Genomic DNA, 57671 nt, shown 5'->3' with positions numbered 1-57671 from the left:
TCACTGGCGATACCACCAAAAAGGCTGTCTTCTTGTAATATAATTAGTTTACCTGTTCGCTTTACCGAATCGTAAATTGCTTTGACATCTAGTGGCTGTAACGTTCGTAGATCCAATAGATCTGCACGTATTTCTGTATTCTTTTCTAATGTTTCTAAAGCCCAATGTACTCCTGCACCATAAGTAACAATAGTTATTTGATCACCTTGTTTTAAAAGACATGCTTTCCCTAAAGGCAATGTGTAATAGTCAACAGGTACTTCTTGGTAAAAACTTCTATACAAACCTTTATGCTCAAAAAATAACACCGGATTTGGGTCTTCTATCGAAGTTGCCAATAAGCCTTTTGCATCATACGGGAATGCTGGGTACACTACTTTTAAACCGGGAGTTTTAGTAAACCAGGCCTCATTTGTCTGTGAGTGAAACGGACCAGCAGATACTCCGCCACCGCAAGGCATACGAATTACAACATCTGCATTCTCTCCCCATCTATAAAAACTTTTAGCTAAATAATTTACTATTGGGTTAAAGCCACTACTTGCAAAATCTGCAAATTGCATTTCCATAACAGCCTTCATTCCGTTTATAGATAAGCCCATCGCGGCAGATACAATTGCCGATTCGCAAATAGGTGTATTACGTACACGCTCTTTACCGAAATCATTTACAAAGCCATCTGTAATCTTAAATACGCCACCATACTCGGCAACATCTTGACCCATGATTACAAGGTTGTCAAATTTCTTCATCGATTGCCTTAATCCTTCCGATATAGCATCTACCAAGCGAATTTTGGTTACAAATTTACTAGGTTCAACTTCTTTTAAATCAAATTTTTGATAAACCTCACTTAATTCTTTACTTTGATCAGGTATAATTGCCTCTTCTGCAAACGCGATTTTTAAATGTTCGTCGATTTCAGATTGAATATCTGCTTTGTACTTTGCTATACTTTCATCTGATAATATACTTTCACCTAATAAATATTGAGTGTAATTTTCTAATGGATCTTTCTCTGCCCAGGTATCTAAAAGCTCTTGAGGTACATATTTTGTTCCACTCGCTTCTTCGTGTCCGCGCATGCGAAAAGTCTTAAATTCTAACAAGACCGGTCTCGGGTTAATTCTCATGTCCCTAACTAAATGAGCTACTTTAAAATAAACTTCAAGAATATTATTACCATCAATAATATGAGATTCCATGCCGTAGCCAACTCCCTTATCTGCGATGTTTTCACATTTAAACTGTTCGTTAGTAGGTGTTGATAATCCGTAACCATTGTTCTCAACACAGAAAAGAACAGGTAAACTCCAAACGGAAGCTACATTCAAAGCCTCATGAAAATCACCTTCACTTGTGGCTCCTTCTCCAGTAAATACGGCAGTCACCTTCTTTTCATTCTTTAATTTATGAGCTAGGGCTATACCATCTGCAACACCTAGTTGCGGACCCAAATGAGATATCATACCTACAATCTTAAACTCTTGTGTACCAAAATGAAAGCTACGATCGCGACCTTGGGTGAATCCGCTTGCTTTTCCTTGCCATTGCGTAAATAACCTATACAATGGTATCTCTCTTGTTGTAAATACACCTAAGTTTCTATGCATAGGTAATATGTACTCATCGTTGTTTAAGGCAGTGGTAACACCAACCGATATTGCCTCTTGACCAATACCACTAAACCATTTAGAGACTTTACCTTGTCGTAATAGAATCAACATTTTCTCCTCTATCATGCGAGGTTTAAGTATTGATTTATAAAGCTTTAACTTAACATCTTTTGCTACTTTAAAATCGGTATAATTCATTGATAAGGTCAGTTTTGGATATTAAATTATAAATGTAACAAAAATGTATCTAGAAAGTATAGAATACAACAACGCTATTAAATCGACAATAATTATTAATTTTACGTAAAATCTTTATAATATGAGCTTAGTACCTAGTGTTGATTTGTCGGATTTTCTTTCGGAAGACCCAAAAAGAAAACTAAAGTTTATAAATGAAATCGGAAAAGCCTTTGAAGAAATCGGATTTGTTGCTTTAAGCGGACATTTTTTGTCTGAAGAATTAGTAGATACCTTATATAGTGATATTAAAGAATTCTTCGATTTACCTGAGGATGTAAAAGACGGATACCAGATTGAAGGTATTGGCGGTCAGCGTGGTTACACCTCATTCGGTAAAGAACATGCTAAAGGCAGAAAAGAAGGCGATTTAAAAGAGTTTTGGCATTTCGGACAATATGTTGAGGATAATGATGAATTGGAAAAGGAATACCCTGCCAATGTAATGGTTAAAGAATTACCTGAATTTAATAAAGTAGGAAAAGAAACCTATAAAATGCTAGAGAAAACAGCGAGATACGTGTTACGTGCGCTGGCTTTACATTTAAATTTAGATGAATTCTATTTTGATAATTATATTAAAAATGGAAATTCAATTTTACGTCCTATACATTACCCACCTATTACCTCAGAACCTAAAAATGCAGTACGAGCTGCTGCGCATGGTGATATTAACTTAATTACATTGTTAATGGGAGCACATGGTAAAGGACTTCAGGTTCAAAACCATGATGGCGAATGGGTAGATGCTATTGCAAGACCTGATCAGTTAATGATTAACGTAGGCGATATGCTATCTCGCCTTACTAATAACAAATTGCTATCTACAATACATCAAGTAGTAAACCCACCAAGAGAATTATGGGGAACTTCAAGATACTCCGTGCCGTTTTTTATGCATCCGGTGAGTGAAATGTCTTTAAACTGTTTAGAGAACTGCATTGATGATGAAAACCCTAAACTGTATACAGATATATCTGCAGGTGAATTTTTACATGAAAGATTAATCGATTTAGGATTAATCAAAAAATAGTCTATATGGATCTTAAAGACCAGTTAAAAAATCTATTTCCAGAGCACCAACCAGAGGAAACCCCCGTTGAAAAAAAAGCGGATAATCCTATTTGGCTTCAAGATGACCCTATCATTTGCAAGTACGAAAAGCGAAAAGGTAAACCAATTACCATTTTAGAAGGATACACTGGTGCCGATGAAGATTTTAAGAAATTAGCCAAAGAATTAAAGACAAAATTGAGTGTTGGCGGTAGTTTTAAAGAAGGCAAAATTATTATTCAAGGAGACTATAGAGATAAAATCATGGCAATATTGAAAGATAAAGGCTTCTCTGTTAAACGTGTAGGTGGATAATTTAGTAAAAAACACTACCTTGAAAGTTCCATTTGTTTTCTGTTAAATAATTTTATAACGTTGTTATTAGTATTATTTTTAATCTAATCAAACTAAAATCAAACCTGGTATGAGTTCTCTCTTGCACATAACCAATGGAGATGTTTTCACCGAACGTCTTCAAAAATTAAACTTAGATGGCGATGTCATCACTTGGCGCGAAATGCTATGTGAAGGACAAACACTACCTAATGTTGGTTCAGAAACCTTTTGGAAAGCTCGTTTTGAGTTTCTCCATAAAAACTATAAAGTTTCAAAATCGTGGTTTATTGAAAAGACCCTTAAAGAATATAGGTCTCTTTGTAACCACAAACAACAAGATCATATCGTTCTTTGGTTCGAGTATGATCTTTTTTGTCAGGTAAATATGCTTGCTGTTATTAGCTGGCTATTAACACACAGAAAATATGCTCAAATATCTTTAGTGTGCAGTGGCAAAGAAGACGGTACCGATAAAATGTACAGCCTTAATGAGCTTACCGATGACCAATTATTAGGTTTATACAGGAATAAAAAGATATTAACACAAGACGATACTGAGTATGCTGATTATGTTTGGCAATTATACTGTAGCAATAATCCGATTCGATTAGAAAACCTTACCGATTTTAACGATTACCAATTCGATTATCTTGGTGATGCCGTAAAATCGCATCTAAAACGTTTTCCTAGTATCAACAACGGCTTAAATGAAATGGAAAATACCATTTTACAGCTTGCAATTGATAGGAAACCGAAGTCAAAAACGGAATACATAGATGTTTTACTTAAAAATCAAGGCAACTTAGGTTTTTCTAATACACAATATGACCGTGCTTTAACGAGGTTAAAACCATTAATTACCAGTCTAAACCCTGTTCGCCTCTCTAAAAAAGGCAAAGAGATTTTAGATGGTCAAACAAGTTATTATTCTTGCATTCAAGACAACGATGTGTATTTAGGTGGTGCTTTAAAGTACAATTTCCTTTACAACACTAGTACGAACCGAATATTAAAATTATAGCATGCAACTAAAGCCTGCTGAGCTTATCATCAACGAAGATGGTAGCATCTACCACCTTAATTTATTACCAGAAGATATTGCAACCACCATTATAACCGTTGGCGACCCAGATAGGGTGCATCAGGTATCTAAACATTTTGATACTATTGAGGTTAAAAAAGGCAAGCGTGAATTTCATACACATACCGGTCATTTGAACGGTAAGCGCATTTCAGTGATTTCTACTGGAATTGGTACTGACAACATCGATATCGTTTTAAACGAATTAGATGCCTTGGTAAATATCGATTTTAAGACAAGAACACTTAAAGAAAATCATACGCCGTTAAATATTATTAGAATCGGAACTACCGGTGCTATACAGCCAGATATTCCTATTGATTCTTTCTTGATCAGTAAATATTCAATTGGTTTTGACGGGCTTTTACATTACTATGAGCATAATGAAATCAACTACCCTAAGATAGAAGATGAATTTATTGCTCACACTTCTTGGGACACCAATAAAGCAAGACCATATGTACTCTCTTACTCTGAAAAGCTAGGAGAATTGTTTAACGACAATCGTATACGATTAGGTTTTACAGCAACAAATACAGGCTTTTACGGACCACAACAGCGTCAATTGAGAATAAAGCCTAGTCAAATGGAATTGATGGAGAAATTATCTACATTCGGTTACAATGATTTAAAATTGACCAATCTTGAGATGGAAACCTCGGGTATTTATGCACTTGCACAGCTATTAGGTCATGAGGCAGTATCGTTAAACTGTGTTGTAGCAAATAGATCTACTGGCGAATTTTCTGCTACACCTGCCGAATCGGTCGATAATCTTATTGAATATTGCTTGAAACGATTGGCTTAACATACATTTACAATAATTTACTATTGTACTGCTTATTTTTACGCAAATCTTATCATGAAAAAAGACAACCTGAAGCATAGAGATATTAATTGGCTCTATTTCAATGAACGCGTTTTGCTTGAAGCTAAAAGTACCGACACGCCATTGTTAGAACGATTGAAATTCTTAGCCATTTTTTCTTCTAATTTAGATGAGTACTTTAAAGTGCGTGTTTCTCAACTTCGACAAATCAAGCATCTAGATAAAAAGTTTCGAAAGAAACTAATGTTTAAAGCTAATAGTACGTTACAACACATTTTAAAAACCATCAATGAGCAGCAAGTCGAATTTGGAAATGTAATTAAAGCGACACTTTCAGAACTTGAAGAACATAACATATATGTTCGCAACACATCTAACTTTACAAACGAGCAAATACAATTCTTAGAATCGTTATTCGATAAGAGCATTAAAGAATTTTGTTCGGTACATAAAGAAAACTTAGAATTAACCGATGGGGCACTATATTTAGCAGTTACACACTCAGGTCACAAATACAGCATTGTTGAAATACCAATAGAAAATCAAGATCGCTTTATAGCTTTGCCGGGCGACGGACATCAATTTTGCTATTTAGATGATGCTATTAGGTTGAACATTCAAAAGTTATTACCCAACAAAGACATTGACGCCTGCTACTCTATCAAACTTTCTAGGGATGCCGAATTGTATTTAGAAGACGACTATTCGGATCTAGAATTAGTAGAGAAGATTTATAATTCATTAGATAAGCGTTTATCAGGACAAGCGACAAGGCTTCTATACGATGAAACTATGCCAAGCTGGCTAATAGATGCTTTAAAAACGGACTTCAATTTAGGTTCGGTTGATTTATCGCCCGGTGGAACCTATCATAATTTATCTGACTTCTTTTCTTTTCCGCTTCCGAAAGGCACAGAACATTTACAATACCAAGAAAAACCGGCTTTACCACATCCAGAGTTAAGCTATACTAAGAATATCTTTGAAAGCATTGCTAAAAAAGACCAATTGGTACATTTTCCGTATCAAGACTTTAAAGTAGTTGAAGATTTTTTGACCACAGCAGCTACAGACCCAAATGTCATTGCTATAAAAATGACTATTTACCGCATTGCAAAGTCTTCTTCTCTTGCAGATGCCATTTTAACGGCATTAGATAATAACAAGAAAGTCACCCTATTCGTTGAAGCCCAAGCTCGGTTCGATGAGGCCAATAACATTAAATGGGGACGTATATTCGAAGAGAAAGGAGCCAAAGTAATTTTTAGTATTCCGCAAGTAAAGGTGCATTCTAAAATAGCAATGGTCTATCGTAACGAAGAAAATAAAATAAAGCGTTATGCCTACATCGGTACTGGTAATTTCAATGCCAAAACCTCTAAAATCTATTGTGATCACGGACTCTTTACTGCCGACAAGAAGATTACGAAAGATTTAGGTCAGGTGTTTCAAGTTTTGGAACGAAAAATCATAGTACCAAAGTTGAAACGCTTATTGGTATCGCCTTTTACGACTAGAATTACCTTTTTAAATCTTATTCAGAACGAGATTAATGCTGCTCGCGAAGGTAAAAAAGCTGCCATTACCGCTAAAATGAACAGTCTTGAAGACTCTGATATGATTAGAGCTTTATACAGGGCTGTTAATGCTGGTGTTAATGTTCGCCTTATAATTAGAGGGTTTTGTTGTTACCTAACAGCTAACGACGACCTTAATTCGGGAATGAAAGACAATATTTATATAACTAGTATTGTGGATCGCTATCTAGAACATGGTAGAATTTACCTTTTTGAAAATGGCGGAGACGAGCTTATGTATATAGGTTCTGCAGATTGGATGACCCGAAACTTAGACAGACGAATAGAAGTGTTAACCCCAATTCTAGACCCGGACATTTTTGATGAGTTAAAACATATTCTTACCCTGCAGCTAAATGACAACCAAAAAGCACGTGTATTAGATATAGAAAATTCTAATAAAAAGGTTGCTCAGGCTCCTGGTCAAGAAGACATACGCTCTCAATATGCCATTTACGATTACCTTAAAAATAAATTAGATGAAAACCGTTAAGATTATTGGTGTACCCGAACATTTTAACCTTCCGTGGCATTTAGCTATTGAAGAAGGTGCTTTTAAAGAAAGAGGGATCAATTTAGAATGGACAGAAGTACCTGAAGGCACTGGTAGAATGAGCGAAATGCTTAAAAATGAGGATACCGACCTTGCAATTATCTTAACCGAAGGGATCGTAAAAAGTATTACTGAAGGTAATGAGGTGAAAATTATTCAAGAATACATTGCCTCGCCCCTACTTTGGGGAATTCACGTCGACGCCAATAGCGCTTACACTTCTCTTAACGATTTAAAGGACACTACAGCGGCAATTAGCCGTTACGGTAGCGGAAGCCACCTAATGTCTTACGTTCAAGCTACAAACATGGGCTGGGACACTGAGAATTTGAAATTCAATTTAATAAATAATCTTGATGGGGCTGTTGAAGGTTTGTCTTCTGGTACTGCAGATTATTTTATGTGGGAGCGTTTTACAACAAAGCCTCTTGTGGATAGTGGTGTTTTTAAGCACTTAGGAAATTGCCCTACACCATGGCCGTGTTTTGTTTTAGTCGGGACTAATTCATTTTTGAAGGAAAATGAGGGCATATTAAAGCATATTCTTGAAATCATCAACATGTATACGGTTGAATTCAAAGAAATTCCGAGAATTGATTCTACGTTAGCAAACCGGTACCATCAAAAATTAGAAGATATACAAGAATGGCTGCAAATTACCGAATGGAGCCAAAAACAACTACCGGAATCTACATTGATTAAAGTTCAAAATACGCTGAAAGAACTTAATTTAATAGATAAATTAATTCCGGTTTCTGAAATTCTAAAATGATTTTAGATTGCAGCTAAGCTGTAATGCTTTTGTATCAAGGCTTTAAAAGTTTCATCAGAAAGTGGTTTTTGTGCAAAATCGGCGATATACTTATTATCGGTTGCGCGCACTTTATCCTCTTTATTATCACTGATTGTAACAAGTACAATGGTAATTTGATCTTTTAGTTTTTTAGGCACCAACTCTTCGTAAGCATCCATAAACTGCCACCCGTCCATTACTGGCATTCTTAAGTCTAACATGACCATACATGGCAATTCTAATTGCTCTTGACCTTTACCAAGAATGAAGTCTATCGCTTCTTGACCGTTAAGTGCTGAATTAATATTCACATCCATATCTAACTTATTGATAAAAATGGAATGTAAGAAGTTACTAGCATCATCATCGTCTACCAGTAAAATAGTATTTAACCTTTCTAAGTTATTCATTTGAGCTGTTATTTAAGTTGTTAGCCACTATTGTACCCCAAAGTACAATCTAAATTTAAACATGTAATAAGTATCTAACTTACCACACTATATTTTTATTGCCTAAATCACCTAGTATTTTATTACAAGATGAAAAATGCTTGTTCCCAAACCAATATCCTCGATTGGCACTTAATGGCGATGGATGACCAGATGTCAATAAATAATGCTGCTCTGCATCGATAAGTTTTGCCTTTTTCTTAGCATAACCACCCCAAAGCATAAAAACCACATGCTCGCTATTTTCTGATAGTTTTGAAATCACAGCATCTGTAAAAACCTCCCAACCTTGTTTTTGATGGCTTCCGGCTTCATGAGCTCTTACCGTAAGCGTAGCATTTAATAGCAGAACGCCTTGTTTAGCCCATCGTTCAAGATTTCCACTCTCTGGGTAAGGAATACCTAGGTCACTCTCAATTTCTTTGAAAATATTGATTAGCGAAGGAGGATGTTTAACACCATCTTTGACCGAAAAACATAAACCTTTTGCTTGATCAGGCCCGTGATATGGGTCTTGACCAATGATAACCACCTTTGTATCTTTAAATTCACAGTGATTAAAAGCAGAAAATATATCAGCATATTCCGGATAACAGGTATGCTCCTCATATTCACGTTCAACGAATTGCATTAAATCTTTAAAATAGGGCTTGTCAAATTCTGACCGCAACTGATCTTTCCAACTCTTAACCAAATCAATATCCATGGCACTTATTTTTTTACACTACATCAAAGTTACTATTAACCCTGCTGTAAGACAATACCAAAATTGCTAGAACCATGTTCTATTTCACCCAACATAAATTGGTTAATTGTATTCGCATTGTCTTTTATGAGTCCGACACATTCTCATTTATAAAATTTCATTGTCAATGCGTACCTTTGCAACTCATTAAAATATAACGTGGCTAACATACATTCCAAAACATTACAAGACTTAGAATTTCCTTCTGTATTAAAACAAGTTTCTGCGCGTTGCCATACAGAATTGGGTAAAGAAGCTGCATTAGAAATTGCACCATTTATCACTGACGAGGTTATCAAAGTAGAACTTGGCAAAACAGCCGAATATCTATCTTCACTTATTAGTGAAAACCGAATTCCCAATCATGGATTCGATGCTATTAATGCCGACCTGAAGCTTCTGAAGATTGAAAATACAACCTTAGAATTACAAGGATTCAAAAGAATCGCTAGTATTTGTACTACTGTTGCACTACATCAAAAATTCTTTAAAAAGTTCAAAGAGTATTATCCCCTTTTCTATGATTTTGCTTTGAAACTGGAGCAGAACGCTGAAATTCCGATTTTAATTAACAATGTCATTGATCGTTTTGGTGAAGTGAAAGACAACGCATCTGATGAGTTGTTTACGATTAGAAGGCAAATAAATGCAGTTCGCGGTAAAATCAGTCAAAGCTTTGGTTCCGCTTTAAACACGTACCAAGCATCTGATTATTTGGATGAGATCAGGGAATCTGTTGTTGAGAATAGACGTGTTTTAGCAGTTAAAGCAATGTATCGCAAGAAAGTTAAGGGTGCCGTTATGGGTACATCAAAGACCGGAAGCATTGTTTACATAGAACCTGAAGCGGCTTTGAAATATAGTAGAGAGCTCAATAACTTAGAGTTTGAAGAAAAGGAAGAAGTACAGCGTATTCTTAAGCAGCTTACGAATCAGATAAGACCATTTAGAGCGCTTTTAAGCGATTATCAAGATTTTTTAACGCAAGTGGACGTTATTGCTGCAAAAGCTAAGCACGCAGAAGATATTGACGCCCTACTGCCTAAAATTAATTCAAACAATAGATTGTATTTGCGAGATGCATACCATCCGCTATTGTTTTTGAACAATAAGCGCAAGAATGAAAATACATATCCGCAGACCATTGAATTGCATCAAGAAAACAGAATTATAGTTATTTCTGGACCCAATGCAGGCGGTAAAAGTATTACGTTGAAAACCATTGGTTTACTTCAAGTAATGCTTCAAAGCGGAATGTTAATTCCTGTACATGAAAGAAGTGAAGTTTGCTTCTTTAAAAAGATTTTAACAGATATTGGTGACAACCAAAGTATTGAAAATCATCTAAGTACGTACAGTTACCGCTTAAAGAACATGAACCAATTTTTAAAGCGCTGTGACCAAAACACCCTTTTTCTAATCGATGAATTTGGTACCGGTAGTGATCCCGAACTAGGTGGTGCTTTAGCCGAAGCCTTTTTAGAGGTCTTTTATGAAAGAGGTTCCTTCGGAGTTATAACAACACACTACGCAAACTTAAAGGCATTGGCTAATGAATTGCCACATGTCACCAATGCCAATATGCTATTTGATGGTAAAACTTTAGAACCTACATTTCAACTGATTTTAGGGCAAGCTGGTAGTTCATTTACGTTTGAGGTGGCGCAGAAGAACGGCATCCCCTACTCGCTTATCAATAAAGCGAAGAAGAAAATAGAGCGTGGCAAAGTTCGTTTCGATGCCACCATTGCCAAACTGCAGAAAGAGCGTAGTAAAATGGCTGAAACCGGCTCAAGGTTAAAAGAAGAGGAGTCTAAAGCAAGAGATGAAAACGAACGATTAGAAAAGCTAAATGCTAAAATCAAATCTAAACTTGAGAACTACCAAGAGCTATACGACCACGACCAACGTATGATACAATTGGGCAACAAAGTAAATGTTGCTGCCGACAAGTATTTTCAAGACAATAAGAAACGTCCTTTAGTATCTGAGCTATTGAGAATCGTTGAAACAGAGAACAGCAAAAGAAAGAAGAAGACTGCTAATCAAGCCAAAGCCGAACGTGTTAAAAAAGCCAAAGTCGCCGAAGAAGTTCAAAAAGAAGTGAAGGTAATTCGTGAGAAAAAGAAGGTAGAAAAGAAAAAAGCCGTCTTTAAGGAAAAGAATAAGCCAAGACCCGTTTTTAATATAGGTGACCGTGTTCGTATGTTAGATGGAAAAGCTGTGGGTAGTATAGATTCCCTTGAAAAAGGTAAAGCTATTGTTAACTATGGCATATTTACGACAAACGTAAGTGTAGACCAGCTTGAACTGGTAGAAAGGAAAAAATAACACTCTATTGCAGCTAGTTACATAAATCGTATACGATTTATGTAGGGCTTTTAAAACTAACTATAGTATTCATTTCAACTCATTCTCGAATATTTGCTAGTTTTTTTATTATAAAATTGTTGTGAGTTGTTGATTAAATATTGTTTTAATTTTGCATTGTGAATTCAAATAAAAAAATCATTCTTTTTGATGGTGTCTGCAACTTATGCAACAGCAGTGTTCAGTTTGCCATAAAGCGAGATGAAAACGATATTTTCAGATATTCTGCCATACAAAGTGAAACTGGTAAAAAGTTATTGGCCGAACGCAATATCGATACTAATGAAATGGATTCTATTATTCTAATAGAACCAAATATCGCCTACTACACCAAATCAACAGCTGCTCTTGAAATTGGTAAGCATTTAAAAGGACTTAGTAGCATATCTTCTATTTTACTGTGGCTGCCGGAGTCCTTTAGAAATATCGTATACGATTTTGTTGCAGCAAATCGGTACAAATGGTACGGTAAAAAGGAGGCCTGCATGATTCCTACCGAAGAATTAAAGAGCAAATTCATTTAAAACTACAGCAATATCACTCTACTAGGCTATTTTTAATCCTTACCCCAATACTTTTATCCCTATCAATCATTACTTCAACCATTTATAATTCAAAAACTTATCTTTTCGATGTTGACGTTAAACATTGAATTACATGAGCGAAGTAAAAAGAAAACGGTATAAGAAGAAAAGATATGCAGTGCCGGTTACTATTATCATACTACTTATTATAATTCGTTTATCTCTCCCCTATCTAGTAAAGAATTATGTGAACAATGTTCTTGCTGATATACCGGGGTATTATGGTCAAGTTGATGATATTGACTTATCAATTATTCGTGGTGCCTATACGATACACGGTATGTACCTAAACACTGTTAATGCAAATACAGAAATTCCCTTTCTAGATTTTAAGAAAACTGATATCTCCATAGAATGGAATGCGCTATTTAAAGGTAAAATCGTTAGTGAAATTGAAATGACTGAACCGACAGTAATTTATGTATTTGAAGATCAACAAGACACCACCGGTCAAGCCAATACGGAGGATTGGTCAAAAGCACTTACTAATTTAGTTCCTATCGACATCAACCAACTGACGATTGAAAATGGAAAATTCGCATTTTTACAACTACAAGCAGACCCAAACATTGATTTAAATCTATCTAACGTACAATTATCAGCTTCTAACCTTAGAAACGTTGTTGAAAAAACGAGAACACTACCCTCTAGCATTCATGCAACAGCAACATCTATTGGTAATGGAAAAATGGTATTAGATGGCAATATGAACTTGGTAAAGGAGATTCCTGATATGGATGTTTCTTTTAGTCTTGAAAACGCAAATGCCAAGGCACTTAATGATTTCACCAACTATTATGCAGGTATTGACTTTGATGAAGGTTCTTTCGATTTATTCGGAGAACTAGCTATTGCCGATGGCTATATGAAAGGTTCTTTTAAACCCATTTTAAAGAATGCAAAACTTATAGGTAAAGACGACGGATTTCTACAAACCCTCTGGGAGGGATTTGTAGGCTTTTTTAAGTTTGTTCTCAAAAACCATAAGAATGATACTCTTGCTACCAAAATACCTGTTGAAGGGGATCTAAACAATGTGAAAACAAAGATTTGGCCAACGGTAACAAGAATATTTAGAAATGCATGGATTCAAGCCTATAAAAATGTTGCAGATGACGACCTTGATTATCAAGATGCCACTGAAGGTGCCGATAAGTTAAATAACAAAAAATCTAAAGAGAAATAATCTTACTTTTTATAATTGTCATCCCAATTCTTGACTTTAGGTTCATGTAATTTACCCACAGATTTCGCTACCATCATAGATACAGTTGCATCTCCAGATACGTTTATAACCGTTCTACACATATCTAACGGTCTATCTACAGCAAATATTAATGCTAAACCAGCTTCTGGTATACCCGCTTGAGCTAGTACGATAACTAACATAACCATACCAGCTCCTGGTACAGCAGCACTACCAATCGAAGCTAAGGTTGCCGTAACGATAATTCCTAATTGTGCAGACAAACTTAAGTCCATACCAAATGCCTGCGCTATAAAAACAGCAGCAATGGCTTGGTACAAACTAGTACCGTCCATATTTATAGTGGCACCTATGGGCAACACAAAACTTGTTACCTCTTCATCTACACCTAAATGCTCCTCCACCCTTTCCATGGTTACTGGTAGGGTAGCTGCGCTTGAACTCGTTGAAAATGCTAGGAGTTGAGCCGGTGACATACCTTTCATAAATGTATTCGGAGATGTTTTCGTAAATACCCAAACCAAAAGTAGATATACACCTAACATTAACGATAGCCCTAAAACAACACAGAAAGCATACCATGCCAATGCTTTAAACAAATCTAGACTTGGGGATTCTACTACTAAAGCTGCCAATAATGCAAAAACACCAAATGGTGCTGCTAACATGATAAGGTCTATCATTTTGAGAATTACCTCATTAAAGCCGTCAAAAAACTTTTTAACCGGGATTGATTGCTCTTCTGGAATCAATATTAAACCTATACCAAAGAAAATGGCAAAGAATATAACCTGTAGCATATTGCCGTTGTCAGAAGCTGCCGCAAAAATATTACTTGGCACTAAATCTTCTAACGCCTGTAACGGTCCTGCTTCTTTTTGCTTGTCTGCTTTAGATTTAATGGCATCAGCATCACCTTTGTAATTTTCAACAAGTTCGATACGTGTAGCCTCACTTATTGAAGCTCCTGGTTTTATAATGTTTACAACACCTAAACCAATAGTAACCGCAACAACTGTAGTAGCGATATAGATACCTATAGTACGACCGCCCATTTGAGAAAGTTTAGAGATATCCTTTAAATCAGATACTCCTTTTATCAATGAACCTAAAATAAGAGGAACGGCAATTAACTTTAATGAGTTGATAAAAATATTACCAAAAGGCTTGATCCAATCTGAAATGAATTTTGGTCCCCATTCTAATTGAACCATGGCTAAAGCAAATAAAACTCCCGCTAACATTCCTATTAGAATTTGCCAATGCAACTCAAGCTTCCTCATATATAAATTAGTTTAGGGAAGTAAGATAGTATTTTGCAAGGAAAAGTACTAAAAACGCAACCTATAATTTAATAGTCCGGTTTAATAGGGTGTAATCTGCCAAAACCAATGCGGTCATCGCTTCGACTATAGGTACCGCTCTTGGAACTACACAAGGATCATGTCTACCCTTACCCTGGGTTTTAATGGTATTACCCTCTTTATCAATTGTTTCGTAGGCTTGAATTACAGTTGCGACTGGCTTAAAAGCTACATTGAAATAGATATCCATTCCGTTACTTATTCCGCCTTGAATACCACCACTATAGTTGGTTTTTGTAGAACCATCATTATTAAATTGGTCGTTGTGTTCACTGCCTTTCATCTTAACGCCTTCAAAGCCGCTACCATATTCAAAGCCTTTTACAGCATTTATAGATAACATAGCCTTACCTAATTCGGCATGAAGTTTGTCGAAAACGGGCTCTCCTAAACCAATCGGTACATTTTTGGCTACACACGTAATAATTCCGCCAATGGTATCGCCGTCTTTTTTAATGGCCTTGATATATTCTTCCATCTTTACTGCCATTTCTGGGTCAGGACAACGTACATCATTAGTTTCTGTCAACGATAAATCTAATTCAGTATAATGCTTACCTAAACTCATATCTCCTACTTGAGATACAAAAGCTTGAATTTCTATTCCTTTCAAAAACTGCTTTGCAATAGCACCTGCTACCACTCTACTTGCCGTTTCACGCGCAGAACTTCTTCCACCACCACGGTAATCTCTAAAACCATACTTCTTATCATACACGTAATCTGCATGCGATGGTCGGTACGAGTCTTTTATATGTCCGTAATCTTTAGATTTTTGATTGGTATTATGAATAGCAAAGCCAATTGGCGTTCCCGTAGTTTTACCTTCAAATATTCCAGAATAAAACTCTACTTCATCTGGCTCTTTTCTCTGAGTAACAATTGCTGATTGCCCTGGTTTACGACGATTAAGATCATTTTGTATGGCATCAAAATCTAATTCAATTTCTGACGGACAGCCATCTATAACCCCTCCGATTGCTTTTCCGTGAGATTCTCCAAAAGTGCTTACCCTAAATATGTTTCCGAAGGTATTTCCAGCCATAATAAATGCGTTCTTAATGATGTAATACTGATTGTAATACTTACAAATCAACCGACTTCAAAGGTAAATGTTAAATGCTGGAAAGAAAAATTTTAAAAGCGCATAATATTAGCTTAACCTTACGCATTTGTGATAATGATTATTTAACCTTATGATTAAAAATTGTTGACCCATTAAGTAGTTGTTGCTTACATCGTTAGGTTTAATTTTGCCTTAAAAATTATCCCTTTGAAAAAACGACGTCTTGAAATAGTTGTGCTTTCTGATATTCACTTAGGTTCTTACGCATGCCACGCAGAAGAATTACTAACATACCTATCTAGTATTGACCCAAAAATCTTAATTCTGAATGGCGATATACTAGACGCTAAGAAAATGCGGAACAATTACTTTCCTCCCTCCCATTTAAAAGTAGTAAAGAAAATATTTTCACTAGCTTCAAAAGGTACCGATGTACATTATATCACCGGTAACCGCGATGAACCTTTTCGTAAAATTGATGAGATTTACATGGGAGCTATAAAAGTTTCTAATAGAATGTCATTAAAACTAAACGGGAAAAATACACTCTTTTTTCACGGAGACATTTTCGATTTTTCATTTCGACACTCGCAATGGCTTTTGAATTTTGGGGATACAGGTTTTGACTTGCTTTTAAAACTTGCAAAGCTCAAAACAAAAACGATGAACCTTTTTGGCAAAAAGAACAAACCCTTCTCAAATCCGGAATTGGAATATGGAGAACGTGATCCCAAACAAATTGCGCTATTCGAGAAAAATGTAGCCAAAATGGCTATTAAACAACATTATGACCATGTTGTATGCGGCCATAGCCATGCTCCCAACAAACAACTATTTGAAACGAAGAAAGGAGAATGTCTTTACCTAAACTCTGGAGATTGGGTAAAGCATATGACTGCTCTTGAATATTCTTTTAAACGTTGGAAACTCTATCGTTACGAGAATGATAAGCTTGCTACATTCTATATGGATGAAGAACTTAAGTCTATGAACATAAATGAGCTTATTGAAACAATTACACAACGAAAGACAAGAGAATTAAATAATCAAAAAGAGAAAGACGGACTTTCAGATTAATTATAACACCAAAGCTTCTTTCAATATACTCACCGGATGCTGTGCTATTCTCTTCGTACCATCAAATATTTGATGTCGACAACTTGTTCCATTGGCAGCGATAATTGTCTCTGGAGCTGATTTATTGACCGCAGGGAATAATTTTAATCCGCCAATTTTCATACTAGTTTCATAATGCTCTTCTTCATACCCGAAAGAACCAGCCATACCACAACAACCAGATGCTATAATAGTAACCTTATAATTTGTTGGCAGATTCAATACATCAAATGTTACTTTCTGGTTACTCAATGCTTTTTGATGACAATGATTATGAATTTTTATATCTCTAGCTTCAGCGGTAAAATCAGACGAATTTAAATTGCCTTCTGTTATTTCTTTTGCTAGAAACTCTTCTATCAAAAATGAATTATCAGCTATTTTCTGAGCCGTGTCTTTATCTGATGTCATACGTTTGTATTCATCTCTAAAAGATAAGATTGCCGAAGGCTCTAAACCTAAAACTGGCAAACCAGCTTCTGCGAACTTTTTTAATTCTTGCGTATTCTTAATCGCTAGTTTTTGAGCTTGTTTCAAAAAGCCTTTAGAAAGAAATGTTCTCCCACTTTCAGCATAATACAATTCAACATCGTAGCCAAGTTTCGTTAATAGCTCAATAGCATCTTTACCAACTTCAATATCTAAGTATTTAGTAAATTCATCGATGAATAAAACTACTTTTTTCTTATACTTAGTATTTTGATTACCATATTCTTGAAGGTGTTTATCGAAATTAAAACTATAAACCTTAGGCAAGGTACGTTCTTTGGCTACTCCACTTGTCTTTTTTAACAATCCGCCTAGAAATTTGGAGTCATAAATAGCATTTGTTAAACCAGAAATCTTACTTCCTAACCCATTTAGTTTGGTATTATAGGCAAACAATTTCCCTCGTAAAGAATAGCCATTTGCTTCTTGATATTGATACAAAAACTCTGCTTTCAAAGTAGCTACATCTACATTACTAGGGCACTCACTTGCACATGCCTTACAACTTAAACAAAGGTCAAATGCCTCTTTAATTTCAGGACTATCGAAACTATTCTTAGCCGTACTATTAGGGTTCGTTAAAAACTCTCTTAACGTATTAGCCCTACCTCTGGTAGTATCTTTTTCATTTTTGGTTGCATGATAACTAGGGCACATGCCACCATTCATATGATGCGTCTTTCTACAGTCACCACTACCATTACACTTTTCTGCAGCCTTAAGTATACCTTCACTATCAGAAAAATCCATTAATGTTTTAATCTCTGGCTCTTTGCGGTCAATTTCATATCGAAACGACTTATCCATTGGGTAAGCATCTACAATTTTACCCGGATTGAATATGCCCTTAGGATCAAAATAAGATTTGATTCTTCTTAAAAGTTCATAGTTCTTATCACCTATCATTATAGGTATAAACTCAGCACGCACAATACCATCACCATGCTCTCCACTAAACGAACCTTTATACTTTTTAGTAAGTTTAGCGACATCGGTAGTAATATCTCTAAATAACCCAACATCGGTAGATTTCTTAAGGTTCAGAATAGGTCTTAAATGCAATTCGCCTGCACCTGCATGTGCATAATACACCGCACTTTGTCCATAACCCTTCATTATTACAGAAAACTCTGCTATGAAATCTTTAAGATCTGGTAAAGCTACCGCAGTATCTTCTATACAGGCCACAGCTTTCATATCACCTACTATATTACCCAGCAAACCTAAACCAGCCTTACGCAACTCGATTGCTTTTGGTATTTGATCTCCAAATAATACAGGATTGGCATAACTGAGTCCCGATTGCGCTATCGTCTTTTGTAACAAAGCAACAGCCACTTTCAATTCAGCTTCTGTATGCGCTGATACTTGTAGCATTAATAATGCTGCTGGATCACCTTCAACAAAAAATCGATTTGCTAATTGCGCACGGTTATTCTTTGTACAATCTAAAATGACTTTATCCATCATTTCGCACAATTGCAATGGGTGTTTCATTACCGGAACCACATCCATTAAACAATCTTCTAAAGACGTATAATGCGTAACGACCATTGCCGATAAGGCTGGCGGCAAATCATTTAATTGAACCGTAATTTCTGTTGTAAAAGCTAAAGTACCTTCACTACCACACAGCAATTCTGCCATATTAAAGTAAGGTAATTTACCTCCAAATAAATCGGACTTCAATAACTCGTCTACAGCATAACCTGTGTTTCTTCTATGTATTTCTGGTTTCGGAAAATGTTCTGTTATCTCAGAAGCTATATCACTATTATCGAGTTCTTTAAATATACTATTATAAAGTGATGCTTCAAGCGTCTGTTCTTGCTGCTTTTGCTTGAATTCTGATGCTGTTATTCTTCCAAATTCCGCCTCACTACCGTCTGATAAAATGGTTTTCATTGAGATGACCTTATCTCTCGTAACCCCATATTGAATTGAAGTTGTACCTGATGAATTGTTACCAACCATACCACCGATCATACATCTATTTGAAGTTGATGTATTAGGACCAAAGAACAACCCGAAGGGTTTTAGATATTGATTCAACTCATCTCTAATAACACCTGGCTGAACAGTTACCTGCTTCTTTTCTTGATCTAGACTTATGATTTCTGTAAAGTGTTTTGATACATCAACAACTAAACCGTCACCTACACATTGCCCTGCTAACGATGTACCTGCCGTTCTAGGTATAAGACCAATATTTTCATCGTTGGCAAATCGTATGATTTTTTTAATATCATCAACACTTTTTGGAAAAGCAGCCCCTAAAGGTATTTTTCTATATACAGATGCATCTGTAGCGTAAATAGTCTTGGTAAGATTATCAAATCGTACTTCTCCCTCTATATCTTGTCGTAACTTTGACAGCGAATTATTATCCAACTTAACACAATTTTGATTGCTAAATTAAGTTTTATTGTGTGAGCTACATTACAAATCGGCTCATTTTTCATCACAAAAAAGAATAACTATATGAAGATTTTAAAAGGTATTACCGTATTATTATTTATGGCAACCTGTTCGCTTTCTGCACAAGAAATATCGAATCATGCATTAGGATTACGATTAGGAGACAGTGACGGGTTTGGTGCTGAAATCAGTTATCAAAAATCTCTTACACGCGACACAAGGGTTGAATTTGATTTAGGATGGAGAGATAGCAGAAATTTTAATGCATTTAAAATAGCAGGACTTTACCAATGGGTACGCCCTATTGAAGGTGACTTTCAATGGTACTACGGTGTTGGTGGCGGATTAGGAAATGTTGATTTCCCCGGTGATGATGGCGGCTTGTTTGTTTTTGCAGCTGGTGACATTGGTATTGAGTACAACTTTGACATTCCACTAATATTATCATTAGATTTTAGACCAGAATTGGGAGTCATTGGTTATGACGGATTCTCTGATAATTTTGATTTTGATATCGGACTAGGTATTCGTTACCAGTTTTAACGGCAATTAAACCAATATAATAAAGACCTCTGACCATTGCGTTAGAGGTCTTTTTTTATATCCTATATATAAGTACATTTGCAACTTAACCTAAGTGAAATTTATGAAACATAGTATTTTAATACTGCTTGCAGGAGTCTTATTGTTTAGTTGTAACTCAAAGCCAGAAAGCTTCACCCTTAACGGAAAGCTTAGAGGCGAAATGACTGATGGCACTCGTGTTTTCTTGAAGAAAATAGGAGAAAACAATCAACCGATGGAAGTTGATACCGCTACCACAACAAATGGTGAGTTTACTTTTACTGGAAAATCTGATATTCCTGAACTTCACTACATCTTTGTTGAACAACTACCTGGCTATACTGCTGTAATTCTTGAAAATGGTGAAATACAATTTAGTGCACAAAGAGACAGCATGGGCTTCGCTGATATAAGCGGAACTTTTCAAAATGACTCTTTCTCCGATTATATGGAGCAATCGAGAGAAATTTCAATGCAAGCGCAATCTATTCAAAAAGATATGAAAGCTGCATCTGGTGAAGCAGCTTTGGCTTTGCAAGATGAAATGAAGGAGTTGCAAGAAGAGTATAAAACATTCGAATTGGACTATGTAAAAGCTCATCCAAAAGCATTAATATCTGCTTTGGTGTTAGATAGAGCAGTTGCGACTAAAGCTGTTGAATTAGAAGAAGCTGAAGAAATTTACAAAACATTATCTGAAGAAATCAAAAGCTCTAAACCAGGAAAACAAATTTTAAAGGGCATTGAAGATTTAAAGGTATCTGAAGCAGCTGGTAAAAATTCTAGTATTGGCGCTAAAGCTCCTGATTTCTCTGGTCCTAGTCCTGATGGAACTGAACTTGCTTTAAAAGATGTAATGGGAAAAGTAACTTTAATCGATTTCTGGGCTGGATGGTGTAGACCTTGTAGAGCTGAAAACCCGAATATCGTTGCTGTTTATAATAAATACCACGACAAAGGATTAAACGTTCTAGGTGTTTCTTTAGATAGAACTGATGAAGCATGGAAAAAAGCTATCGCGGAAGACGGATTGGTTTGGAACCATATTTCAAACATCGCATATTTCGATGATAAAATCGCTAAACTATACAATGTTGATGCAATACCCGCAGCATTTTTATTGGATGAAAACGGAATAATCGTTGCTAAAAATTTAAGAGGTCCTGCACTTGAAGCTAAGGTTGCAGAGTTACTGAACTAGATTTCGAAACAAAACGTAAAAAAGCCCGAACATTAAATGTTCGGGCTTTTTTTATATCTTATTATTTGATGAATTAGAATGCACCTCTAACATCTCTGTAAGTACCTTCAACCGTCGTATTCGATCCTCTGGTAACACTACCAAAGATATTTACTACCGAATCATCACCTAGAAATTCTAAAGTCGCACCTTCATTAAGAATTAAATCACCATATATAGTTAAATTACCTTCAACTCTTAAGGTTGCCCCTGAGTTTACAGTTATATTTCTTCTTTTATTATTCCTTCCAACTACTATAGTTCCATTCATTTCAAACAAGCCATCTGAATTGATATTGACACCTTCACTAACAGTCCAAGATCCACATAACAACAAATTGCCACCAATATTCATACTATTAAATCTTTTTGACCCTCTGTATGCAAAATCGTCTCCGCTATTCACGTTTAAATTTGCACTACCAGAATAGCTTTGCAATTCAGAACAACGTTCTGCCAAGCTATCGCTAGGTCTGTTAAGTTTAATAATTTGAAATCCTGATTTACCAGATGCCGCAAAGATATAATCACCTTTTGTTGCTACATAATTTATTGAACCTGTTAGTTCAATTACACCAACACCTACAGTACTATTATCATTAGTTTCCGAAAGACTTAATCCGCCAGCACCGTTAGCCATCAATAGAACATTTTCGTTCACTGCAACGCCATTGGTTACAATTTCACCTGGTTCAGCGTTTTCCGGACTAGTTAAAATCGGCAAGTATTCTACAAAGCTTCCTGATGTGGCATTATATACTCCGGCTCCTTTTGTTCCTTCCGAAACAACTATATTTTCATTTAAATAATCTAAAGTACGTTTGGCATCTATACCGAAATCAGATTCTATAGCTATGCTACGAAGGGTATTTAAATTCTGATCTAAAAAGCTAATACCTTGCGCAGCATCTAAAACAGCAATTTCATTACCACTATACGCTACAGCACGTAAATCTGAAAAGGGTGCTTCACTTAAAGTAGTTAAATCATTTTTATCATAAACAACCACCAAGCCGTCTTGACCACTTGTTACCACGACGTTGTTACCTATAATTCTAACATCTGTTGCATTAAAGCCCTCTTGAAAACCGTAAGCGATATTAGAAGTATTCATTCTACCCCCGCTAACAGCAATTTTAGCTACTAATGAATTTGCAGTTGCAGTAACAGATTGCTCAGCATCTACGCCACCTGCGACATATATATAACCATTATCATACGCTATAGAATTCAAATCTGCGTTTGTATAATATACTCTAGATGTAACTGTCGGGTTGGTAGGATCACTAATATCGATGACATCAATAGCACCAACATAATCTTGACCTACAGTATTGTAAGATACATAACCATAATCACCATCTAAGGCAACATGGGTAGCAGCTAAATTTTCTCCATTTGTAAATGACGGAGGTGCTATTTGAGCGACTAAAGAAAGTGGATAATCACCAGCTTCTGCATCTTTGCCTGTTATACTCGATCTTTTTGCGCTGGCAATAGGATCTTCAAAAATGTTTAAAACACCGGCACGATCAAAGCTTACACTATTATCTAGCTTAGATTGGTCGGTTTCACTAACTAAATTATCTTCAGGGTTTTCAAAAACTGTGGTTTCATCACTACAACTTGCTATAAAAAGTGAAGCGGTTATAGCCATTAGCCATACTTTTCTTACAGATAGGTTTGATTTCATTTTAATCGGGGTTTTTGCACTAACGCCCCGAACTGCCCTCTTGTTGTCTATATACAGGCAAATACGATGAAATACACTTTATTAGGGTTAATAATACACTTTATCGGTTAAAAAACGGGAAAGTAATCTAAATCTTACCCATTTTCTCAAGCACCAATAATAATAGTATTGGCAATGCTAATAAACCCACCATTAGGGTTTCTGTTTGCAACAAGCTAGGCATGAATAATAAGGTACAAGCATACCCTCCTATCGCTCCTCCAAAATGAGCAGTATGCCCAATATTACCCAATCGTTTTTTCATACCATAAATAGAATATAGCAAATAACCAATACCAACAACATACGCAGGAACCGGAATTGGAATAAACATAATACCCAACTGCATGTTTGGCTGTAAGAGAATTGCCGAATATAAAATACCGGTTACCGCACCACTTGCACCAACCGCAGAGTAATAAGGTTCGTCTTTATGAAAACTTAAAGCCAACAAACTACCACCAATAAGACTTACAGCATAAATGATTAAAAACTGAGTTGTTCCAAACCAATTGATGACTACCCCTGCAAAGAAATAAAGGGTAAGCATATTAAACAATAAATGTGAAATATCTACATGCAGAAATCCCGATGTTGCCATACGTTCTTTCTGACCTGCTTTAATTGCCCCAATACTAAATTTGTAGCGTTCAAAAAAAGTAGTATCACTGAACCCCTTCATTGACACTAATACATTTGCCGCTATTATTGCTATGGTCGCTATATCAATGTTGTACATTATCTGCCCTTTATTTGGCGTCAAATATAACTATATTTGCCCATAATTTTTTTGAAAATGCAACTACTGGCCTTTGTTTTGATCTATCCCTTTTTATGGGTTGTTTCTATTTTGCCACATCGCTTATTTTATGGTTTATCTGATATTGCGTGTTTCTTTATATATCGCGTATTCGGTTATAGAAGAAAAGTGGTGCAAGAGAACTTGAATTTGGTTTTTCCAGATAAGTCTGCAGATGAAATTCATCGTATTGAAAAGGAATTCTACAAACACCTTTGTGATATGTTTTTAGAAATGGTCAAGACCATGAATCTTAGTAAAGAGGCCGTTGCTAAAAAATACCACCTAGTAAATCCTGAAGTATTACTGGAAATCGAAAAAGAACGTAGCATTATTATTTTATGCGCACATTATGCCAATTGGGAATGGAATGTAAGCATCAACAATTATGTAAACTCTAAAGGGTATGCAGTTTATCAAAAAATAAACAACTCTTATTTTGATAATTTCATTAGAAAAACGAGGGCTAGATGGAATACAACTTTAATAACCCAAGGGCAGACTGCTAAAACAATCATTCATAATTATAGAAATAATGTTCGTGCTACCTACGGTATGGTAAGTGATCAGTCTCCTCAAGCACATAGAGCTCATTATTGGACAGATTTCATGGGTATTACTGTTCCCATATTTAATGGTGGCGAAGCGCTAGCACGAAAGACAGGATTAGCAACGGTATTTTTAAAAGTAAGCAAAGTTAGGCGCGGACACTATAAAGCAGAATTCACACCTATCTCTATAAATAGCAAAGAGACCAAAGAACATGAAATCACCGACAAATTCTTAAGACTCACCGAAGAGCAAATTCGAGAAAAACCTGAATACTACCTATGGACCCACAAACGCTGGAAACATAGAGGTAAAAAACCTGCAGCTTTTGCTGATGTTAGTTAAAATTATAGAAAATAAAAAACCGGAAGCAGTTGAACTGCTTCCGGTTTTTTTATCGGCAAATATGATTATTATAAACCTGCTATAGATTTTATCTCACCAATAATTCTATCTGCTAAGCCGTCAGCCTCTGTCTGACTTTTAGCTTCTGTGTAAATTCTTATGATTGGCTCTGTATTCGATTTTCTTAAATGAACCCAGTTTTCTGCAAAATCGATCTTTACACCATCAATAGTAGACAGCTCTTCATTTGCATACTTTTCAGCCATAGCTTTTAAAATTCCATCAACATCTAAACCAGGAGTCAATTGAATTTTCTTCTTACTCATAAAGTAACTTGGGTAGCTAGCTCTTAATTCTGCTACTGTACCACCTTTTTCAGCCATTAACATTAAAAACAAAGCAGTACCTACTAATGAATCTCTACCGTAGTGACTTTCTGGATATATGATACCTCCATTACCTTCACCACCAATAATAGCATTATTCGCTTTCATTTTGGTAACTACATTTACTTCACCTACTGCTGCAGCTTCATATGTACCACCATGCTTTTGGGTAATATCGCGCAATGCACGAGAAGATGATAGGTTAGAAACCGTATTACCTTTTGTTTTACCTAACACATAATCAGCACAAGCGACCAAGGTATATTCTTCACCAAACATTTCGCCATCGTTACTAATGAACGCCAAACGGTCAACATCTGGATCTACTACGATACCGAAATCAGCTTTTTCTTTAATTACTAAATCGCAAATATCTTTTAAGTGCTCTTTTAACGGCTCTGGATTGTGTGGAAAATGACCGGTTGGTTTGCAATACAACTCAACCACTTCTACTCCGAACTCCTTTAAAAGTTTTGGAATTGCAATACCACCAGTAGAATTCACTCCATCAACAACTACTTTGAATTTCGCTTTTTTAACCACCTCGGCATCTACCAAAGAAAGGTTTAAAACTTCATCAATATGAATATCAATATAACTGTCGTTTTTATTTATCACTCCTAAATCATCAACATCAGAAAAATCGAAATCTTCTTTTTCTGCTATTTCAAGAATTTTAGCTCCCTGAGCAGCATCTAAGAATTCGCCTTTTTCATTCAACAACTTTAATGCATTCCATTGTTTTGGATTATGACTTGCTGTTAAAATAATTCCACCATCGGCATTCTCCATTGGCACCGCAATCTCTACGGTTGGTGTTGTAGACAAATCTAAATCGACTACATCGATACCTAAACCTACCAAAGTAGATACCACAAGGTTCTGCATCATCTCACCAGATAAACGGGCATCGCGACCAATAACAACTTTTAATTTATCCTTTTTAGAATAGTCTTTTAACCAGACTCCGTAAGATGCCGCAAACTTTACCGCATCAATAGGTGTAAGATTTTCTCCTGGTTTACCTCCAATTGTTCCTCGTATTCCTGAAATAGATTTTATTAGTGTCATATAATCTTAATAAGTTTTTTGCAAATATAAACGTATCATACTTATCACTATTGCCCTTCTTTGTAAATTCGAACTACTAAGCATAATTTAAGCGAATGAATTTTTTAGCTCATATTTACCTGTCTTTTAATGACAAAGAAATTACCATAGGCAATTTTATAGCCGATAGCATTCGTGCCAATAAATTTGACCACCTACCAATTAAAGTACAAAAAGGTATAAAACTTCATCGTCATATAGACACGTATACTGATAGCCATGCGATACCAAAAATAAGCAGCAAAAGACTTCATGCTAACTATAGTCATTACAGCCGAGTTATCGTTGATATCTACTACGATCACTTTTTAGCAAAAAATTGGTCTAAATATTCTGATGTACCGTTGGATGTTTTTGTGGATAATTTCTATGACCTTTTAGAGGATAATTACGAAATACTACCTATCGGTGTCAAAAAAATGATGCCTTATATGATTAGCGATAATTGGATATTCAACTATTCTAAAATGGATGGAATCGCTCGTGTGCTTAACGGTATGAACCGTAGAACGAATAATAAATCTAAAATGAATTTTGCCATTCTAGACCTTGAAGAACATTACGATGCCTTTGAGGCAGAGTTTACCGAATTCTTTGAAGAACTAATAACATTCTCAAAGCAAGAATTCAAATCTCTTACTAAATAGACGTTTAATGCTAAAGTCATTTTTAATTTATGTTTTCTGTCCGCTATATATTCTTTGCGCAAGTATGTGCTGCGGAGATGATGACGAACCTTATTTCGAAGAATATGACATAAAAACGTCTGATGCTATTTTTATACAAGATGATAAAAAAATGTTTGCAGTTGGCGACACTTTATGGATAAATGTTCAAATATCGAATGTATTAAACGATGTGGATGGGAAAGAATTAAATATCTATGAGCTTACAGCTGAAAATACTGCTTTAATAAACTTAACACTGTTTTTAGAAACAGAATTCGACCAACCAGCAACTATTAATATTTCTGAAAGCGAAATAATAAATGTGACAGGTACTCTTAGCCCCTATGAATATGACACACGACTAGTTTCATCTGAAGCTACATTAATTGATGAATTCTATATTGCGAAGCATGGTATATTATTAAGGCAAGCAGGTCAATTCAAAATCAAATCATTATTTAATGATAATTTGGTTTATTATTTTTCATCAGAAAATAATGATGGCTTGATTAATTTTATAAACCTTGAAACTAGTTTCAGGTCATCAACAAACCCAAATGAATATACTTTTGAAGTATTAGAATAATGACAAAATAGATTTTACTTTTAAAAAATCTATTGGACTTTGAAATGCCCAAAAAGAAATTTAATAATCTGTATTATCAATTAATTACATCATTAAAAACCTTAATAATCATCCTATTAATTACAATATAAACACTTTAACATCATTATTTTAAAATAATCTACCTAAACCTATAATTTAATAACGTATGAATCAAATTAAAATAACACTTTTGCTGGTTGCCTTGATATCTTTTGGCAGTTGCAAAGAGAATCCTGCAGTACCAACGGGTACGGTTACAGAAAAAGCAATGGTAGTTTCAGCACGTGAAGAAGCTTCTAAAATAGGTAGTGATATTATGCAAAAAGGCGGTAATGTTTTTGATGCAATGGTGGCTACTGAAATGGCATTAGTTGTCGCTTATCCCTTTGCAGGTAATTTAGGTGGTGGCGGATTCATGGTATACAGAAAAGCAAATGGTGAATCGGGATCTTTAGATTATCGCGAGAAAGCACCGTTATCTGCGCATAAAAACATGTACCTAGATTCATTGGGTAATGTAATACCTGGTAAAAGTACATTAGGGGCTACCGCAGTTGGTGTTCCAGGTACTGTTGCTGGTATTATTGAGGTTCACAAAAAATTCGGATCTCTACCACTTGAAGAAATTATGGCTCCTGTGATTGCTTTGGCAGAGCGTGGCGTAGTGGTAACCGCCAATCAAGAAAAAAGACTAGCAAGTCAACGCGATAAGTTTATTGAAGTAAATAGCGACAGTACCAAGTTTGCGACCGTGTACAAAATGAACGATACTATTAAATACCCTGCTTTGGCAAATACCTTTAGAAGTATTGCAAAAAATGGTAGAGACGGATTCTATAAAGGGGAAGTAGCAAAAAAACTTGCTGCATTTATTCAAGAAAAAGGTGGGTATGTTACAGAAGAAGATTTAGAAAAATACCAAGCAATATGGAGAGATCCTATCACTTTTAACTACAAAGACCTGCATATAATTTCTATGAGTCCGCCAAGTAGTGGTGGCGTAACCATCAATCAAATATTCAAGATGATGGAAAAATACGATATTGCAAAACTTGGTCATAATTCACCTAAAATGGTGCAATTATTTACCGAAGCATCTAGAAGAGCCTATGCAGACAGAAACTACTTTTTAGGTGATCCTGATTTTGTTGAAATACCTTATGACAAATTATTAAGTGATGAATACCTTGCCGAAAGAATGGCAAACTTCTCTTTTGACAAAGCGACTAAATCTTCTGAAGTAGAACATGGCAATATTGAAATTGTTGAAAGTATGGAAACTACCCACTACTCTATTGTTGATCAAGAAGGTAATGCTGTTTCGGTAACAACTACACTAAACGGTGCGTATGGCTCTAAGTTGTATTCAGATGAGCTTGGCTTCTTTTTAAACAACGAAATGGATGATTTCAGCGCTAAAGCCGGTGTACCCAATATGTTCGGTCTAGTTGGCGCAGAAGCTAACAGTATAGCAGCTGAAAAAAGAATGCTCAGTAGCATGACCCCAACTATCGTTGAACGCGATGGTAAATTATGGATGGTTGTTGGCACACCGGGTGGATCTACAATTATTACTGCTGTAGCTCAAACCATTTTAAATGGATATGAGTTTAAAATGAGTATGCAAGATGCTGTTAACGCTCCTCGATTCCATCATCAATGGTTACCAGACATGGTTATCTTTGAACCAGACGGATTCCCTATTGAACTGAAAGAAGAACTAAAGACCAAAGGATATATAATCAACGAAGAAAGAACCCCTATTATTGGAAAAGTTGATGCTATTCGCGTTTTAGCAAATGGCAAGCTTGAAGGTGGTGCCGATAAACGTGGAGACGATGCTGCAATAGGGTTCTAGCCTTATCTAAATCTAATTTTTAATAGAATTAAAATTAGTTACAATATATTATTAATGAATTATTTGAATACATTATGCTAAAGAAATTATTTAAGTTAATTGGTATCTTAATATTACTTGCTATAATAGGCTATGGTGTCTTATATTACATATATAATGAACCCGTACCTACAGGCGAATCTGGACCTGAAGCTGATGCTTTGGCATACAGAATGTTTGATGCCCTTAATTATAAAAACTTCAATAATACTAAAGTTTTAGAATGGTCTTTTCGAGATGACCATACCTATAAATGGGATCGCGAAAAGCAAATAGTTACAGTAGGTTATGATGACGTTATTGTAAACTTAGATTTGATTACTCCGCATTCAAGTATTGCTACAATCAATAACGTACCTGCGTCTTATGAGAAGTCACAAGAGTTAATTGAAAAAGCCCAAAGCTATTTTAACAATGATTCTTTTTGGTTAGTAGCGCCATTTAAAGCTTTTGATCGTGGTACCGAACGCTATTTAGTCCATTTGGAAGATGGATCTGAAGCGCTGCTAGTTACTTACACACAAGGTGGCGATACACCTGGTGATTCATATCTATGGATTATAGAACCTAGTGGAAAACCTAAGAGTTTTAAACTTTGGACAAAGATCATCCCAATTGGTGGTGTTGAAGCGACATGGCAAGATTGGATTGAAACAGAAAGCGGCGTTTTCTTACCTACCCAACATAAACTTGGTCCGTTTTCTATATCAATGGGAGAAGTTAAGGGTACTTATTAAAATATAATTATTTAATTAAAGTTAAACTACTACACCTAAGAAAACCATTTTATGCAAGATTATAAATTTCCTTTAGATTTCAAATTCCATATTGGTACACTATCCAACGATTTTTCTGCAGTTGATGCCAATGGTAATATGGTTGCCTATGTAAAACAGAAACTATTTAAATTTAAAGAGGCTGTTGGCGTTTATCAAAATGATAGTAAAACTAATTTACTTTACAATATAAAGGCAGATAGATGGATAGACTTCTCGGCATGTTATTCTTTTTCTGACCCGTCTGGTAAAGAATTTGGTAAAATAGGTCGCAAGGGATGGGCTTCTTTATGGAAAGCACATTACGAAGTTTTTGACGAGAACAAGCAACTAAAGTATACAATTAGAGAAGAAAATGCTTGGGTAAAGGTGATGGATGGTTTAGTGGGTCAAATACCTGTTATTAACCTATTTACAGGATTATTTTTAAACCCAGCTTATTTGGTAATTAACGGTAACAATGAGACCGTAGTTCGATTGTCAAAAGAAAAATCATTAGTTGGTCGTCGCTTTAAGGTTAGTGAAGTAAAAAAACTGAATGGTAATGATGATGACATTATCATATTAAGCTTAATGATGATGGTATTGTTAGAACGACGTAAAGGCTAAAATTCTGCCAGACCATATTCATTTAAAACAATATCCCATTCTTCGGTTTCTATTATTTCAAGAATTCGCTGAGTAATGCGTTGCTCTAATTCTACATGTGTTTTCGGGAGTCCGAAGGCATAGAACTGTATATCGAATTTTACAGGTAGCAACTCTAATTTATGTAATGTAGAATCTCTTTGAATGGCATATTTTAAAATAGGCTCATCATATATGAAAGCCTTTATATTACCTTGATCTAAATTTTTTAAACCAGTTGGTACATTTGAATAGGTGTGTATATCTTTAAAAAAGTGTTCTGACAAGAAGTTTTCAGTACCTGAATTAGTTATAGTACCCACTGCCCTACCTTTAAATTCATTAAACCCATCAGGATTATTGGTTAGTTGATTTACGGTTAAACTCGATGCTATACTAGCTGTTAATCCAGAAATAAATAGGAGTCCGCCAAACATTAGAACCAAGGCGGTTATCTTGCCAAATTTGGTGACCGGTGCCTTATCGCCATAACCCACAGTAGTCAAAGTTACAGCAGACCACCACATGCCATCCCATAATCCACTTCTTCCCGGTCTAAATGCCTCCGGATTTTTCTTACGTTCAAACAACCACCCGAGAACCCCAAATAGAAAGATAATAAATAGCAATATCAATAAACCACTTAGAAATCCGACATTTAAAAAACCACTTAAATATGACTTCAATCTATCAAAAGAAGAAACTTGGGCAATAGCTATTGTAGCATTAGAAGCATAAAAAGAATGTGTAAACTCCATCTCTTTACTACGCTGACTGGTAATGGTTAGCGGATTAATACTTAAATCAATTCCACCAGTGCGAAGAGAATCTAACATAGATGAAAACTCCATTGGTATCATCTCATATTCAATATTCAAATCACTAGCCACTCTTTTCCATAACCAGACATTAAGCCCCTCCACATCCTCTCCGTTTTCAACTATAAAAGGTGCTGCAGCAGTATAGCCAATACGTAATTTTTCATCATCAACTTGACCGCTTGCCGAGATTGAAATTACAAACACAATTACTAATAGAAGAATTCTCATAAAATGGTCGGGTTTACATTTTTTTAAATATAATCATTTTAGAAAGTATCGACAGATTAACCTATTCACCTAAAATGAAGTAATTTTAGGTTCTTAAAGCAACTTAGGCTATGGATATTAAATTAATCACTTTCAACGAAGTTACAGCAGACCTACAATCTCAACTTACTGAACTCTATAAACAATTGAATGCTGAGTTAACGCAATTAGATTTGGCAACCGCTCTTTCTGATTACAATACCACAGATGTTGTAATTTGTTTAGATGATGATAAATTAGTTGGTATTGCTATGATGGCAAAATACAAGGTAGTATCTGGACACAAAGGAATGATTGAAGATGTGGTTGTTTCTTCTGAATATAGAGGCCAAGGTATTGGCAGAAAGCTAATGGAAAAGCTTTTAGAACAAGCAGAAAAATCAAAACTTGACGATGTGCTATTATTCAGCGGTCACCACAGAACTGCAGCAATTTCACTTTATAAAAGCTTAGGTTTTAAATTAAAAGAGAGCGGTATGTATATTAAAAAATATTAAAGCTATACTTTTAATTAACCTTCTTAACATGTTGTAATTGATCTTTTAACTCTTTCATTGATTCTTGTAACTGACGTAAAAGACTATTATCGGTAGTAGCATCTACATTAAAAGTAATTTTACTACTCACCTCCCAAATTTCTTGAATCTGAAATGGTTTAATATCGTAAGGCGGATAAGTTTCGTTTAAAGAGATTAGTGTAATGTTATTAGAGTTCGGTCGCTTTTCTACCTTCTTGACCATTATGGAATCTTGGAGCACAACTACGTACATCTTATTTGCACTCACATAATCTATATGTTCAATTGCCCTTGCCAAAACCCATTCACCAGGGTGTAAATTAGGTAACATACTATCACCTTCTACTTGAAACCCTCGATAGGTTGCATTTCTAAATTCAGGAATAGGTAGATCGAATGCAGGTAATTGTTGATACCAACTAGTATCTGATATATTCTGAGGATAACCAGCAGCTGCTTTAGCATTTACCAAAACCATATTCTCACGATTTGCAGAATCAACTGTCACCACTTTAGGTATAACACTAGTTCTTGAAGTCTCTAAATATTGTTCTTCACTTTCTCCAAACAACCAAAGCGGATTAATTTTAAATTGTTTCAACAACTCTAAAACAACTTTACCAGAAAGCTTGGTTCTACCACGCTCTATATCTGCTGTTGTATTAGAAACGCCAATTAGTGCAGCAAAGTCTGCTTGAGTATAACCCAGTTCTCTTCTTAAATCGGTAAATCGCTTTAATGTTAGTTCGTTTTCCATATTCTTTTCCGCTTCAATAAAGATTTTTATACCTCTTTATAATCCAAATATAGTGATTATGGATTATATCCAAAATATTATTTGGATTATTTCCATAATTAGGAATATTTCCATAATTTTGGATTAATTACCAATTACTATGGATTTTAATAGAATAAAAGAAAAATTAAATATACTGGCAGATGCAGCTAAATACGATGTGTCTTGCTCAAGTAGCGGTAGTAACCGCAAAAACAAGGATAATGGCTTAGGTGATACCGGTAATGGTATTTGCCATACCTACACAGAAGATGGTCGTTGCGTTTCTCTATTAAAAGTTTTACTTACTAATCATTGCATTTTTGATTGCGCCTATTGTGTTACGCGTAAAAGCAATGATATTAAACGAGCTGCTTTTAAAATTCAAGAAGTAGTCGATTTGACCATCAATTTTTATAGAAGAAACTATATAGAAGGGCTGTTCTTAAGTTCTGGCATCTTTAAAAGTGCCGATCATACTATGGAACGTTTGATAGCCGTTGCCAAAAAACTTCGTGAAGAAGAAAACTTCAACGGGTACATTCACCTTAAATCTATACCTGGTGCAAGTGATGAATTAATGTACGAGGCCGGTTTATATGCTGATCGTTTATCTGTCAATATTGAAATCCCCACTATCTCCGGCCTTAAACTTTTAGCTCCGGATAAAAAACATGAAGATTTTATTAAACCGATGTTGAAGGTGAAGAATGAAATTATACGCTATAAGGAGGAGCGTAAAATAATTAAAAGCACTGCAAAATATGCTCCTGCAGGGCAAAGTACCCAAATGATTGTTGGTGCTACTGGCGAAAGCGATAAGGATATTATGTATTCTGCAACTCACTTTTACAAAAACTATCAGATGAAACGGGTTTACTATTCTGGTTACGTACCCATCTCCACAGATAGCAGATTACCTTCTTTGGGTTCTGAAGTACCCATGCTCAGAGAAAATAGATTATATCAGACAGATTGGTTACTTCGCTTTTACGGCTTTAGTGTCAATGAAATTTTAGATGCCGATAATCCGAATTTAGATATGGATATAGATCCCAAATTGATGTGGGCACTTCGAAATCTAAATCATTTTCCTATAGATATTAATAAGGCAGAACCACGAATGTTAGCAAGAATTCCGGGTATAGGAATGGGCTCTGTTCATAAAATTATAAGCGGAAGAAAATACCGCCGATTAAGCTGGGAGCATCTAAAAAAAATGGGTATTGCACTCAATCGAGCAAAGTATTTTATCATCTGTAATTCCTCTGATTGGGAACGAAGAGATTTAGACGCAGCTACTATAAAAGGAATGATTCTTCAATCTCAAAATAGCAAATTCAAAAATCAGTACAACAATCAATTATCCTTATTTAACTAAACTAATAATTTAATTAAACCTAATGACTATGGAAAATATTAATAACACCTTGAATTCGACTAATATTTCAATTTCAAATACTGTTATTGACCGTAGTCAGAGTCAAATATTAGCAATAGGATACCAAATGGTATTATTAAAAACTAAGATTAAAAAAAGGCTAAAAATTGTGTCACGAATCTTTTTCTTCAACTTCTAAAACTGTTTATATGAATGCTTCAAAAACTTTAGTTTACGACGGTAGTTTTAATGGTTTTTTAACTGCTGTATTTATAGGCTTTGAACAAAAGCTTACGCATGCCGATATTCAGAAAAAAGGGCAATTACAAAGCGGACTTTTTGCTGAAACGGAAACTATATTTACCAACATTGAAAAAGCACAACGGGTTTGGAACGGTGTACGTAAAAAGAGCAACAGCGCTATTAAAAATATATACTTTGCATTTTTGAGCGAACAGAATAATATGGAAGCACTAATCTACCGCTATATTCAAAAGCTTATGGGAAGTAAATATAATGGGGCCACTGATTTTAGTGATGATGGAGTTTTAAAAATAAATCAGCTTTCACATAAGGTCGGTAGAGAAAAGCATCGTATGGAAGCATTTGTACGATTTCAATTAACAAAAGATGATGTATATTTTGCGAACATAGAACCAGATTTTGATGTATTGCCGTTAATCTCCAAGCATTTTAGAAATAGATATGCTGACCAACAATGGATTATTTATGATGTAAAACGTAAATACGGACTATTCTATGATTTGAATACTGTTGAAATCATTTCATTAGATTTATCTGATATTCATACCAATAGTATGGAGAAAAGTGCTGCTTTCACAAATGCTGAATATGAATATCAAGACCTTTGGAATAATTATTTCAAAAGCACAACTATAAAATCTCGAATTAATAACAAACTACATTTTCAACATGTACCAAAGCGTTATTGGAAATATCTCTCAGAGAAGAAAGAAGCTGTTTAAAGATATTACAGCTTTATTCTTATAAAAGGGATAAAATAATTTTACAAGAATATCATACAGCACTATTCGCAGCAACTTCTACTTGTTAACATCATTACTTTTCATAATGATCAAAACCTATTTACAGAAAATAGACAGACTTGTCTGTATTTAAAATATTTGATTACATTTGCATCATGAAACATGCAGAGGTTAAAAATAAGATTATTGAAACTGCGTCATTTTTATTTTATAAGAATGGTTATAATTCTACCGGTATAAATCAAATTATTGCTGAAGCAGGCATCGCCAAGGCAACCCTCTACAATCATTTTAAGTCTAAAGAAGAGATTTGCGTAGCATACCTACAGTATAAGAATATGAACTTTCTGAAAGATTTTAAAAATTTCATAAGTTCCAAACCACAAGGGAGATCTCAAATTTTAGCCATTTTCGACTTTCTTGAATTGTTTTATCAAGACAAAGATTTTAATGGATGTTGGTGCATAAAGACAGTATCAGAAATACCAAAGGATAATGAAATAATAAGAACTGAAATACAAGCTCAAAAAAATGATTTCATAGCGGTTATTGCAAAATTAATATCCAATAATTTAAACGAAATTAAAATTGAGCAAGTCAATTCTTTAGCTAGACAAATTTACTTGTTATATGAAAGTGCTGTTGGCGAAAGTCATCTTCACCAAGAAAACTGGCCAATTCATGAGTCTAAAAATTTATGTGAAAAAATAATAGCCTAAAAAAATTTGAATTTACTAAGACAGACTTGTCTGTCTATTTTTTAATAATTAAACATAATTGCAATGAAAGAATTTGAAAACAAAGTAGCCTTAGTAATTGGAGGTACAAGTGGTATTGGTAATGCAACTACAAATGCATTATTAGAAGGTGGAGCAACTGTACATGTTGTAGGTAGAAATACTGATAAAATCGCAGATGCACCAAACTTGATAAAACATACAGCTAATATATCTAACACTACCGATGTAGACGCCTTGGTCTCTAAAATTGACACTTTAGATAACTTAGACTATTTGGTAAACGCGTCAGGTATATTTGGACCTAAACCATTTTTAGATCACACTATGGAAGATTACAATTCTTACCAAGATTTAAATAGAGGTTTCTTTTTTATAACACAAAGTGTTGCAAAAAAGATGAAAGCAACTAAAGGGGGATCGATTGTAAATGTTGGATCTATGTGGGCTAAACAAGCTGTAAAAGCAACACCCTCATCGGCATACTCCATGCAAAAAGCTGGTTTACATTCTTTAACACAACATTTAGCTATGGAATTGGCAGATGATAATATTCGAGTAAACGCAGTATCTCCTGCCCTAGTAAATACGCCTGTCTATCATGGCGTTTTTGGAGGTGAAGAGGCAGCTAAAGAAGCCTTAGTTGGCTTTAATGGTTTTCACCCGATAGGTCGTTTTGGTGAGGCTGCAGATATTGCCAATAGCATAGTTTTTTTATTATCAGATAAAGCCGCATGGGTTACCGGTGCCATTTGGGATACGGATGGTGGAGTAATGGCTGGTAGAAATTAAATAATAGATATAAAGTCACGACCAAATGTAGCCTGGTCGTGGCTTTATTCTTTTTTCTAAGTCCATTTTAAAACAATCACTAAATAAATTATCTCATAATTCTTCATTCAATTGACCAGATTTTCAGGTTTTAGAATTAGTGTTTTCCCGAGTTCTTAATCCTTCAACTACTCTTTTAAAAAATTGCAATCACAATAAGCTAATTTTTATGCAGAAGAATATTGATTCTTATGCTAACATCATCTCTGATTTTGATTTACTACATCTAATTCCTAAGCAATTTTCACTACAATTTGGACAACTGTTATTGTATTAGTTCATATAATTGCTCATTTCAATTACAGCCTAAAATTATACTCTGAAAACTAGTATTAGGGTTTATTGTTTAAATAAGTAACTATATAAAACCCTACTCATTTCACAAACAAATAAACCGCTCAAAATTTTTACGGGACACCTAGATAAAATCTCAACTAAAAACCGTTCTTACAAGCTTTTCTTACCAAAGAAGAAAAAATATATAAACACAGTAATTCGAGTTAATGATATTGATTTCTCAAAAGGACGTTTAGAAAAAATTCAAAATATAGAATTAGTAGATCTTGCAAAATTTCATGGCCATTTTTGTGACGGATTGGTAGTTGGTCATCTTGCTCTAAAACAAACTCTTCTCGAATTATACCAGATGGCACTATTGACCTTACAAATACTTGAATAGTAAGTAAACCTCTTCTTGCTCTTTAGCTGTTAAAGGTGATTTACCTTCATGTGAGTTAGATAGATTAAAGGGATTGGAAGATAATTTTACCGAAAAACTCTTAACTACCAATCTTAAGAACAATTTTACTATTACAGAAATAGCCGATTTTAAGTGGAATCCTATTTTAAAAACTAACATTTTAAATAAAAATATACCCTAGTGTGAATAGTATAATTAAAACATATTATTAAACTTTGCAAATGAGCTTAAAATGATTTTACTATAATCGTAAAATACAAATTACCTGATGAAGAAAAACAAAGCAATCCGTACGTTTACGTTAGCTACTGTTTTAATAATACAAATTATATTTCTGCTATTAATTGCAAAAAACAATTACGACACAAATAACTATTTTGCAATAATTGCTATTTTATTAATTTCAGCTGTTGTCTTATTTAGCCATAGCTATTTAGACCTACATCATACCAAACATGATTATGAAAAATTATCTGTTGTAGTTTGGGTGCCTTTAGGTGCCATTGCTTGCCATATATTAAACGTTAATTATGGACTAGGTAGCGTTTTATCTGCAGGTTTTATTGGTACGTTAGGTTCATTCATTCCCATATTCAATAAGCAGTCTAATTATCTAAAGAAATTACCGGGAGCCATTTATTGCGGAGTATTTGTTGGTATGTCAAGTAATACCATTACACCAACAATAGGCTTTGTATTATCTGCAGGTATTTTAGCAGGATTATTCTTTCTACTATCTAAAAATCTATTTATTGGTATTGGTGGTAAGCTAGGTACTATGGCTTTTCTTGGTGTATTTATTGTCTATCTAATTAATCTCATGGCGTAATGAATAATTTCATTATAATAGTTACTGGCATTTTAGGTGCAACAATGACTTTTTACGTGAGTCATCATCACAATCAAGGTGCAGTAAGAGCATCTGCACTATTATCATTATTAGTGGGCTTATTTTTTTACTGTTTCCCTGATTTGCTAAATACTTACCTAACTAAAAATATACCTATAGTATTCATAGGAACCTCTTTTATAGGTATGATTTCAACAACAACTAGAAGAAGTTATATTCATTTAGCAATAGCAGGCTGTCTATTTAGTATTATATATATTAATAAGAATAATTTATTTCAAGGCTTTGGTGGTGCTCTTGGTGCTCTAGCATTTATTGCGCTGTTAACCACCTTTGCTTTTTCATTTGCTTTTTCTAAAAGTGTTCATAAACTAAAAGCGATACTTAGGTTACGCAAGTGGAAATAATTCTAATGATAACTTAACGCATTAATCTACCGGTAATATTTCCTGCAATAATATTGTTGACCTCATTAACGGTTGCAAAGTTTACATCACCTTCATAAGTATGTTTCAAAGCACATGCGGCACTTGCAAACTCCAATGCCTTATAATCATCATATTGTTGCAATCCATAAATTAAACCTGCCGCAAAAGCATCACCTGTACCAATACGGTCAACAACATGGGTAATATCAATATCTTCAGTTTCTCTAAACTCGACACCATTCCACATTCTAGCTCTAATTTTATGCCATGAAGAGTTCAAAGAAGTTCTTATTTTATCGAATACTTTTTCTATGGATGGAAACTCTGCTATTAGCTGTTTACTAGCTTCAATAAAATCTTCATTACTGTAGCTAAAATCTGTTCCTAACACCTCATTAATCTCATTTACACCACCAATAAATATTGTAGAATAATGTAAGAGTTCTATTAGTGCCTCTTTCGGGTCTTGACCATATTTCCAGAGTCCACTGCGGTACGTTGGATCTGCAGAAACGGTAAGTCCCTTTTGCCTTGCTAACTTTAAACCGTCTTTTAAAACATCAAAAGCTCCTTGAGACAAGGCAGGTGTTATTCCTGTCCAATGCATCCATTCTCCATCTTCTAATGCATTTTCCCAATTTACCTTTGAAGGTTCAATTTCAGAGAATGCGGAATGTGATCGGTTATAAGAGATCATACTTGGTCTAATAACTGCACCTACTTCAAGAAAGTAGACTCCCAAAGGTCTTTTAGATTTTACAATAGAAGATGTATCTACACCAAATTTTTGAATATAAGTCATTGCAGTATCTCCAATAAAGTCATCAGAAATTGCACTTATATGTTTTACATTTCCTCCAAAATTAGAGATAGAGATACCTACATTCAACTCTGTACCTCCAAAATAAAATTCAACAATATTCGATTGTACAAACTTCTTATTGCCACGTGGAGAAATGCGCATTAGGACTTCACCGAAGGTTATAATCTTACCCATATTGTAATTTTCATCCTAAAATAACCAATGCACAATTAAAAACCATAGTTGTTAAAAAATATATCAAAACAAGAAAAAATTGAATTATAATCAAGCGTAGAAAAACAAAAGACCAAAATTTATTAAATTATTTAGATCATTTCACTTTCGAAAAAACATAAAACGATTTAAAACGGTTCTAACATTTCGATTTCAGCAGTAAGCGTGTAATAAATTATCTAATAAGTGAAATATTAGTTAATGTATTTAAGCTGTAGTTATAAGTTGTACAAGGCACGATATCTTCGTATCTTAATATACTCATCATCAAACCTTCTTAACAATGCATTTAAAGTCATCGATTTTTATATTTTTCATATGCATTACACATGTATCTATTGGGCAAAACAAAATTGCTGAAGAAAAGTTTATAAACGTTGGTGGTATAGAACAGTGGATTACTATTAAAGGTGATAACCCTGAAAACCCTATAATACTTATAATACACGGCGGCCCGGGTAGTACCATGAGCCATTATAAAGATGATGTTTACGCAGATTGGCTGAAAGAATTCACCATTGTTCATTGGGATCAACGAGGTGCTGGCAAAACATTTGGAAAAAACTGCCCTAAGATTATTAATGAGGAATTTTATTTAAATAACCCGTTGACAGTTAACGAAATGGTCAATGATGGCATTTTGGTAACACAATATCTTTTAAAACAATTAAATAAGAAAAAAATAATACTTATAGGTACCTCTTGGGGCTCTATATTGGCTACTGAAATGGCTCAGAAGAATCCCGATTTATATCACGCATATTTAGGTCATGCACAATTTGTAAATTTTCCTGACAATATCAAAAATGCATATTTAGAAGTTAAAAAAATAGCAGAACAAAATGATGATAAAGTTGTTATGGATAAGTTGAATAATTTGGGTACACCACCATATATCAAAGCAAAAACTTACGGACAATTATTACGAGTCATTAAACAATACGAAAGAGAAAATGCAACCCCTGCGCCTTTTTCTTGGGGTAAGGTCGCAACAGCATATGAGAATAATGAAGATAGTAGAGATCGATATAATGGTGATGATTACTCTTTTCTAAACCTTGTTGGCGATGAGAACATTGGCGTAAAATCAATGGTAAGTAACATTAACTTTGAGCAAACTGCTATAGTCTTTCGATTACCCGTTTTTATGATTCAAGGCAAGCATGATATACTATGCTCTGCAGAACTTAACAAGCCTTATTTCGAAAAAATTAGGGCTCCTAGAAAAGAATATTTCACTGTTTCTAATGCAGCCCATGGTTTTAACGAAGCTATAATTGATAAGCAATATGAAATTGTTAAAGCTCTTAGAGTTCAAAATTAAAAAAGAAATTACTTTCCTCCTTTATCTCCAATAAACTGATCGTCTTTGGTTTTAAAAAGCACATTAAATGTGGTTAAACTACCATATATACGTGTAATATATTGTTGTAAATCTACCTTCTCTTGATCATCTAAGTTCTTACTAGAATTTATTTTTTGCTCCATTACACGAATACGGTCTCTCACCATTACAATTTTATGAAAGAAAGTATTAATCGGTATTTCTTTATTACTCATACCCGCTTCACCAGGTTCCAGAATTAAATTTCCACCTTTCCATTTATCTGCAATGGCAACACGTTGCGTAGCGTCGCTCCACTTTTGAAGAATAGCAACCAAAGAACTTTCTACATCGAAAAAACTTACGGTATCTACTTCATTTTCAATAGCATCTATCACCTCATATTCAGAATCTATATCAATGGTTTCTAAACCATTATCCATAAATGTTACCCAATACATGGTACTAGAAACATTTGTAACTACACCTTTACCTAATTCTTTATGGAGAATCCTAGACCCTATTCCTAATAATTTCATTGTATTCAACTTTTGTTTAGTGCTAATTTAATAGCAGTTTTTTTCATCCGCAACAAGAATTACATTTTTTACATCTAACTTATTTTTAATTTGGTTTTTGTCATCTTATTTAGTTCATGTAAATTTAAAGTCAACATTTATATGAAACCATCAGCATGAAAAATTTAATGGCAGTTTTATTATTAAGTTTAACGCTAACGTCTTGCGGAGAAAAAAAGAAAGAAGTAGCCGAACAAGTTCAACCTATAGTGAAACTAAAAGCCTTGATTATTGACGGTCAAAACAATCATTATATATGGCCAAAAACTACCATGATGATGAAAGATTACCTAGAGCAGACCGACTTATTTACGGTAGATATTCAAAGAATGGATTCTATGTGGTTGGGTATTAAATACAATAAGGATAGACCAGAAGCGTACCATTCATTTATAGAAACTTACCCATTAACAGATAAGACTTATCATATATCTGAGAGCCCAATTCAGACATCAGACTTTACATTTGATTTCAATGATTACGATGTTGTTATTTCTAACCTTGGCGCTGATTCTCCTTTATGGCCTGAGAAAACCAGAAATGATTTTGAAACTTATATGAACAATGGTGGTGGTTTAGTTGTGGTACATGCTGCAGACAATGCTTGGGGTGAATGGGATGAATTTAATAAGATGATCGGATTAGGTGCTTGGGGAGGTCGAGATGAAAAATCTGGACCTTACGTATATTATAACGATGCAGGTGAACTAATAAAAGACCCTGCTGAAGGAGTTTGTGGTTCTCACGGACCTGAATATGAATTTCAATTAACCACCAGAGCACCAGAACATCCAATAATGAAAGGTATACCAGAAAAATGGTTACATACACCCGATGAGTTATATGAGCGTATGAGAGGTCCGTTTACAAATGCTACAATTTTAGCAACAGCCTATGCTGATTTAGAAAAAAATGCTCCGCCATGGGATCCAAATGTAACAGGTTTAGGACAGAACGTTCCTCAACTTATGGCAATTAATTATGGAAAAGGTCGTGTTTTTCATTCTACGCTAGGTCATTTCGATTATTCAATGGAATGTGTAGGTTTTATTACGACTTTACAGCGAGGTACAGAATGGGCAGCTACAGGAGAGGTTACACAAGCGGTGCCTAAAGATTTCCCGTCAGCGGATGCCACAATTTCAAGATCTTGGAAATAGAATATTAGTTTTTATCTGAATCTTGATTACATTCTTCTTTTCTTCTGGTATCAACTAAGTAAATGATCTTCCAAGCACCTTTATCTTTAAATAACTGAAAAGAATTAACCCCACAGTGGCTAAATTCTTCATTATACCAAAATTCATATGGTGCCCATACGTGCGCCATACCACCATCTATTTGTATTTTATAATCCAATATCTTTTCATGAAAAGGTATAGAATCTGGCGTGGTAATCATGAAGCTTACTAAATCATTAAAATTCGTGTTTTGAACAACCATGTTTCCTACCGTATTTAAATTTACCGTCTGCATTTTATTATCAGTATCCACCACACGTTTTATTGCACTTTCATTTTTTCCATTAAAAGCGTAAAAAAAAGTCTCTACTGCATATTTATCTTTGACTTCTTCCTCTATTTGAGCATTAACTAAACTACACGCAAATAATGCAATTAAGACATAGATATATTTCATATTTCAACTTCTTTAAAGTACCAAGCATAAAAATAAATATATTTTAATTGCTCACTTTTAAATGGATGATATCGTGAATGCTTAATCTCAGTAAAACTCCTTACTTTTATAGCTCTTAATCAATAATACAATATGTCTGTAGCTAAAAAAGAATATAAAAGGATTACGGTAAAGTCATTAGTCGAAATGAAGAAGAACGGAGAAAAAATCTCTATGCTTACTGCATATGACTATTCAATGGCCAAAATTGTTGATGCCGCTAAGGTTGATGTTATTTTGGTAGGTGATTCTGCCAGTAATGTAATGGCAGGTCATGAGACCACATTACCTATAACTTTGGATCAAATGATTTATCATGCATCTTCTGTTATTAGAGCGATCGACAGAGCATTGGTTGTTGTTGATTTACCTTTTGGAAGCTACCAAAGCGACCCAAAAGAAGCTTTGCGTTCTGCTATTAGAATTATGAAAGAAAGCGGAGCACATGCCGTAAAACTAGAAGGTGGCGCAGAAATAAAAGAATCGGTTAAAAGAATTCTTGCTGCCGGTATACCTGTTATGGGTCATTTAGGCTTAACGCCTCAGTCTATATACAAATTCGGAACATATACCGTTCGTGCAAAAGAAGAGGAAGAAGCCGAACAATTAATGGAAGACGCCAAACTACTAGAAAAACTAGGCTGTTTCGGTTTGGTTCTTGAAAAAATACCAGCTGAGCTTACCAAAAAAGTTTCTGAAAGTCTAACCATACCTACTATAGGTATTGGTGGCGGAAAACATGCTGATGGACAAGTGCTTGTAGTTCATGATTTATTAGGTATGACACATGAATTCAATCCTCGCTTTTTACGTAGATATATGAACTTATATGAAGAAATGGGTAATGCTATTTCTAACTATGTTAGTGATGTAAAAAGCCAAGATTTCCCTAATGATGATGAGCAATACTAATTAAAATATTCTTTTTGAGGCGTTCTAAATACTTTTCTAGATTCTTGATTCTAATCATTGTTTTAATGACGGTTGGTTGCGATCAGGTATCGAAAGAATTGACACGCCAAAAAGTAGCACCTGAAGCTTTTATTCCCGTAGTCAAGAATCATTTAATTCTAACCAATGTTGAAAATACGGGTGCAATGTTGGGTTTCGGACAGGACTTCCCTCCTATTTTAAAAAGATTTCTGCTACAAGTATTACCTATGCTATTGCTGTTGATAATGCTCTATAGAATAATGAGCAAACCCAACTTAAACCTATTGCTTATTATTGCCTTTGCATTAGTTATAGGTGGCGGATTAGGAAATTTAATCGACAGAATCGTATATGGCTCAGTAACAGATTTCTTTCAAATTAGATTAGGTATTTTAAGAACAGGAATTTTCAACATTGCAGATGTTGCTGTTACTCTAGGTGTATTTATGTTTATTTTTTTAATAGTAAGAAGAAAGAAATTAGCAATTTAAGAAGTTCAACAATCAAATAATTAAGACTACATTTTGTCAAGAAAAGAACACTCTACAGTAGATAACCTTCAAGTATTATTTGAAGACAATCACTTAATTGTTATTAATAAACGCCCTGGTGATATTGTGCAAGGTGATAAAACCGGTGATCAGCCATTGAGCGATACCGTTAAGGCTTTTATAAAGAAAAAGTACGACAAACCCGGTAATGTTTACTTAGGTGTTGTGCACCGCCTAGATCGCCCAACATCGGGTATCGTAGTATTTGCAAAAACCTCTAAGGCTTTACCTAGACTGAACAAAATGTTTGCAGAAAAAGATGCTAAGAAAACGTATTGGGCAATAGTAAAGAACAAACCTGAAGCGCCTGAGAAAAGATTAGTACATTGGATGAAGCGCAACACCAAACAAAATAAATCTTACGCCAATATTAAAGAGGTTCCTGACAGTAAAAAAGCCATTTTAACGTATAAAATCTTAAAAAAATTAGACCGTTATTTTCTTTTAGAAGTTGATTTAGAAACCGGTCGCCATCATCAAATTCGCTCGCAACTAACTGCAATAGGAAGCCCTATTAAAGGAGATTTAAAATACGGATTTGATAGAAGCAATGCTGACGGAAGTATACATTTACATGCACGAAAACTACGTTTGATGCATCCGGTAAAAAAAGAACCTTTAGAAATTATTGCTCCTCCGCCAAATGACCCTATTTGGAATGCGTGTCTTTAATTTTACTACTTTTAGAGAAACACTATAACCATGTTAAAGAAAATTTACGCACTAAGCGTATTACTATTAATTACTTCGTGCGGCAGCTACAACTCTATTGACACCTTTTATAATGCCCATAAAAATGACAACCAAGTAACCGCTGTTCGAGTACCGAAATTTATGCTGTCAATGATCAGCGAAATTTCGCCAGAGATGAAGGCTATGGTCGGTAATGCCAAAGATTTGCGGTATATGCAGTTTCCGAGTGCTACAGCGAGTAAAACTCAGTTTTTGAACCAACAAATGAACGGTATTACCGGAAACTCATTTATTGAAGTTTTTCGAAAGAATGATGATTTAAAACGTAATGTAGTTTCAGTAAGAGAGAAGAGAAATCTAGTCAAAGAAATTCTGATTTATAATAACAACAGTCAAACAGGTTCCTTTTTATATTTCAATGGTGATTTTGATCCTGCAAAAGTTAGAGAGATGGCTAAAAACGAACAGTTTACTAAATTCGGAGATAATATAATCAGTCAGTTTGGAGCTAGTACACCAGGAATCAATTCTCAAAATTAAAACGAATCTTTAAGTTGGTTTTTTAGAACGGATGCTTTCTATTACCACGGAACTTAAAATTAGTATTCCTCCTAAAATAGTAGTTCCCTTTGGTATTTCCGACAAAAAAAGCGCTCCGATTATAATACCATAAACCGGCTGTACACTACTTAATATACTTACTGTCGTAATATTGAAATGCTTGAATGTCATTAAAAACATCGTGTGACCAATGGCTGTAGTTAAAACGGCGAGCGCAACAAGAACTTCCCATTGACTAATGATTGTATCTGCTGAAACAGTAAATAAAAATGGGAATAAAATAACTCCGACAATTGCCGTCTGATAAGTCATTAGCATAGACCCATTATATTTCGCCACTTTCTTTTTCAAAAGTATATTTCTTAGTGCATATGCAAAAGCTGAAAACACCCCAAAACCAATGGCTATGGTATATGAATTCTCAAAATCTAACGTAGGACTCAAGAAGTACATACCTGCAAGCACCAAAAATGCAAGAAGCAAATGCATCAACTCAAACTTCGTTTTTAAAAGAATAGGTTCTAAGAAAGCTGTAATCACTGGGTAGGTAAATATAGAAAGCATACCAATAGCGACATTAGACAACTTTAAAGCATAGAAATAGGTAACCCAATGTACTCCCATTAACACCCCACTGAGCAAAATTACTGGAATATCTTTTTTATCAACTTTTAAACTAAAACCCTTCCATTTACAATATAGAAACAGAGCCACAAAAGCTAAAATTGCCCTTGCACCAATAGCAACTGGAACCGATAACTGAACATAACGCCCTAATGCCCCAGAAGTAGCTACAAAGAGCATGGCAAGGTTAATTTCTAATAAATGCTGAAGGTGATTACTTTTCATCTACATCAATTACACCTAGCGTATTTTAGACAGCGCTTTTTCTCTCATAATTTGAGAAACTGGTTTATTCTGTAAATGACTCTCTAACCATGATAATATATCTAAATACAAGAAAGCCCTCTTTTCATACGGATGATCCTCATACTTTTTAAGTTCGTTATATAACTTCTGAAATTCTGCTTTTAGCTGATTAGGATAGATACCACCTAGACTTCTAAGAAACTTTATCATCTCTTTTTGTACAGCATGCATATCGTCCATTTTTAAAAGAAACTTATATGTACTTTTTAATTGAACTTCCAAATGGTAGTCCATACCCGCCTCGTAATGAGCTACTAAACTTAAAACACGTGCGAAACACATTAAGTCTTCACGCATTTTTAAATTCTTATTATCAATGATTTTTTTAAGATATTGAATACAGGTTTTATTATCTCCAATACCAAAATACAAACAGGCTATTTTATAATAGAGTACCATAACATGGTGCACATCTATACGATCTCTATGTTTATTAATACCATATTCAACAATCTTCACCAAGTACAGCCCTTTTTCGAAGGTACCTTCTAGAAAATGCAAGTTCAATTTATTGGCATTTAAATACATAAATACCAAAGAGTTGATGTTATCGTTATCAGGAAAATTTTTTTCTTTAATAGTCGTTTCTAAACGCTCTAAAACTTCTTTAAACTGTGAACTGTATTGTACATAAAAAAGAGATTCTAGCAAATAGTGATTCCCTTTTAAAAAGAAAACAGGATTTAAATAAATCATGTCTTTATGATCATAGAATAGATCGACCCATTTACTAGCATATTTAAAACACGACAAGAAATCTTGGGTAAGAAAACTATACCACAAATGGGCTTTATATAACCATAATTTTTCTCGAAAACCTAAGTCCTCTATATTATATAAAGGAAGGTGATTATTAAAATAAGTTTTTACTTTTTGATAATCTTCATCACTTCGTACATACCCAACTTTTAACATCATTCCATAAAGCTGTAAAGAAAGATTTGACAGCTTACTGGTCATTACATTATGCCCAGATAATTCTTTTGCCTGTATAGCAAGTTCATCAGCACGATCAGGTATACTCCTTGTAATGTACTGGGTTTCAATTATCTTCTCAAGCTCTACAATTTCATAAGCGATATTCTTCTCTTCGTTCTCTATAGCAATACTCTTTACCTTATCTAAAATTTTTAAACTTTGTTTGTAAAGTCCTTTTTGATATAATATTGTAGCAAAATCTAGCTGTTCACGTATCTGAACCCTTATATTTTGGTTCACAGGATTTAGTCTTAGACTCACTAAAATCTGTTTATATAAGTGTGCTTTTAGATTAGAAAGTTGTGCCTTCTTAACAATACCACTTTCCAAAATGGTCTTTTCGTCGTATTGCTTTATTTTATCTAATAGATTAAAGAGCGCCAAAAATTTGGCGTCTGTATTTACACCTAATCTACCTACATAAAGCTTAAACTGACGCTTTTCAGATTTAGAAAGTGACTTAACCAAAACGAACAAAGCATCTTTATGCGCATTTGTCATCGTAATAATAAGAGTTTAAATATTTGTTATTCAGTACTTTACATACCTAAAAAACTAGCTTAACGTTGTAAACAAGTTAACAACATTAAAGTAACTTGTATTTTAGGTTATATATTCGTTTGACGAGTAAAACTACGTAAATATAATGAGTAAAGAGATAGTACAAATATTTGACACTACTTTAAGAGATGGAGAGCAAGTACCGGGCTGCAAATTAGACCGGGAACAAAAATTGGTCATCGCTGAACGCCTAGATTTACTAGGTGTTAATGTGATCGAAGCCGGTTTTCCTGTTTCTAGCCCGGGAGATTTTCAATCTGTCGAAGCCATAGCCAAGCTCGTTAAAAATGCTACAGTCTGTGGATTGACCCGTGCGGTCAAAAACGATATTGAAGTTGCCGCCCAAGCTCTTAAGTATGCTAAAATGCCAAGAATTCATACTGGTATTGGTACATCTGACTCTCATATTAAATTTAAATTCAATTCTAACAGAGATGCTATTATAGAGCGTGCAATCGATGCGGTTAAATACGCAAAGACTTTTGTAGAAGATGTTGAATTTTACGCCGAAGATGCCGGTCGTACAGATAACGAGTTTTTAGCTCGTGTTTGTGAAGCGGTTATAAAGGCAGGTGCTACCGTTTTAAATATACCAGATACCACTGGCTATTGCTTGCCAGACGAATATGGTGCTAAAATAAAGTACTTACGTGAAAATGTAAAAGGCATAGAAAAAGCAATTCTATCGTGTCACTGCCATAATGATTTAGGTTTGGCTACTGCAAATTCAATTTCTGGCGTCATAAATGGTGCAAGACAAATTGAATGTACTATTAATGGTATTGGTGAACGTGCAGGAAACACATCTTTAGAAGAAGTTGTAATGATATTACGCCAACACCCAGATTTAAATTATGACACTACCATAAACAGCAAATTACTTTATGATACCAGTTTAATGGTATCTAGTAAAATGGGTATGATGGTACAACCAAATAAAGCTATTGTTGGTGCTAACGCATTTGCACATAGCTCTGGTATTCATCAAGATGGTGTTATAAAAAACAGAGAAACGTATGAAATTATTGACCCTGCAGATGTTGGCGTCAATGAATCTTCTATTGTTTTAACCGCTAGAAGTGGTAGAGCCGCACTTGCCTACAGAGCTAAAATTGTTGGTTACGAATTGTCTAAAGTTCAACTAGATGATGTTTATCAAGAGTTTTTAAAGTATGCCGACACTAGAAAAGAAGTAAAAGATGATGATATTCATCAAATTATTGAGACTTCAAATATTGATTTACAAAGCATTAGCTAATTATGCATTTAAACATTGCTATTTTAGAGGGAGACGGAATTGGACCTGAGGTCGTAGCACAATCTATTAAGTGCCTACGTTCTGTTGAAGAAACTTTTGGTCATAGTTTTACCTTTCAAAAAGGACTCATCGGTGCCTCTGCGATTAAGCAAACCGGTAGTCCATTACCAAAAGAAACTCTTAAACTTTGTAAAAGTACCGATGCTACGTTATTTGGTGCTTTGGGTCTACCCGAATTTGACAACAACCCCAAAGCTAAAGTTTGGCCAGAACAAGGGCTATTGAAATTACGAAAGAAATTAGGTCTATTTGCAAATATTAGACCTGTTAAAGTATTTCCTTCTTTAGTTAAGCAATCCCCTTTATCAAAAGCTCAAGTAAAAGATACGGACTTAGTAATCTTTAGAGAATTATCTGGAGGAATTTACTATGGTGAAAAAACTTTTGACGAGGAAAAAAATATTGCAACAGATATATGTTCATACAGTGAATCTGAAATTAGTAGAATTACACATTTAGCATTCAAATCTGCTCGTTCCAGAAAAAAGAAAGTAACCTTGGTAGACAAAGCCAATGTACTTGAAACTTCGCGATTATGGAGACGTGTTGTAACGCAAATATCCGAGAGTTACCCAGATGTAGAGCTTAACTATCAATTGATAGACAATGCTGCCGTACAGATGGTTTTAAATCCGGCTCAATTCGATGTTATTTTAACCGATAATATGTTCGGAGATATTCTCTCTGACCAAGGTAGCGTCATTGCAGGTTCAATAGGACTTTTGCCATCAGCCTCTGTCGGACTTGAGCATGCTATGTTCGAACCTATTCACGGTTCTTACCCAGATGCTGCAGGTAAAAACATTGCAAACCCAGTAGCTTCTATTTTAAGTATGGCTATGTTATTGCAACATTTTAAAATGAATGAAGAATCTGACGCCGTTGTAGCAGCAGTTTTAAAATCATTTTCTAAGAAAATAGTAACTCCAGATATTTTAGGAAGTTCTAAATATGGTACTAACTACGTAGGTGATTTTATTGCCGACAACATCATGGAACTAGACGGTAATTTTAGTATTAACGATGAAAATATCGGCTTAGGAAAATCTACTATTATCTAAATTACTCACTGACCAATTCGGACATCAATTCAGTAAAATCCTTTTTGAATTCAACAAATTTCTCACCTGTAGCAGGACCGTTAAATCCTGTGTGTATTTTTCGAACATTTCCCTTTTTATCAATAAATATGGTGGTCGGGTACGATAACACATGGTTAAGCATCGGTAATTTTTCTTGTGCTTTTTGCTTATCATAAGTACCATACTGCGCTAATAAAATAGGATAGCTCACCCCTATTCTATCTTTTAGTCGTTCAATACCTTTTATTGCTATTTCTTTAGTTTTCGCCGATTCAAAAGCTAAACCTATTACTTCTATGTCTTTATTTTCTTTTAGATAATCTACCAAAAATTTAGTTTCATCTAAACAATTTGGACACCATGTACCCATTAACTGAACAACGACCACTTTACCTTGATATTTTTCATCGCTTAAAGAAATCATATTTCCTTTTACATCTGGAAAAGAAAAGGCAAATTTTTCATAACCTTCGTTTAAAAAAGTTAAAGAATCTGGGTCTGGCAGTTCGAAAGCATCATTTCTAGTAGCAACAAAAGGTTCTTTAAAATGATTACCAGAATAAAAAACACCATTCATACTAGAATCGGTAACTTTTGCATTAAATAGGAAAGCATGAGCTCCATCAAAAGCAGATAATTTTAAAGAATCTCCATCGAGTATGCCATCTAAATATCTATAATCTCCTGTTGTTGTTCTAAAAGTACCTGTAACCCTATCATCTTCTTGCAAGAAAACACCCTTACCTACGTATTCTTCTTCTAAATCTGGACTAAAATAGGTTTCCCAAATACCAGTTACATTATTATCAGTACGCTCATTTTTAGTTTCAAATCTATCTTCAGTGCCATATACAGCATTGAATGGCACTATTCTATCTAAACTTTCTTTAATAAACTGACCTTGTATTCTATTTTCGGTAAAAGTACCCGCCAAATAACCTTCGAAAACAGGGGTCTGCATAATTATAGAATCACCTTTAATTTCAATTTCATCTACATCTATAACTTCTTCCGCATTAAAAATTTGCATTGCATAACTTCCATCGTCCTTTTTATTGACTTTTAAATTAAAAGGTAACACTTGGCTGTCCATTACATCTAGCTCCACAAGCCAAATACCCTCAGACAAATTTACTTTCGGTGTATTCTGCTTACACCCAACCAATAACATTAAAACGGATAGCACTGCAATACTATATCTCATACCTGATTTTTAATTTAACTTCTAATAAACAATTAAAATGGCAGAATTAAAAATTAAAATAAAGACTTCATAGCTTATTGAATGTATTAGGGCATTGTTTTATCTTTGCTACCTATAAATTTTTTGAATGAAAATATCATATAACTGGCTTAAACAGTTCATACAAATAGATTGGGAATCACAAAAAACCGGAGAACTTTTAACCGATTTAGGTTTAGAGGTCGAAGGTGTTGAGAAATTTGAATCTGTTAAAGGCGGATTAAAAGGTATTGTTGTAGGTCACGTATTAAGTTGCGAGAAGCATACAAATGCCGATAAGTTAAATGTCACTATGGTTGATATTGGCTTAGAAGCACCTGTACAAATTGTTTGTGGAGCTAAAAACGTAGCTGCCGGACAAAAAGTACCTGTAGCTACAATTGGCACAACATTATACACCGCTGAAGGTGAAGCTTGGACCATTAAGAAAGGGAAGATTAGAGGAGAAGAAAGCTTTGGGATGATTTGTGCCGAAGACGAATTAGGTCTTGGTAGCAGTCACGATGGCATAATGGTACTTGATAAAAATCTAAAAGTCGGAACTCCTTGTTCTGAAGTTTTTGACATTGAAGAGGATGAAGTTTTTGAAATTGGCTTAACACCAAACCGTGCTGATGCCATGAGTCATTTTGGTGTAGCAAGAGATTTAAAAGCAGGACTTAAACAAAAGGAAATCACTAAAGAACTGATTACCCCTTCTACAAGTCATTTCAATATTAACGACCGATCTCTTAAAATCGATGTTGATGTATTAAAAACGGAACTGGCTCCACGTTACTGTGGTGTTACATTAAGCAATTTAATTGTTCAGCCCTCGCCTACCTGGCTTCAAAATAGACTTAAGTCTATAGGTCTTACACCGAAGAACAATGTTGTAGATGCTACTAATTATGTGCTACACGAACTTGGGCAGCCGTTACACGCTTTCGATGCCAATAAGATAAAAGGTAATAAAATTTTGGTTCAGACTTTACCGAAAGGCACCAAATTCACTACCCTAGACGGAGTTGAGAGAACTTTACATGAAGATGACTTAATGATTTGTGATGCCGAAAAACCTTTGTGTTTAGCCGGTGTATTTGGCGGATTAGGTTCAGGAGTTACAGAAGAAACTACATCTATATTTTTAGAGAGTGCATACTTTAATCCGGTTTCAATTAGAAAATCAGCCAAAAGGCATGGCTTAAATACTGATGCTTCATTTAGATTTGAACGTGGTATCGATATTGAAAATGTAGAATACAGTTTAAAACGTGCTGCATTATTAATAAAGGAAATTGCTGGCGGAGAAATTACCTCTGACGTTTATGACCTCTACCCTAAAAAGCATCCTAATTTTGAAGTTTTTCTAGCGTTTGAAAAAATCAACAAGCTTATAGGTCAAGAAATTCCGCAAGACACTATTAAATCTATATTGGCATCTCTTGACATTAAAGTTAAGAATGTTACCGAAGCTGGGATGGGTCTTGAAGTACCATCTTACCGTGTTGATGTACAACGCCAAGTAGATGTTATAGAAGAAATATTAAGAGTTTATGGTTATAACAATGTTGCTTTTAGCCAAAAGTTGAATGCATCAATTGCTACTACAGAAGCAACTGCAGACCATACCATTCAAAACACCATTGGTAATGCATTGGTCGCAAAAGGTTACTATGAGATTTTAACCAATAGCTTAACGAATCCTGATTACACATCATTATTAGAAGATGAGGATGAAGAACGCAGGTCTATTGAAATTATTAACCCATTAAGTGGTGATCTTTCTGTTTTGCGTAGAACTTCGTTGTTCTCTGCTTTAGAAACTGCTAGTTATAATATTAACCGAAGAAGAGGTAATCTAAAATTGTTTGAATTTGGCAAAACATATTACGCCAAAGGTGATAAACGAATTGAACCAAAATACCTGAGTATTCTATTAACAGGAGACTCTGTTCAAGATAGCTGGACAACAAAAGCTGTACCTACCAACTTTTTTGAATTAAAGTCTATTGTTAAGTCGGTATTATTAAGACTTGGTTTGTCTGATTTAAAAAGTGAACCTACCACTTCTACAATATTCTCAGAAGGCTTAATATTTACAAACAAGAAAAAAGAATTGGTTTCTTTCGGGTTGATTAAAAAATCGATTCTAAAGCATTTTGATATAAAACAAGATATATTATATGCTGATTTTGATTGGGGAGCTGTTTTAAAACAAATTACGACATCACCTGTCACTTTTAAAGAAATACCTAAGCACCCAGAAGTAAAAAGAGATTTTGCGTTACTGTTAGATAATAAAGCTACTTACCGCGAATTACATGACCTTGCATTTGGTACAGAGCGTAAATATTTAAAAGACATGACTCTTTTTGATGTGTATGAAGGTGAAAATTTACCAGAAGGCAAGAAATCGTATGCAGTGAGCTTTACTTTGCAAGATGATAAAAGCACATTGACCGAAAAGCAAATAGAAAAGATAATGTCTAAATTACAAAGTACTTACGAACGTAATTTAGGAGCAACATTGCGTTAATTAAAGCATTTTTTCTGGAACTAAAACGGTATCAACCTCGTGAATGATGCCGTTAGATTGATTAGAATCTGCCGTTGTAATGATAGCACTATTACCAGATTTATCGGTAAGTACAATGTCTATACCTTTCATAGTTGCAGTTATTTTTTCACCTTGTATGGTAGTAAATTTTGCAATACCATTACCTCTACACATCGCTTTTAAAATACTAGAAGCCGATAATTTATCTGCTATTATATGGTAAGAAAGCATAGCTTTTAATGCCTTCTTATTTTCTGGATCAAACAACTTATCGATAGTAGCTTTTGATAGCTTTTCAAATGCAAGGTTAGATGGTGCAAAAACAGTAAATTCTCCGGTATAATCCAAAACCTTATCTAGGTTTGTAACTCTAAGTGCATTTAATAATGAAGAATGATTTTCGAAGGTTGCCGTGCGTTCTATAATAGACTTTTCCGATTGAATAGTTGATATTAGATTTTCAAAATTAAAATCAATCGCATTGTCCTGTGCATAGGTCTGAACCCCTAAAAATAGGGTACACAGGGACATGAGGGATGTCCATTTTTTCATAATAGGTGGTTATTAAGGGGCAAATGTTCTCAAAATCGATAAACGGTTCGATTTCGTCGTCAATATACAATTAGATGTCTTTGACACCTAACATATATTGTGCAATAGAAAAATTTTAACATTTTATTAACTTTTAATTAAGTTAAACAAGATTTTGACAAAATAACTAATTAACTAACTTTGAGTGTATTGCTAAAAAAGAAGTATATGTTGCTATCTAAAACAAATATTGAACAGAAACTTTCTAAAGTTAGAAATAAGCAGATTTTATCGGAAGATGAAAGAATGAAAGAGGTTTATAAAACTCTTTCAAATGTAGATGATGAATTAGATAGAATTGAACAAAATGTAATCAAAAGTAAAGGTATAGCTGACAATAATTTCAATGTAAATCTATTAGAAAGCTCTAAAATTTATCACATAGACGAAATCAAGCAAATTTGTATAGATTATCGTTTACGCTTTTTAGATACTAAATATTTTAAAGGAACAATACCAGCAGAAGCCTTGTCAAAAATTAAAAGTCTTGAAAGAGAACATAACTTAGAAATACAGGGATTTAAAATAATAGCACCTTCTAAACTTTTCAAGCTCGAAGATAAAGATGACCCTTTGCTATTTGCCCCTATCGGAAATGGGTATCATTATTTAATACATCAATGGGGAAATGACCTACACCCATTACGAAAGTTATTGATGTGGCCTTTTAAAAGTATTGTAAATCTAGCCTTTTTAGTTCTGCTGATGAGTTTTGCTACAACTTTGCTGATACCTAATGGACTTTTCTCTAAATCAAATACAAATGCTCAGTTTTGGATTTTATTCTTCTTTATGTTCAAGTGTATTGCTTCTGTGGTAATTTTCTACGGATTTGCATTGGGCAAAAACTTTAATCCGGCTATTTGGAACAGTAAATATTTCAACAGCTAATTACAAACGCTATTTTACAAATATGGTTTTTGGAACACCCTCTAAATCAATATTATCAATAAGTTTGAAATCAGGAGCAGGAGTTATTCTCAGAATTCCACCTTTATCTACTTGTCCTTTTTTCTGATAGCCTATTAAAACATAATTGTTCTTTTCATCATATGCTATTGATGTTGTTTGGGCTATACTGTACTTCATGTTCAATTCAGTTTCAGTTAAGAAATTTTCAAATAAATAAACTACAGTACTATTCTTTTCAAAATCATAAATCGCTGGTACTTCTTCAATTTCGGCACTTGGTATATTTTTTTGAAAATAAAATTTACCAGCGCTATCTAAGAAAAAATCTTTTGTAGTAACAAATCCAGGTTCTGTATTCTCACCATATGTGGTATACGATTTTTCTAAAGTAAAGGGATCTAAAGTGGTATGTAACTCTGGGTAGCTAATAATCACTTTACCAGCGTTATTAGTAAATAGACGCTGCGCATCTAAACCTAAATCTAATTCCATTAAAACTTCATTATCATCCAAATCAATTACCGATAAATGAAATTCGTCACTTACAAACTCATTTAACGTTAACACAAACAAACGATTTGATGACACAACAATATCAATTGGTTTCTTATCCAAAGAAATTTCCACAGGGTTAACTGTTGCATCATTAAGTAAATTTAGGCGAAC

The 57671-nt window shown here is 34.6% G+C and carries 54 protein-coding genes (2 of these 54 only partly in view); 35 read left to right on the top strand and 19 right to left on the bottom strand.

All coding sequences use genetic code 11. The annotated features are described in order from the left end of the window. A protein-coding gene (locus tag QSV08_RS04620) for an alpha-ketoacid dehydrogenase subunit alpha/beta (protein WP_324026995.1) crosses the window boundary here: on the bottom strand, positions 1 to 1814 show its 5' portion. The gene continues 163 nt to the left of window position 1, outside the view; only the first 1814 of its 1977 coding nucleotides appear in the window; it begins with the start codon at positions 1812 to 1814; its stop codon lies off the left edge, out of view. 121 nt (positions 1815 to 1935) lie between these two features. On the opposite strand from QSV08_RS04620, the gene QSV08_RS04615 reads away from it, so the two are divergent. The 6 genes from QSV08_RS04615 (at position 1936) to QSV08_RS04590 (ending at position 8054) form a co-directional block, all read left to right on the top strand. Further along, positions 1936 to 2886 carry an isopenicillin N synthase family dioxygenase gene (locus QSV08_RS04615; RefSeq protein WP_324026993.1) on the top strand — a complete coding sequence of 317 codons (951 nt, stop codon included), beginning with the start codon at positions 1936 to 1938 and terminating at the stop codon, positions 2884 to 2886. A gap of 5 nt (positions 2887 to 2891) precedes the next feature. Continuing rightward, positions 2892 to 3221, top strand: a complete 330-nt coding sequence (locus QSV08_RS04610) for a translation initiation factor (protein WP_324026992.1) — start codon at positions 2892 to 2894, stop codon at positions 3219 to 3221. Positions 3222 to 3330: 109 nt separating this feature from the next. Continuing rightward, complete coding sequence (locus QSV08_RS04605; RefSeq protein WP_324026990.1) at positions 3331 to 4263, top strand: DUF1835 domain-containing protein; 933 nt, start codon at positions 3331 to 3333, stop codon at positions 4261 to 4263. A 1-nt stretch (position 4264) separates the two neighbouring features. Continuing rightward, positions 4265 to 5131 carry a nucleoside phosphorylase gene (locus QSV08_RS04600; protein ID WP_324026988.1) on the top strand — a complete coding sequence of 289 codons (867 nt, stop codon included), beginning with the start codon at positions 4265 to 4267 and terminating at the stop codon, positions 5129 to 5131. Between the two features lie 54 nt (positions 5132 to 5185). Further along, entirely contained in the window at positions 5186 to 7222 is a 2037-nt protein-coding gene (gene ppk1, locus QSV08_RS04595; protein WP_324026987.1) for a polyphosphate kinase 1, read from the top strand. Continuing rightward, positions 7209 to 8054: a substrate-binding domain-containing protein gene (locus QSV08_RS04590; RefSeq protein ID WP_324026985.1), complete on the top strand. Its 846-nt coding sequence runs from the start codon at positions 7209 to 7211 to the stop codon at positions 8052 to 8054. The genes ppk1 and QSV08_RS04590 overlap by 14 nt, the downstream gene beginning before the upstream one ends. 2 nt (positions 8055 to 8056) lie before the next feature. On the opposite strand, the gene QSV08_RS04585 is transcribed toward QSV08_RS04590, so the two are convergent. Both QSV08_RS04585 and QSV08_RS04580 read right to left on the bottom strand, forming a co-directional pair. Then, positions 8057 to 8485, bottom strand: coding sequence for a response regulator (locus tag QSV08_RS04585; RefSeq protein WP_324026984.1), 429 nt, complete (start codon positions 8483 to 8485; stop codon positions 8057 to 8059). Between the two features lie 79 nt (positions 8486 to 8564). Then, positions 8565 to 9230, bottom strand: coding sequence for a uracil-DNA glycosylase (locus QSV08_RS04580; RefSeq protein ID WP_324026982.1), 666 nt, complete (start codon positions 9228 to 9230; stop codon positions 8565 to 8567). Positions 9231 to 9428: 198 nt separating this feature from the next. Here QSV08_RS04580 and QSV08_RS04575 point away from each other — a divergent pair, with 198 nt between their 5' ends. The 3 genes from QSV08_RS04575 (at position 9429) to QSV08_RS04565 (ending at position 13409) form a co-directional block, all read left to right on the top strand. Beyond that, positions 9429 to 11600: an endonuclease MutS2 gene (locus QSV08_RS04575; protein WP_324026980.1), complete on the top strand. Its 2172-nt coding sequence runs from the start codon at positions 9429 to 9431 to the stop codon at positions 11598 to 11600. A gap of 158 nt (positions 11601 to 11758) precedes the next feature. Then, positions 11759 to 12163, top strand: coding sequence for a thiol-disulfide oxidoreductase DCC family protein (locus tag QSV08_RS04570; protein WP_324026979.1), 405 nt, complete (start codon positions 11759 to 11761; stop codon positions 12161 to 12163). A gap of 133 nt (positions 12164 to 12296) precedes the next feature. After that, the gene (locus tag QSV08_RS04565) at positions 12297 to 13409 is read left to right on the top strand and encodes a DUF748 domain-containing protein (RefSeq protein WP_324026977.1); all 1113 of its coding nucleotides are present in this window, start codon (positions 12297 to 12299) and stop codon (positions 13407 to 13409) included. A gap of 2 nt (positions 13410 to 13411) precedes the next feature. Here QSV08_RS04565 and QSV08_RS04560 read toward each other — a convergent pair whose 3' ends face one another. Continuing rightward, a complete protein-coding gene (locus QSV08_RS04560; protein ID WP_324026975.1) occupies positions 13412 to 14713 on the bottom strand; it encodes a dicarboxylate/amino acid:cation symporter in 1302 nt (433 codons plus the stop codon). Positions 14714 to 14774: 61 nt separating this feature from the next. Further along, positions 14775 to 15839, bottom strand: coding sequence for a chorismate synthase (gene aroC / locus QSV08_RS04555; RefSeq protein WP_324026973.1), 1065 nt, complete (start codon positions 15837 to 15839; stop codon positions 14775 to 14777). Between the two features lie 228 nt (positions 15840 to 16067). On the opposite strand from aroC, the gene QSV08_RS04550 reads away from it, so the two are divergent. After that, a complete protein-coding gene (locus QSV08_RS04550) occupies positions 16068 to 16937 on the top strand; it encodes a UDP-2,3-diacylglucosamine diphosphatase (protein WP_324026972.1) in 870 nt (289 codons plus the stop codon). On the opposite strand, the gene QSV08_RS04545 is transcribed toward QSV08_RS04550, so the two are convergent. Further along, the gene (locus tag QSV08_RS04545; RefSeq protein WP_324026970.1) at positions 16938 to 19856 is read right to left on the bottom strand and encodes an FAD-binding and (Fe-S)-binding domain-containing protein; all 2919 of its coding nucleotides are present in this window, start codon (positions 19854 to 19856) and stop codon (positions 16938 to 16940) included. A gap of 90 nt (positions 19857 to 19946) precedes the next feature. Between QSV08_RS04545 and QSV08_RS04540 the strand changes: the two genes are divergently transcribed. Together QSV08_RS04540 and QSV08_RS04535 are read left to right on the top strand one after the other, a co-directional pair. Further along, positions 19947 to 20426, top strand: a complete 480-nt coding sequence (locus QSV08_RS04540) for a hypothetical protein (protein WP_324026968.1) — start codon at positions 19947 to 19949, stop codon at positions 20424 to 20426. A 103-nt stretch (positions 20427 to 20529) separates the two neighbouring features. Next, positions 20530 to 21648 (top strand): redoxin domain-containing protein, encoded by a 1119-nt coding sequence (locus QSV08_RS04535; protein ID WP_324026966.1) that lies wholly within the window; start codon positions 20530 to 20532, stop codon positions 21646 to 21648. 73 nt (positions 21649 to 21721) lie between these two features. On the opposite strand, the gene QSV08_RS04530 is transcribed toward QSV08_RS04535, so the two are convergent. Both QSV08_RS04530 and QSV08_RS04525 read right to left on the bottom strand, forming a co-directional pair. After that, positions 21722 to 23380, bottom strand: coding sequence for a hypothetical protein (locus QSV08_RS04530; protein ID WP_324026964.1), 1659 nt, complete (start codon positions 23378 to 23380; stop codon positions 21722 to 21724). A 127-nt stretch (positions 23381 to 23507) separates the two neighbouring features. Further along, positions 23508 to 24158: a rhomboid family intramembrane serine protease gene (locus QSV08_RS04525; protein ID WP_299317414.1), complete on the bottom strand. Its 651-nt coding sequence runs from the start codon at positions 24156 to 24158 to the stop codon at positions 23508 to 23510. Positions 24159 to 24215: 57 nt separating this feature from the next. On the opposite strand from QSV08_RS04525, the gene QSV08_RS04520 reads away from it, so the two are divergent. After that, positions 24216 to 25112 (top strand): lysophospholipid acyltransferase family protein, encoded by an 897-nt coding sequence (locus tag QSV08_RS04520; protein ID WP_324026962.1) that lies wholly within the window; start codon positions 24216 to 24218, stop codon positions 25110 to 25112. Positions 25113 to 25180: 68 nt separating this feature from the next. On the opposite strand, the gene glmM is transcribed toward QSV08_RS04520, so the two are convergent. Next, positions 25181 to 26569 carry a phosphoglucosamine mutase gene (gene glmM / locus QSV08_RS04515; protein ID WP_324026960.1) on the bottom strand — a complete coding sequence of 463 codons (1389 nt, stop codon included), beginning with the start codon at positions 26567 to 26569 and terminating at the stop codon, positions 25181 to 25183. A 95-nt stretch (positions 26570 to 26664) separates the two neighbouring features. Here glmM and QSV08_RS04510 point away from each other — a divergent pair, with 95 nt between their 5' ends. From QSV08_RS04510 to QSV08_RS04490, 5 genes are all read left to right on the top strand, one after another. After that, positions 26665 to 27255: an acyl carrier protein phosphodiesterase gene (locus QSV08_RS04510; protein WP_324026959.1), complete on the top strand. Its 591-nt coding sequence runs from the start codon at positions 26665 to 26667 to the stop codon at positions 27253 to 27255. A 7-nt stretch (positions 27256 to 27262) separates the two neighbouring features. After that, a complete protein-coding gene (locus QSV08_RS04505) occupies positions 27263 to 27862 on the top strand; it encodes a hypothetical protein (RefSeq protein WP_324026958.1) in 600 nt (199 codons plus the stop codon). A 187-nt stretch (positions 27863 to 28049) separates the two neighbouring features. After that, positions 28050 to 29741, top strand: coding sequence for a gamma-glutamyltransferase (ggt, locus tag QSV08_RS04500; RefSeq protein ID WP_324026956.1), 1692 nt, complete (start codon positions 28050 to 28052; stop codon positions 29739 to 29741). A gap of 74 nt (positions 29742 to 29815) precedes the next feature. Next, positions 29816 to 30517, top strand: a complete 702-nt coding sequence (locus tag QSV08_RS04495; protein WP_324026955.1) for a hypothetical protein — start codon at positions 29816 to 29818, stop codon at positions 30515 to 30517. Between the two features lie 51 nt (positions 30518 to 30568). Beyond that, positions 30569 to 31165, top strand: a complete 597-nt coding sequence (locus tag QSV08_RS04490; protein ID WP_324026954.1) for a hypothetical protein — start codon at positions 30569 to 30571, stop codon at positions 31163 to 31165. On the opposite strand, the gene QSV08_RS04485 is transcribed toward QSV08_RS04490, so the two are convergent. Further along, positions 31162 to 32232 (bottom strand): transporter substrate-binding domain-containing protein, encoded by a 1071-nt coding sequence (locus QSV08_RS04485; protein WP_324026952.1) that lies wholly within the window; start codon positions 32230 to 32232, stop codon positions 31162 to 31164. The two genes, QSV08_RS04490 and QSV08_RS04485, sit on opposite strands and share 4 nt — an antisense overlap. A 110-nt stretch (positions 32233 to 32342) precedes the next feature. Between QSV08_RS04485 and QSV08_RS04480 the strand changes: the two genes are divergently transcribed. Further along, complete coding sequence (locus QSV08_RS04480) at positions 32343 to 32768, top strand: GNAT family N-acetyltransferase (RefSeq protein WP_324026951.1); 426 nt, start codon at positions 32343 to 32345, stop codon at positions 32766 to 32768. A gap of 10 nt (positions 32769 to 32778) precedes the next feature. Here QSV08_RS04480 and QSV08_RS04475 read toward each other — a convergent pair whose 3' ends face one another. After that, positions 32779 to 33546: an XRE family transcriptional regulator gene (locus QSV08_RS04475; RefSeq protein WP_299317442.1), complete on the bottom strand. Its 768-nt coding sequence runs from the start codon at positions 33544 to 33546 to the stop codon at positions 32779 to 32781. Positions 33547 to 33685: 139 nt separating this feature from the next. On the opposite strand from QSV08_RS04475, the gene QSV08_RS04470 reads away from it, so the two are divergent. The 6 genes from QSV08_RS04470 to QSV08_RS04445 all read left to right on the top strand — a co-directional run bounded on the left by QSV08_RS04470 (position 33686) and on the right by QSV08_RS04445 (position 39477). Continuing rightward, entirely contained in the window at positions 33686 to 34945 is a 1260-nt protein-coding gene (locus QSV08_RS04470; protein ID WP_324026949.1) for a putative DNA modification/repair radical SAM protein, read from the top strand. A 209-nt stretch (positions 34946 to 35154) separates the two neighbouring features. Then, the gene (locus tag QSV08_RS04465; protein ID WP_324026947.1) at positions 35155 to 35931 is read left to right on the top strand and encodes a TIGR03915 family putative DNA repair protein; all 777 of its coding nucleotides are present in this window, start codon (positions 35155 to 35157) and stop codon (positions 35929 to 35931) included. Positions 35932 to 36107: 176 nt separating this feature from the next. Beyond that, complete coding sequence (locus tag QSV08_RS04460) at positions 36108 to 36671, top strand: TetR/AcrR family transcriptional regulator (protein ID WP_324026945.1); 564 nt, start codon at positions 36108 to 36110, stop codon at positions 36669 to 36671. A 63-nt stretch (positions 36672 to 36734) separates the two neighbouring features. Next, positions 36735 to 37481, top strand: coding sequence for an SDR family NAD(P)-dependent oxidoreductase (locus QSV08_RS04455; RefSeq protein ID WP_324026944.1), 747 nt, complete (start codon positions 36735 to 36737; stop codon positions 37479 to 37481). Positions 37482 to 38488: 1007 nt separating this feature from the next. Then, complete coding sequence (locus tag QSV08_RS04450) at positions 38489 to 39049, top strand: hypothetical protein (RefSeq protein ID WP_324026942.1); 561 nt, start codon at positions 38489 to 38491, stop codon at positions 39047 to 39049. Next, complete coding sequence (locus QSV08_RS04445) at positions 39049 to 39477, top strand: hypothetical protein (RefSeq protein ID WP_324026941.1); 429 nt, start codon at positions 39049 to 39051, stop codon at positions 39475 to 39477. Before QSV08_RS04450 ends, QSV08_RS04445 begins: the two co-directional genes overlap by 1 nt. 13 nt (positions 39478 to 39490) lie before the next feature. Here QSV08_RS04445 and QSV08_RS04440 read toward each other — a convergent pair whose 3' ends face one another. Then, positions 39491 to 40495 (bottom strand): sugar kinase, encoded by a 1005-nt coding sequence (locus QSV08_RS04440; RefSeq protein ID WP_324026938.1) that lies wholly within the window; start codon positions 40493 to 40495, stop codon positions 39491 to 39493. Positions 40496 to 40817: 322 nt separating this feature from the next. Here QSV08_RS04440 and QSV08_RS04435 point away from each other — a divergent pair, with 322 nt between their 5' ends. Then, positions 40818 to 41858, top strand: coding sequence for an alpha/beta hydrolase (locus QSV08_RS04435; protein WP_324026936.1), 1041 nt, complete (start codon positions 40818 to 40820; stop codon positions 41856 to 41858). Between the two features lie 8 nt (positions 41859 to 41866). Here QSV08_RS04435 and QSV08_RS04430 read toward each other — a convergent pair whose 3' ends face one another. Next, positions 41867 to 42397, bottom strand: a complete 531-nt coding sequence (locus QSV08_RS04430; protein WP_324026934.1) for a hypothetical protein — start codon at positions 42395 to 42397, stop codon at positions 41867 to 41869. Between the two features lie 155 nt (positions 42398 to 42552). Between QSV08_RS04430 and QSV08_RS04425 the strand changes: the two genes are divergently transcribed. Continuing rightward, a complete protein-coding gene (locus QSV08_RS04425) occupies positions 42553 to 43596 on the top strand; it encodes a ThuA domain-containing protein (RefSeq protein WP_324026932.1) in 1044 nt (347 codons plus the stop codon). A gap of 4 nt (positions 43597 to 43600) precedes the next feature. On the opposite strand, the gene QSV08_RS04420 is transcribed toward QSV08_RS04425, so the two are convergent. Further along, on the bottom strand, positions 43601 to 44074 hold the full coding sequence (locus tag QSV08_RS04420; RefSeq protein ID WP_324026930.1) for a nuclear transport factor 2 family protein: 474 nt from the start codon (positions 44072 to 44074) through the stop codon (positions 43601 to 43603). Positions 44075 to 44206: 132 nt separating this feature from the next. Between QSV08_RS04420 and panB the strand changes: the two genes are divergently transcribed. From panB to QSV08_RS04400, 4 genes are read left to right on the top strand one after another with little or no spacing between them, the layout of a single operon-like run. After that, positions 44207 to 45025 (top strand): 3-methyl-2-oxobutanoate hydroxymethyltransferase, encoded by an 819-nt coding sequence (panB, locus tag QSV08_RS04415; protein WP_324026928.1) that lies wholly within the window; start codon positions 44207 to 44209, stop codon positions 45023 to 45025. A gap of 14 nt (positions 45026 to 45039) precedes the next feature. Continuing rightward, positions 45040 to 45537, top strand: coding sequence for a signal peptidase II (gene lspA / locus QSV08_RS04410; protein ID WP_324026926.1), 498 nt, complete (start codon positions 45040 to 45042; stop codon positions 45535 to 45537). 33 nt (positions 45538 to 45570) lie between these two features. After that, complete coding sequence (locus tag QSV08_RS04405) at positions 45571 to 46269, top strand: RluA family pseudouridine synthase (RefSeq protein WP_324026925.1); 699 nt, start codon at positions 45571 to 45573, stop codon at positions 46267 to 46269. Positions 46270 to 46299: 30 nt separating this feature from the next. After that, positions 46300 to 46830, top strand: a complete 531-nt coding sequence (locus tag QSV08_RS04400; protein ID WP_324026923.1) for a DUF4252 domain-containing protein — start codon at positions 46300 to 46302, stop codon at positions 46828 to 46830. A 9-nt stretch (positions 46831 to 46839) separates the two neighbouring features. On the opposite strand, the gene QSV08_RS04395 is transcribed toward QSV08_RS04400, so the two are convergent. After that, positions 46840 to 47700, bottom strand: coding sequence for a DMT family transporter (locus QSV08_RS04395; protein WP_324026922.1), 861 nt, complete (start codon positions 47698 to 47700; stop codon positions 46840 to 46842). Between the two features lie 15 nt (positions 47701 to 47715). Then, entirely contained in the window at positions 47716 to 49260 is a 1545-nt protein-coding gene (locus QSV08_RS04390; protein WP_324026921.1) for a hypothetical protein, read from the bottom strand. 145 nt (positions 49261 to 49405) lie between these two features. On the opposite strand from QSV08_RS04390, the gene QSV08_RS04385 reads away from it, so the two are divergent. Together QSV08_RS04385 and leuB are read left to right on the top strand one after the other, a co-directional pair. After that, positions 49406 to 50578: a 2-isopropylmalate synthase gene (locus tag QSV08_RS04385; RefSeq protein WP_324026919.1), complete on the top strand. Its 1173-nt coding sequence runs from the start codon at positions 49406 to 49408 to the stop codon at positions 50576 to 50578. A gap of 2 nt (positions 50579 to 50580) precedes the next feature. Then, entirely contained in the window at positions 50581 to 51699 is a 1119-nt protein-coding gene (gene leuB, locus QSV08_RS04380; RefSeq protein ID WP_324026918.1) for a 3-isopropylmalate dehydrogenase, read from the top strand. Position 51700: 1 nt separating this feature from the next. On the opposite strand, the gene QSV08_RS04375 is transcribed toward leuB, so the two are convergent. Beyond that, on the bottom strand, positions 51701 to 52924 hold the full coding sequence (locus QSV08_RS04375) for a peroxiredoxin family protein (RefSeq protein WP_324026916.1): 1224 nt from the start codon (positions 52922 to 52924) through the stop codon (positions 51701 to 51703). Positions 52925 to 53051: 127 nt separating this feature from the next. On the opposite strand from QSV08_RS04375, the gene pheT reads away from it, so the two are divergent. Further along, the gene (pheT, locus tag QSV08_RS04370; RefSeq protein ID WP_324026914.1) at positions 53052 to 55481 is read left to right on the top strand and encodes a phenylalanine--tRNA ligase subunit beta; all 2430 of its coding nucleotides are present in this window, start codon (positions 53052 to 53054) and stop codon (positions 55479 to 55481) included. On the opposite strand, the gene QSV08_RS04365 is transcribed toward pheT, so the two are convergent. Further along, the gene (locus tag QSV08_RS04365) at positions 55482 to 56054 is read right to left on the bottom strand and encodes a fasciclin domain-containing protein (protein WP_324026912.1); all 573 of its coding nucleotides are present in this window, start codon (positions 56052 to 56054) and stop codon (positions 55482 to 55484) included. A 207-nt stretch (positions 56055 to 56261) separates the two neighbouring features. On the opposite strand from QSV08_RS04365, the gene QSV08_RS04360 reads away from it, so the two are divergent. Beyond that, a complete protein-coding gene (locus tag QSV08_RS04360; RefSeq protein WP_324026910.1) occupies positions 56262 to 56984 on the top strand; it encodes a hypothetical protein in 723 nt (240 codons plus the stop codon). 9 nt (positions 56985 to 56993) lie between these two features. Here the strand turns inward: QSV08_RS04360 and QSV08_RS04355 are convergent, their stop codons facing one another. After that, positions 56994 to 57671 carry the 3' portion of a hypothetical protein gene (locus QSV08_RS04355; protein WP_324026908.1) on the bottom strand. The gene runs 447 nt beyond the window's last position, so only the last 678 of its 1125 coding nucleotides appear in the window; its start codon lies beyond the right edge, outside the window; it ends in the stop codon at positions 56994 to 56996.

It is taken from the genome of Maribacter sp. BPC-D8, assembly GCF_035207705.1.
Taxonomy (GTDB): Bacteria; Bacteroidota; Bacteroidia; order Flavobacteriales; family Flavobacteriaceae; genus Maribacter.
This window is presented reverse-complemented; position numbering and strand designations above follow the sequence as displayed.

Excerpts from the sequence above, each read along its gene's own strand:
- QSV08_RS04615 (WP_324026993.1), top strand. The coding sequence starts at position 1,936 with ATGAGCTTAGTACCTAGTGTTGATTTGTCGGATTTTCTTTCGGAAGAC.
- QSV08_RS04610 (WP_324026992.1), top strand. The coding sequence starts at position 2,892 with ATGGATCTTAAAGACCAGTTAAAAAATCTATTTCCAGAGCACCAACCA.
- QSV08_RS04605 (WP_324026990.1), top strand. The coding sequence starts at position 3,331 with ATGAGTTCTCTCTTGCACATAACCAATGGAGATGTTTTCACCGAACGT.
- QSV08_RS04600 (WP_324026988.1), top strand. The coding sequence starts at position 4,265 with ATGCAACTAAAGCCTGCTGAGCTTATCATCAACGAAGATGGTAGCATC.
- ppk1 (WP_324026987.1), top strand. The coding sequence starts at position 5,186 with ATGAAAAAAGACAACCTGAAGCATAGAGATATTAATTGGCTCTATTTC.
- QSV08_RS04590 (WP_324026985.1), top strand. The coding sequence starts at position 7,209 with ATGAAAACCGTTAAGATTATTGGTGTACCCGAACATTTTAACCTTCCG.
- QSV08_RS04585 (WP_324026984.1), bottom strand. The coding sequence starts at position 8,485 with ATGAATAACTTAGAAAGGTTAAATACTATTTTACTGGTAGACGATGAT.
- QSV08_RS04580 (WP_324026982.1), bottom strand. The coding sequence starts at position 9,230 with ATGGATATTGATTTGGTTAAGAGTTGGAAAGATCAGTTGCGGTCAGAA.
- QSV08_RS04565 (WP_324026977.1), top strand. The coding sequence starts at position 12,297 with ATGAGCGAAGTAAAAAGAAAACGGTATAAGAAGAAAAGATATGCAGTG.
- QSV08_RS04560 (WP_324026975.1), bottom strand. The coding sequence starts at position 14,713 with ATGAGGAAGCTTGAGTTGCATTGGCAAATTCTAATAGGAATGTTAGCG.
- aroC (WP_324026973.1), bottom strand. The coding sequence starts at position 15,839 with ATGGCTGGAAATACCTTCGGAAACATATTTAGGGTAAGCACTTTTGGA.
- QSV08_RS04540 (WP_324026968.1), top strand. The coding sequence starts at position 19,947 with ATGAAGATTTTAAAAGGTATTACCGTATTATTATTTATGGCAACCTGT.
- QSV08_RS04535 (WP_324026966.1), top strand. The coding sequence starts at position 20,530 with ATGAAACATAGTATTTTAATACTGCTTGCAGGAGTCTTATTGTTTAGT.
- QSV08_RS04530 (WP_324026964.1), bottom strand. The coding sequence starts at position 23,380 with ATGAAATCAAACCTATCTGTAAGAAAAGTATGGCTAATGGCTATAACC.
- QSV08_RS04525 (WP_299317414.1), bottom strand. The coding sequence starts at position 24,158 with ATGTACAACATTGATATAGCGACCATAGCAATAATAGCGGCAAATGTA.
- QSV08_RS04520 (WP_324026962.1), top strand. The coding sequence starts at position 24,216 with ATGCAACTACTGGCCTTTGTTTTGATCTATCCCTTTTTATGGGTTGTT.
- glmM (WP_324026960.1), bottom strand. The coding sequence starts at position 26,569 with ATGACACTAATAAAATCTATTTCAGGAATACGAGGAACAATTGGAGGT.
- QSV08_RS04510 (WP_324026959.1), top strand. The coding sequence starts at position 26,665 with ATGAATTTTTTAGCTCATATTTACCTGTCTTTTAATGACAAAGAAATT.
- QSV08_RS04505 (WP_324026958.1), top strand. The coding sequence starts at position 27,263 with ATGCTAAAGTCATTTTTAATTTATGTTTTCTGTCCGCTATATATTCTT.
- ggt (WP_324026956.1), top strand. The coding sequence starts at position 28,050 with ATGAATCAAATTAAAATAACACTTTTGCTGGTTGCCTTGATATCTTTT.
- QSV08_RS04495 (WP_324026955.1), top strand. The coding sequence starts at position 29,816 with ATGCTAAAGAAATTATTTAAGTTAATTGGTATCTTAATATTACTTGCT.
- QSV08_RS04490 (WP_324026954.1), top strand. The coding sequence starts at position 30,569 with ATGCAAGATTATAAATTTCCTTTAGATTTCAAATTCCATATTGGTACA.
- QSV08_RS04485 (WP_324026952.1), bottom strand. The coding sequence starts at position 32,232 with ATGAGAATTCTTCTATTAGTAATTGTGTTTGTAATTTCAATCTCGGCA.
- QSV08_RS04480 (WP_324026951.1), top strand. The coding sequence starts at position 32,343 with ATGGATATTAAATTAATCACTTTCAACGAAGTTACAGCAGACCTACAA.
- QSV08_RS04475 (WP_299317442.1), bottom strand. The coding sequence starts at position 33,546 with ATGGAAAACGAACTAACATTAAAGCGATTTACCGATTTAAGAAGAGAA.
- QSV08_RS04470 (WP_324026949.1), top strand. The coding sequence starts at position 33,686 with ATGGATTTTAATAGAATAAAAGAAAAATTAAATATACTGGCAGATGCA.
- QSV08_RS04465 (WP_324026947.1), top strand. The coding sequence starts at position 35,155 with ATGAATGCTTCAAAAACTTTAGTTTACGACGGTAGTTTTAATGGTTTT.
- QSV08_RS04460 (WP_324026945.1), top strand. The coding sequence starts at position 36,108 with ATGAAACATGCAGAGGTTAAAAATAAGATTATTGAAACTGCGTCATTT.
- QSV08_RS04455 (WP_324026944.1), top strand. The coding sequence starts at position 36,735 with ATGAAAGAATTTGAAAACAAAGTAGCCTTAGTAATTGGAGGTACAAGT.
- QSV08_RS04450 (WP_324026942.1), top strand. The coding sequence starts at position 38,489 with ATGAAGAAAAACAAAGCAATCCGTACGTTTACGTTAGCTACTGTTTTA.
- QSV08_RS04445 (WP_324026941.1), top strand. The coding sequence starts at position 39,049 with ATGAATAATTTCATTATAATAGTTACTGGCATTTTAGGTGCAACAATG.
- QSV08_RS04440 (WP_324026938.1), bottom strand. The coding sequence starts at position 40,495 with ATGGGTAAGATTATAACCTTCGGTGAAGTCCTAATGCGCATTTCTCCA.
- QSV08_RS04435 (WP_324026936.1), top strand. The coding sequence starts at position 40,818 with ATGCATTTAAAGTCATCGATTTTTATATTTTTCATATGCATTACACAT.
- QSV08_RS04430 (WP_324026934.1), bottom strand. The coding sequence starts at position 42,397 with ATGAAATTATTAGGAATAGGGTCTAGGATTCTCCATAAAGAATTAGGT.
- QSV08_RS04425 (WP_324026932.1), top strand. The coding sequence starts at position 42,553 with ATGAAAAATTTAATGGCAGTTTTATTATTAAGTTTAACGCTAACGTCT.
- QSV08_RS04420 (WP_324026930.1), bottom strand. The coding sequence starts at position 44,074 with ATGAAATATATCTATGTCTTAATTGCATTATTTGCGTGTAGTTTAGTT.
- panB (WP_324026928.1), top strand. The coding sequence starts at position 44,207 with ATGTCTGTAGCTAAAAAAGAATATAAAAGGATTACGGTAAAGTCATTA.
- QSV08_RS04400 (WP_324026923.1), top strand. The coding sequence starts at position 46,300 with ATGTTAAAGAAAATTTACGCACTAAGCGTATTACTATTAATTACTTCG.
- QSV08_RS04395 (WP_324026922.1), bottom strand. The coding sequence starts at position 47,700 with ATGAAAAGTAATCACCTTCAGCATTTATTAGAAATTAACCTTGCCATG.
- QSV08_RS04390 (WP_324026921.1), bottom strand. The coding sequence starts at position 49,260 with ATGACAAATGCGCATAAAGATGCTTTGTTCGTTTTGGTTAAGTCACTT.
- QSV08_RS04385 (WP_324026919.1), top strand. The coding sequence starts at position 49,406 with ATGAGTAAAGAGATAGTACAAATATTTGACACTACTTTAAGAGATGGA.
- leuB (WP_324026918.1), top strand. The coding sequence starts at position 50,581 with ATGCATTTAAACATTGCTATTTTAGAGGGAGACGGAATTGGACCTGAG.
- QSV08_RS04375 (WP_324026916.1), bottom strand. The coding sequence starts at position 52,924 with ATGAGATATAGTATTGCAGTGCTATCCGTTTTAATGTTATTGGTTGGG.
- pheT (WP_324026914.1), top strand. The coding sequence starts at position 53,052 with ATGAAAATATCATATAACTGGCTTAAACAGTTCATACAAATAGATTGG.
- QSV08_RS04365 (WP_324026912.1), bottom strand. The coding sequence starts at position 56,054 with ATGAAAAAATGGACATCCCTCATGTCCCTGTGTACCCTATTTTTAGGG.
- QSV08_RS04360 (WP_324026910.1), top strand. The coding sequence starts at position 56,262 with ATGTTGCTATCTAAAACAAATATTGAACAGAAACTTTCTAAAGTTAGA.